Origin of the sequence: Streptomyces sp. NBC_00464 (genome assembly GCF_036013915.1) — a bacterium.
In the GTDB taxonomy this organism is placed as follows: domain Bacteria; phylum Actinomycetota; class Actinomycetes; order Streptomycetales; family Streptomycetaceae; genus Streptomyces.
Genome location: NZ_CP107899.1, coordinates 2124028 through 2181698 on the forward strand (window position 1 = coordinate 2124028; position 57671 = coordinate 2181698).

Annotated in this window: 51 protein-coding genes, 2 tRNA genes and 1 riboswitch (2 of these 54 only partly in view); of the genes, 25 read left to right on the top strand and 28 right to left on the bottom strand. The window is 69.8% G+C overall.

Features of this window, described 5'->3' with window-relative positions:
• Positions 1-1112, bottom strand: the 5' portion of a protein-coding gene (locus OG912_RS09125; protein ID WP_326738659.1) for a sugar ABC transporter substrate-binding protein. The gene continues 187 nt to the left of window position 1, outside the view; 1112 of the gene's 1299 nt are visible here — the first part of the coding sequence; the start codon lies at positions 1110-1112; its stop codon lies beyond the left edge, outside the window.
• Positions 1113-1393: 281 nt separating this feature from the next.
• On the opposite strand from OG912_RS09125, the gene OG912_RS09130 reads away from it, so the two are divergent.
• The 7 genes from OG912_RS09130 to OG912_RS09160 all read left to right on the top strand — a co-directional run bounded on the left by OG912_RS09130 (position 1394) and on the right by OG912_RS09160 (position 10328).
• A complete protein-coding gene (locus tag OG912_RS09130) occupies positions 1394-2170 on the top strand; it encodes a GntR family transcriptional regulator (RefSeq protein ID WP_327713379.1) in 777 nt (258 codons plus the stop codon).
• Positions 2171-2457: 287 nt separating this feature from the next.
• On the top strand, positions 2458-2670 hold the full coding sequence (locus OG912_RS09135) for a DUF3311 domain-containing protein (RefSeq protein WP_406092719.1): 213 nt from the start codon (positions 2458-2460) through the stop codon (positions 2668-2670).
• Entirely contained in the window at positions 2667-4295 is a 1629-nt protein-coding gene (mctP, locus tag OG912_RS09140; protein ID WP_327708923.1) for a monocarboxylate uptake permease MctP, read from the top strand. Before OG912_RS09135 ends, mctP begins: the two co-directional genes overlap by 4 nt.
• Positions 4296-4412: 117 nt before the next feature.
• A complete protein-coding gene (locus tag OG912_RS09145; protein WP_327708924.1) occupies positions 4413-4925 on the top strand; it encodes a GNAT family N-acetyltransferase in 513 nt (170 codons plus the stop codon).
• A gap of 78 nt (positions 4926-5003) precedes the next feature.
• Positions 5004-5100: riboswitch (adenosylcobalamin-variant (AdoCbl-variant) riboswitch) on the top strand.
• A gap of 147 nt (positions 5101-5247) precedes the next feature.
• Entirely contained in the window at positions 5248-7629 is a 2382-nt protein-coding gene (locus OG912_RS09150) for a ribonucleoside-diphosphate reductase subunit alpha (RefSeq protein ID WP_327708925.1), read from the top strand.
• A 336-nt stretch (positions 7630-7965) separates the two neighbouring features.
• Positions 7966-9309, top strand: a complete 1344-nt coding sequence (iscB, locus tag OG912_RS09155) for an RNA-guided endonuclease IscB (RefSeq protein WP_327713380.1) — start codon at positions 7966-7968, stop codon at positions 9307-9309.
• Complete coding sequence (locus tag OG912_RS09160; RefSeq protein ID WP_327708926.1) at positions 9306-10328, top strand: ribonucleotide-diphosphate reductase subunit beta; 1023 nt, start codon at positions 9306-9308, stop codon at positions 10326-10328. Before iscB ends, OG912_RS09160 begins: the two co-directional genes overlap by 4 nt.
• Before the next feature lie 5 nt (positions 10329-10333).
• On the opposite strand, the gene OG912_RS09165 is transcribed toward OG912_RS09160, so the two are convergent.
• A complete protein-coding gene (locus tag OG912_RS09165; RefSeq protein ID WP_327708927.1) occupies positions 10334-10546 on the bottom strand; it encodes a hypothetical protein in 213 nt (70 codons plus the stop codon).
• Between the two features lie 81 nt (positions 10547-10627).
• Here OG912_RS09165 and OG912_RS09170 point away from each other — a divergent pair, with 81 nt between their 5' ends.
• Both OG912_RS09170 and OG912_RS09175 read left to right on the top strand, forming a co-directional pair.
• Complete coding sequence (locus OG912_RS09170) at positions 10628-11602, top strand: helix-turn-helix domain-containing protein (RefSeq protein ID WP_327708928.1); 975 nt, start codon at positions 10628-10630, stop codon at positions 11600-11602.
• Between the two features lie 104 nt (positions 11603-11706).
• Complete coding sequence (locus OG912_RS09175; RefSeq protein ID WP_327708929.1) at positions 11707-13611, top strand: family 20 glycosylhydrolase; 1905 nt, start codon at positions 11707-11709, stop codon at positions 13609-13611.
• 51 nt (positions 13612-13662) lie between these two features.
• Here the strand turns inward: OG912_RS09175 and OG912_RS09180 are convergent, their stop codons facing one another.
• The 9 genes from OG912_RS09180 to OG912_RS09220 form a co-directional block, all read right to left on the bottom strand.
• Positions 13663-14394 (bottom strand): D-Ala-D-Ala carboxypeptidase family metallohydrolase, encoded by a 732-nt coding sequence (locus tag OG912_RS09180; protein ID WP_327708930.1) that lies wholly within the window; start codon positions 14392-14394, stop codon positions 13663-13665.
• 167 nt (positions 14395-14561) lie between these two features.
• Positions 14562-15200: a peptide deformylase gene (def, locus tag OG912_RS09185; protein WP_326738648.1), complete on the bottom strand. Its 639-nt coding sequence runs from the start codon at positions 15198-15200 to the stop codon at positions 14562-14564.
• Positions 15201-15317: 117 nt separating this feature from the next.
• The gene (locus OG912_RS09190) at positions 15318-16310 is read right to left on the bottom strand and encodes a tetratricopeptide repeat protein (protein WP_326738647.1); all 993 of its coding nucleotides are present in this window, start codon (positions 16308-16310) and stop codon (positions 15318-15320) included.
• Positions 16311-16400: 90 nt separating this feature from the next.
• The gene (locus tag OG912_RS09195) at positions 16401-17693 is read right to left on the bottom strand and encodes an HD-GYP domain-containing protein (RefSeq protein WP_327708931.1); all 1293 of its coding nucleotides are present in this window, start codon (positions 17691-17693) and stop codon (positions 16401-16403) included.
• Positions 17690-19123 carry an HD-GYP domain-containing protein gene (locus tag OG912_RS09200; protein ID WP_327708932.1) on the bottom strand — a complete coding sequence of 478 codons (1434 nt, stop codon included), beginning with the start codon at positions 19121-19123 and terminating at the stop codon, positions 17690-17692. Before OG912_RS09200 ends, OG912_RS09195 begins: the two co-directional genes overlap by 4 nt.
• Before the next feature lie 104 nt (positions 19124-19227).
• Positions 19228-19548 (bottom strand): mycothiol system anti-sigma-R factor, encoded by a 321-nt coding sequence (rsrA, locus tag OG912_RS09205; protein WP_326738644.1) that lies wholly within the window; start codon positions 19546-19548, stop codon positions 19228-19230.
• Positions 19545-20201, bottom strand: coding sequence for a sigma-70 family RNA polymerase sigma factor (locus tag OG912_RS09210; protein ID WP_018105559.1), 657 nt, complete (start codon positions 20199-20201; stop codon positions 19545-19547). The genes rsrA and OG912_RS09210 overlap by 4 nt, the downstream gene beginning before the upstream one ends.
• Before the next feature lie 284 nt (positions 20202-20485).
• Positions 20486-21136, bottom strand: a complete 651-nt coding sequence (locus OG912_RS09215; protein WP_327708933.1) for an alpha/beta hydrolase family protein — start codon at positions 21134-21136, stop codon at positions 20486-20488.
• A 50-nt stretch (positions 21137-21186) separates the two neighbouring features.
• Positions 21187-22002, bottom strand: coding sequence for an SOS response-associated peptidase (locus OG912_RS09220; RefSeq protein ID WP_327708934.1), 816 nt, complete (start codon positions 22000-22002; stop codon positions 21187-21189).
• Positions 22003-22067: 65 nt separating this feature from the next.
• On the opposite strand from OG912_RS09220, the gene OG912_RS09225 reads away from it, so the two are divergent.
• The 4 genes from OG912_RS09225 (at position 22068) to OG912_RS09240 (ending at position 25714) form a co-directional block, all read left to right on the top strand.
• Positions 22068-22781 carry a M50 family metallopeptidase gene (locus OG912_RS09225; protein ID WP_326738641.1) on the top strand — a complete coding sequence of 238 codons (714 nt, stop codon included), beginning with the start codon at positions 22068-22070 and terminating at the stop codon, positions 22779-22781.
• A gap of 89 nt (positions 22782-22870) precedes the next feature.
• Positions 22871-24211 carry a 3-phosphoshikimate 1-carboxyvinyltransferase gene (gene aroA / locus OG912_RS09230; protein ID WP_327708935.1) on the top strand — a complete coding sequence of 447 codons (1341 nt, stop codon included), beginning with the start codon at positions 22871-22873 and terminating at the stop codon, positions 24209-24211.
• A 3-nt stretch (positions 24212-24214) separates the two neighbouring features.
• Positions 24215-25231, top strand: coding sequence for a ribosome small subunit-dependent GTPase A (rsgA, locus tag OG912_RS09235; RefSeq protein ID WP_327708936.1), 1017 nt, complete (start codon positions 24215-24217; stop codon positions 25229-25231).
• 159 nt (positions 25232-25390) lie between these two features.
• Positions 25391-25714 (top strand): DMT family transporter, encoded by a 324-nt coding sequence (locus tag OG912_RS09240; protein ID WP_030915586.1) that lies wholly within the window; start codon positions 25391-25393, stop codon positions 25712-25714.
• A 25-nt stretch (positions 25715-25739) separates the two neighbouring features.
• On the opposite strand, the gene OG912_RS09245 is transcribed toward OG912_RS09240, so the two are convergent.
• The 3 genes from OG912_RS09245 to OG912_RS09255 are packed head-to-tail and all read right to left on the bottom strand — an operon-like array spanning position 25740 to position 29781.
• The gene (locus OG912_RS09245) at positions 25740-27794 is read right to left on the bottom strand and encodes an ABC transporter ATP-binding protein (protein WP_327708937.1); all 2055 of its coding nucleotides are present in this window, start codon (positions 27792-27794) and stop codon (positions 25740-25742) included.
• A complete protein-coding gene (locus OG912_RS09250; RefSeq protein ID WP_327708938.1) occupies positions 27791-28762 on the bottom strand; it encodes an ABC transporter permease in 972 nt (323 codons plus the stop codon). Before OG912_RS09250 ends, OG912_RS09245 begins: the two co-directional genes overlap by 4 nt.
• A gap of 35 nt (positions 28763-28797) precedes the next feature.
• A complete protein-coding gene (locus tag OG912_RS09255; protein WP_327708939.1) occupies positions 28798-29781 on the bottom strand; it encodes an ABC transporter permease in 984 nt (327 codons plus the stop codon).
• Positions 29782-30018: 237 nt separating this feature from the next.
• Between OG912_RS09255 and OG912_RS09260 the strand changes: the two genes are divergently transcribed.
• A complete protein-coding gene (locus tag OG912_RS09260; RefSeq protein ID WP_327708940.1) occupies positions 30019-31707 on the top strand; it encodes an ABC transporter family substrate-binding protein in 1689 nt (562 codons plus the stop codon).
• Here the strand turns inward: OG912_RS09260 and OG912_RS09265 are convergent.
• Positions 31700-32320, bottom strand: coding sequence for a TetR family transcriptional regulator (locus tag OG912_RS09265; RefSeq protein ID WP_327708941.1), 621 nt, complete (start codon positions 32318-32320; stop codon positions 31700-31702). The two genes, OG912_RS09260 and OG912_RS09265, sit on opposite strands and share 8 nt — an antisense overlap.
• A gap of 122 nt (positions 32321-32442) precedes the next feature.
• On the opposite strand from OG912_RS09265, the gene hisN reads away from it, so the two are divergent.
• Together hisN and OG912_RS09275 are read left to right on the top strand one after the other, a co-directional pair.
• Positions 32443-33243, top strand: a complete 801-nt coding sequence (hisN, locus tag OG912_RS09270) for a histidinol-phosphatase (RefSeq protein WP_327708942.1) — start codon at positions 32443-32445, stop codon at positions 33241-33243.
• A gap of 198 nt (positions 33244-33441) precedes the next feature.
• On the top strand, positions 33442-33843 hold the full coding sequence (locus tag OG912_RS09275; RefSeq protein WP_326738633.1) for a CBS domain-containing protein: 402 nt from the start codon (positions 33442-33444) through the stop codon (positions 33841-33843).
• A 67-nt stretch (positions 33844-33910) separates the two neighbouring features.
• Here the strand turns inward: OG912_RS09275 and OG912_RS09280 are convergent, their stop codons facing one another.
• On the bottom strand, positions 33911-35413 hold the full coding sequence (locus tag OG912_RS09280; RefSeq protein ID WP_327708943.1) for a catalase: 1503 nt from the start codon (positions 35411-35413) through the stop codon (positions 33911-33913).
• A gap of 124 nt (positions 35414-35537) precedes the next feature.
• On the opposite strand from OG912_RS09280, the gene OG912_RS09285 reads away from it, so the two are divergent.
• The 4 genes from OG912_RS09285 to OG912_RS09300 all read left to right on the top strand — a co-directional run bounded on the left by OG912_RS09285 (position 35538) and on the right by OG912_RS09300 (position 39020).
• Complete coding sequence (locus tag OG912_RS09285) at positions 35538-35957, top strand: Fur family transcriptional regulator (protein WP_326738631.1); 420 nt, start codon at positions 35538-35540, stop codon at positions 35955-35957.
• 197 nt (positions 35958-36154) lie between these two features.
• Positions 36155-36973 (top strand): ABC transporter ATP-binding protein, encoded by an 819-nt coding sequence (locus OG912_RS09290; RefSeq protein WP_327708944.1) that lies wholly within the window; start codon positions 36155-36157, stop codon positions 36971-36973.
• Positions 36970-37839: an ABC transporter permease gene (locus OG912_RS09295; RefSeq protein ID WP_326738629.1), complete on the top strand. Its 870-nt coding sequence runs from the start codon at positions 36970-36972 to the stop codon at positions 37837-37839. Before OG912_RS09290 ends, OG912_RS09295 begins: the two co-directional genes overlap by 4 nt.
• A gap of 32 nt (positions 37840-37871) precedes the next feature.
• The gene (locus tag OG912_RS09300) at positions 37872-39020 is read left to right on the top strand and encodes an ABC transporter substrate-binding protein (RefSeq protein WP_327708945.1); all 1149 of its coding nucleotides are present in this window, start codon (positions 37872-37874) and stop codon (positions 39018-39020) included.
• Positions 39021-39092: 72 nt separating this feature from the next.
• Here OG912_RS09300 and OG912_RS09305 read toward each other — a convergent pair.
• The 4 genes from OG912_RS09305 to OG912_RS09320 form a co-directional block, all read right to left on the bottom strand.
• Positions 39093-39166, bottom strand: a tRNA-Met gene (locus OG912_RS09305).
• A gap of 133 nt (positions 39167-39299) precedes the next feature.
• A complete protein-coding gene (locus OG912_RS09310; protein WP_327708946.1) occupies positions 39300-41357 on the bottom strand; it encodes a tetratricopeptide repeat protein in 2058 nt (685 codons plus the stop codon).
• Between the two features lie 213 nt (positions 41358-41570).
• Positions 41571-41644: transfer RNA gene (locus tag OG912_RS09315), tRNA-Met, on the bottom strand.
• 52 nt (positions 41645-41696) lie between these two features.
• The gene (locus OG912_RS09320) at positions 41697-44630 is read right to left on the bottom strand and encodes a UPF0182 family membrane protein (protein WP_327713381.1); all 2934 of its coding nucleotides are present in this window, start codon (positions 44628-44630) and stop codon (positions 41697-41699) included.
• A 127-nt stretch (positions 44631-44757) separates the two neighbouring features.
• Here OG912_RS09320 and OG912_RS09325 point away from each other — a divergent pair, with 127 nt between their 5' ends.
• Entirely contained in the window at positions 44758-45327 is a 570-nt protein-coding gene (locus tag OG912_RS09325; protein ID WP_326738626.1) for a PPA1309 family protein, read from the top strand.
• A gap of 27 nt (positions 45328-45354) precedes the next feature.
• On the opposite strand, the gene OG912_RS09330 is transcribed toward OG912_RS09325, so the two are convergent.
• From OG912_RS09330 to OG912_RS09345, 4 genes are all read right to left on the bottom strand, one after another.
• Entirely contained in the window at positions 45355-46443 is a 1089-nt protein-coding gene (locus OG912_RS09330; RefSeq protein ID WP_327708947.1) for a YlbL family protein, read from the bottom strand.
• A 144-nt stretch (positions 46444-46587) separates the two neighbouring features.
• On the bottom strand, positions 46588-46776 hold the full coding sequence (locus OG912_RS09335; protein WP_327708948.1) for a hypothetical protein: 189 nt from the start codon (positions 46774-46776) through the stop codon (positions 46588-46590).
• A 128-nt stretch (positions 46777-46904) separates the two neighbouring features.
• Entirely contained in the window at positions 46905-47366 is a 462-nt protein-coding gene (locus OG912_RS09340; protein WP_326738623.1) for a molybdenum cofactor biosynthesis protein MoaE, read from the bottom strand.
• A 229-nt stretch (positions 47367-47595) separates the two neighbouring features.
• Complete coding sequence (locus OG912_RS09345) at positions 47596-48762, bottom strand: SDR family oxidoreductase (protein WP_327708949.1); 1167 nt, start codon at positions 48760-48762, stop codon at positions 47596-47598.
• Between the two features lie 190 nt (positions 48763-48952).
• On the opposite strand from OG912_RS09345, the gene OG912_RS09350 reads away from it, so the two are divergent.
• Positions 48953-50398 carry a zinc-dependent metalloprotease gene (locus OG912_RS09350; protein WP_327708950.1) on the top strand — a complete coding sequence of 482 codons (1446 nt, stop codon included), beginning with the start codon at positions 48953-48955 and terminating at the stop codon, positions 50396-50398.
• A complete protein-coding gene (locus OG912_RS09355) occupies positions 50395-50955 on the top strand; it encodes an NUDIX hydrolase (protein ID WP_327708951.1) in 561 nt (186 codons plus the stop codon). The genes OG912_RS09350 and OG912_RS09355 overlap by 4 nt, the downstream gene beginning before the upstream one ends.
• A gap of 175 nt (positions 50956-51130) precedes the next feature.
• Here the strand turns inward: OG912_RS09355 and OG912_RS09360 are convergent, their stop codons facing one another.
• The 4 genes from OG912_RS09360 to OG912_RS09375 form a co-directional block, all read right to left on the bottom strand.
• Positions 51131-51886 carry an AIM24 family protein gene (locus OG912_RS09360; protein ID WP_327708952.1) on the bottom strand — a complete coding sequence of 252 codons (756 nt, stop codon included), beginning with the start codon at positions 51884-51886 and terminating at the stop codon, positions 51131-51133.
• 19 nt (positions 51887-51905) lie between these two features.
• The gene (locus OG912_RS09365; RefSeq protein WP_326738618.1) at positions 51906-52586 is read right to left on the bottom strand and encodes an AIM24 family protein; all 681 of its coding nucleotides are present in this window, start codon (positions 52584-52586) and stop codon (positions 51906-51908) included.
• Positions 52587-52597: 11 nt separating this feature from the next.
• The gene (locus OG912_RS09370) at positions 52598-54247 is read right to left on the bottom strand and encodes a TerD family protein (RefSeq protein WP_327708953.1); all 1650 of its coding nucleotides are present in this window, start codon (positions 54245-54247) and stop codon (positions 52598-52600) included.
• 106 nt (positions 54248-54353) lie between these two features.
• A complete protein-coding gene (locus tag OG912_RS09375; protein WP_327708954.1) occupies positions 54354-54977 on the bottom strand; it encodes a M48 metallopeptidase family protein in 624 nt (207 codons plus the stop codon).
• Between the two features lie 202 nt (positions 54978-55179).
• Between OG912_RS09375 and OG912_RS09380 the strand changes: the two genes are divergently transcribed.
• Together OG912_RS09380 and OG912_RS09385 are read left to right on the top strand one after the other, a co-directional pair.
• Positions 55180-56325 (top strand): ThiF family adenylyltransferase, encoded by a 1146-nt coding sequence (locus OG912_RS09380; RefSeq protein ID WP_327708955.1) that lies wholly within the window; start codon positions 55180-55182, stop codon positions 56323-56325.
• Positions 56326-56366: 41 nt separating this feature from the next.
• On the top strand, positions 56367-57671 hold the 5' portion of the coding sequence (locus OG912_RS09385) for an ABC1 kinase family protein (RefSeq protein ID WP_327708956.1). 189 nt of this gene lie beyond the right edge of the window; only the first 1305 of its 1494 coding nucleotides appear in the window; the start codon lies at positions 56367-56369; the stop codon falls past the right edge of the window.

Here is a 57671-nt window from a genome sequence, read left to right on the forward strand (position 1 = left end):
TCGGGCTTGGCCTTCAGCGGCTCAAGCTGCTTCTCGTTGTTGGGGAGGATGTTCTTCGACGCGAGGACCTCCATGGACTTCGCGTTGGTGAAGAGCGAGATCCACTCCTGGCCGAGGTCCTGGACCTTCGACTTGGAGACGACGGCCAGGTCGGAACCACCGATGAAGGACGGGAGCGCCTTGCCGTTCGGGCCGGGCATACCGGCCGTCGCGATCTTGCCCTCGAGCTTCGGGTTGCCGTTCTCGCCCGTGGTGACGCTGCCGGCCTCCCAGGCCTGGCCGTAGATGACCGCGGCCTTCTCGTTGGCCATGACGTTGGCGTGGTCCTGCTCGTCCTTCGTCTGGTCGGCCTTGTTGTACTTCTTGACCAGGTCGACGAAGTGCTGGATGCCCTTCTGCGCCTCGGGGCTGGAAAGGCTGGCCTTCCACTCCTTGGAGCCCTCGTCGTACTTGGCGATCTGGCCGCCGTACGCCGCGACGTAGGACATGGCCGCGTACCAGTAACGGCCCGGGTAGTAGAGGGACGAGGCGCGCTTGTCCTTCTTCGCGAGCTCGGCCTGGACCTTGTCCATGGCCTTGAGGAACTCGTCCTCGTTCTGCGGAAGGACGTCGCTGCCGGTGCCGGCCTTCAGCATGTCCTTGTTGTAGACCGCGAGACGGGCGCTGGCGTAGTAGGGGACACAGAAGGTCTTGCCCTCGTAGGAGCAGGTGTCCTTCAGACCCTTGATCCAGGTGTCCGAGTTCTCGTACTTCTTCGTGTCCACCTCGGCGAGCGCGCCGTTGAGGATGTACTGCATGGTCTCGGTGTTGCCGAGCTCGACAACGTCCGGGAACTTGTCGCCACCGAGGGAGGTGTCGAGCTTCTTTACCTTGTCAGCCCACTGCTGGTACTGGACCTTGACCGTGACGTTCGGGTACTTCTTCTTGAACTCGGCATTGGCGTCCTTGACCAGTTCCGGCCAGGTCGACTGGGCCTCGCCCATGAGCCAGACGGTCAGGTTCTCCTTGCGGTCCTTCGGGTCCTTCGACGACGCCGTGTCGTCGGAACCACATGCCGCCACGGAAACCAACATGCCCGCGACGCCGATCGCCGCGATGAGCTTGCGCTTCACGCCACCCTCCTCAGGGATGCTGCAACCCCCCGCCCACCGCGCAAAATCGTCGACGAGTACTACTGGGGCTGGGACCTGGTCTTTAATGGTTTAGACCAGTACCGGGAGCTTGGCCTAGACCTTTAGGGGTGTCAAGGGTGTATAAGAAGTGCACTCGCGTCCGTTATAGGACCGACACCTGAGGGAGGGCGACGAGCCGTGACCGGACCGTGCCACCATGTGAGCCGCGACAGACGGAGGAGCCGGTGACGGCAGCAACGCAGCAGTCGGGAAGGCGGGCCATGGGTGCCGACGGGGGCAGTACGGAGAGCGAGACGGGCGCGGGCACGGGCGCGGGCACGCGCACCGCGCGCGTCCCGAAGTACTACCGGCTGAAGCGACATCTCCTCGACATGACGGACACGATGCCGCCGGGCACCCCCGTGCCCCCGGAGCGAACCCTGGCCGCCGAGTTCGACACCTCGCGCACCACCGTGCGCCAGGCACTCCAGGAACTGGTCGTCGAGGGCCGACTGGAGCGCATCCAGGGAAAGGGCACCTTCGTCGCCAAGCCGAAGGTCTCACAGGCCCTGCAGCTCACCTCGTACACCGAGGACATGCGCGCCCAGGGGCTGGAACCGACGTCCCAGCTACTGGACATCGGCTATGTCACGGCCGACGACATGCTCGCCGGACTCCTCGACATCAGCACGGGCGGCCGCGTGCTGCGGATCGAGCGGCTGCGCCTGGCGAGCGGTGAGCCGATGGCGATCGAGACCACCCACCTCTCGGCCAAACGCTTTCCCGCGCTGCGGCGTTCGCTGGTCAAGTACACGTCCCTCTACACGGCCCTGTCCGAGGTGTACGACGTACGGCTGGCCGAGGCCGAGGAGACCATCGAGACCTCCCTCGCCACCCCGCGCGAGGCCGGCCTGCTCGGCACGGACGTGGGTCTGCCGATGCTCATGCTGTCCCGGCACTCGCTGGACGGACAGGGCGAGCCGGTCGAGTGGGTGCGCTCGGTCTACCGGGGCGACCGCTACAAGTTCGTGGCCCGCCTGAAGCGACCGCTGGACTGATCCGTCCGCGCCACCGTGCAAGCCCGCAGCCCTCGTGGAACCCTTCCCACGGGGGCTGTTCGGCGCCCCGGCCCTTTTTGGTCCGGACCAACACCCCGACCTTTGGCGATATTTCGACCAACTGTCCGACGTCTCAGGACCGTTGCCGGACCGCAATGCGGACAGGGGGTGACGGTGGACGGAACCCTCGCCTAGATTTCCTGCGCATTGCAACAGGTGATCAGCGAGGGGACGGAGTCGCCGCCATGCCGGAAGAACCAGAAGGAAAACCACCCACCGTCACACCCATGCGGGTGGTCATCGCCCTCTGTCTCATCGCGCCGTTCGTGGCGATGCTCTGGGTGAGTTCGTACGCCAAGGTCGACCCGGCCTTCATCGGCATCCCGTTCTTCTACTGGTACCAGATGCTCTGGGTGCTGATCTCCACGGCGCTCACGATGATCGCGTACAAGCTGTGGCAGCGTGACCAGCGCGCCCGCAAGGGGGGTGCGTCAGCATGAAGGACGGCGTGAACGGCGTCGCACTCGGCGTCTTCATCTTCTTCTTCCTGGCCGTCACGGTCGTCGGCTTCATGGCCGCCCGGTGGCGCAAGGCCGAGAACGAGGCCAGCCTCGACGAATGGGGTCTTGGCGGCCGTTCGTTCGGCACCTGGGTCACCTGGTTCCTGCTCGGCGGCGACCTCTACACCGCGTACACCTTCGTCGCCGTTCCCGCGGCGATCTACGCGGCGGGCGCCGCCGGCTTCTTCGCGGTGCCCTACACCATCCTGGTGTACCCGCTGATCTTCACCTTCCTGCCGCGTCTGTGGTCGGTGTCGCACAAGCACGGCTACGTCACCACCTCGGACTTCGTCCGCGGCCGCTTCGGCTCCAAGGGGCTCTCGCTGGCGGTCGCCGTCACCGGCATCCTCGCCACGATGCCGTACATCGCGCTGCAACTCGTCGGCATCCAGGCGGTGCTGGACGTGATGGGCGTCGGCGGCGGCGAGAACACCCACTGGTTCATCAAGGACCTGCCGCTGCTGATCGCCTTCGCGGTGCTCGCTGCGTACACGTACTCCTCCGGGCTGCGCGCGCCCGCGCTGATCGCCTTCGTCAAGGACGGCCTGATCTACCTGGTCATCGCCGTGGCGATCATCTACATCCCGATCAAGCTCGGCGGCTTCGACGACATCTTCGCCGCCGCCCAGGAGAAGTTCGCCGGTCCGCCGGGAGGCAAGCCGACCGGTGCGCTCGCACCCGCGGCGGCGGGCCAGTGGGGTTACGCCACCCTGGCCCTCGGTTCGGCGCTGGCGCTCTTCATGTATCCGCACTCGATCACGGCGACGCTCTCCAGCCGCAGCCGTGAGGTGATCCGCCGCAACACGACGATCCTTCCGCTGTACTCGCTGATGCTGGGCCTGCTCGCGCTGCTCGGCTTCATGGCGATCGCCGCCGGCGTCAAGGTGGACAACGGCCAGCTGGCGATCCCGCAGCTGTTCGAGAACATGTTCCCCGACTGGTTCGCGGGCGTGGCGTTCGCCGCCATCGGTATCGGCGCACTGGTGCCCGCCGCGATCATGTCGATCGCCGCGGCGAACCTGTTCACCCGCAACATCTACAAGGACTTCCTCAAGCCCGACGCGACCCCCGCGCAGGAGACCAAGGTCTCCAAGCTGGTGTCGCTGCTGGTGAAGGTCGGCGCGCTCGCCTTCGTCCTCACCATGGACAAGACGGTCGCGATCAACTTCCAGCTGCTCGGCGGAATCTGGATCCTCCAGACGATGCCGGCCCTGGTCGGCGGGCTGTTCACCCGATGGTTCCACCGCTGGGCGCTGCTCGCGGGCTGGGCGGTCGGCATGATCTACGGAACGGCCGCCGCCTACGGGGTCGCCAGCCCGACCCAGAAGCACTTCGGCGGGTCCTCCAAGGAGATCCCGGGCCTCGGCGAGATCGGCTACATCGGTCTGACGGCCTTCGTGCTGAACCTCGTGGTGACCGTCGTCCTCACCTTCGTCCTGAACGCCGTGAAGGCGCCGGCCGGGGTCGACGAGACCTCTCCGAGCGACTACACCGCGGACGCGGGCGACCCGGGTGTGAAGACGGAGCTCCCGCCGGCCACCGCCGGTGCGCCGGGCGGCCACTGACCGTCGCCTGCGCGAACGGGCCGCCGCACCCTCCCCGGAGAGGTGCGGCGGCCCGTTCGCGCGTCCCGCGGAAATCCCCTTGCGGCCACGGCCCGTTCCTGCGGCAGACTTCCGCCCATGGACATTGCAATCCGGCCGGTCGAGCCCGCCGAGCACGCTCTCCTCGGCGAGATCACCGCCGAGGCCTATCTCGGCGACGGGCTCCTGGACTACGGCACCGACGACCCGTACCTGGCGAAGCTGCGCGACGTGCCCCGCCGGGCCGCCGAGGCCGAGGTTCTGGTGGCCGTCGACGCGCAGGGCCGCGTCCTGGGCGGGGTCGCCTACGCCCCGCCGGGAAATCCGTGGGCCGACATCGCAGCGGCGGACGAGGCCGAGTTCCGGATGCTGGCGGTCTCCCGCGAGGCCCGTGGAGCCGGGGCGGGTGAGGCCCTCGTACGGGCCTGTATCGACCGCGCACGGGGCACCGCGGGCGTCACCGGCCTTGTCCTGTCGACGCTCCCGGCGATGCGCGGCGCCCATAGGATCTACGGGCGCCTCGGCTTCGTACGGACCCCCGAGAGGGACTGGAATCCCATCGACGACCTCAAGCTGCTGGCCTACCGTCTGGACCTCCACCCCGCGCCGTGAGCGCGCACTGAGATCACGTACGACACAACATGTGGGGGCTGCCTCATCCGGCAGCCCCCACATGTATGCTCGTGCTCGCTGTCGCCGCAGGGAAATCCGGTGCGAATCCGGAACTGTCCCGCAACGGTGTGTTCGGTGTGCTTTTGCGCACCCGAGTCCGAGGTCCTGCCGACAGCGCATCCGGCTCGACCGATCCGGATGCCCAGAAGTCCGGGCCTCGTGGATGGGCCGGTGGACGCCGCACGGAGCGCTGCCCTGCCGCGCTCCGCCCGGCCGCCCTCCGCTCCCCGAAGGCCCAGAGCCGAGCGAGGGAGTGCACCACGTGACCATCGCGCCAGCCGATCCGGTTACAGCGGCCGAATCAACGGGAACCACGAGCGACGGACCGGGAACCGTGCTGCTGCGGACCCTGACCGACCTCACCGCCGATCTGCCCGACACCGACCCCGGACGCGTCGCCGCCGCCGCGCTGCGCGGCCGCAACGCCCGGTCGGACGAGGCGGAGCTGCGCTCGCTGGCCACCGAGGCCGCCGCGGGACTGATCTCCGAGGACCCCGCCTACTCCCGGCTCGCCGCCCGCCTCCTCACCCGCACCATCGCGGACGAGGCGGCCGGGCAGGGCGCGACATCGTTTTCCGCGTCGGTCGCCGTCGGGCACCGCGAGGGCCTGATCGCGGACCGCACCGCCGAGTTCGTGACGCTCCACGCGGCCGCGCTCGACGCACTGGTGGCGCGGTCGCTCGCCGACGGCGCCGACGACCGCTTCGGCTACTTCGGCCTGCGCACCCTGCACAGCCGCTACCTGCTGCGCCACCCGATCACCCGCCAGGTCATCGAGACGCCGCAGCACTTCATGCTGCGCGTCGCCTCCGGGCTGGCCGAGGACACCTCCGACCGCGCCCTGGACGAGGTCGCCGCGCTGTACGGGCTGATGAGCCGGCTGGACTACCTGCCCTCCTCCCCCACGCTCTTCAACTCCGGCACCCGTCACCCGCAGATGTCCTCCTGCTACCTGCTGGACTCGCCGCTGGACGAGCTGGACTCGATCTACGACCGCTACCACCAGGTGGCGCGCCTCTCCAAGCACGCGGGCGGCATCGGCCTCTCGTACTCCCGCATCCGCGCCCGCGGTTCACTGATCCGCGGCACCAACGGGCACTCCAACGGCATCGTGCCGTTCCTGAAGACGCTCGACGCCTCCGTCGCCGCGGTCAACCAGGGCGGCCGGCGCAAGGGCGCCGCCGCCGTCTACCTGGAGACGTGGCACGCGGACATCGAGGAGTTCCTGGAGCTGCGCGACAACACGGGCGAGGACCAGCGGCGTACGCACAACCTCAACCTGGCGCACTGGATCCCCGACGAGTTCATGCGCCGGGTCGACACGGACGGCACCTGGTCGCTGTTCTCCCCAGCCGATGTGCCCGAGCTGGTCGACCTGTGGGGCGACGAGTTCGACGCCGTCTACCGCGCGGCCGAGGCCAAGGGCCTGGCGCGCAAGACCATGCCGGCCCGTGAGCTCTACGGCCGGATGATGCGGACGCTGGCCCAGACCGGCCAGGGCTGGATGACGTTCAAGGACGCCTCCAACCGGACCGCGAACCAGACCGCCGAACCGGGCCGCGTCGTGCACTCCTCGAACCTGTGCACCGAGATCCTCGAAGTCACCGACGACGGCGAGACGGCCGTCTGCAACCTCGGTTCGGTCAACCTCGGCGCGTTCGTCGCCGACGGCACCATCGACTGGGAGCGTCTGGACGCCACCGTGCGTACCGCCGTGACGTTCCTCGACCGGGTCGTGGACATCAACTTCTACCCGACCGAGCAGGCCGGCCGCTCCAACGCCCGCTGGCGGCCGGTGGGTCTGGGCGCCATGGGTCTCCAGGACGTCTTCTTCCAGCTGAGGCTGCCGTTCGACTCCCCCCAGGCCCGTGCGCTGTCGACGAAGATCTCCGAGCGCATCATGCTCGCGGCGTACGAGGCGTCCTGCGACCTCGCCGAGCGGTCGGGTCCCCTCCCCGCCTGGTCCGAGACGCGTGCCGCCCGCGGCGTGCTGCACCCCGACCACTACGACACCGAGCTGAACTGGCCGGAGCGCTGGGACGCCCTGCGGGCCCGGGTCGCGAAGACCGGCATGCGCAACTCGCTGCTCCTTGCCATCGCGCCGACGGCGACGATCGCCTCGATCGCGGGCGTGTACGAGTGCATCGAGCCCCAGGTCTCCAACCTCTTCAAGCGCGAGACGCTCAGCGGTGAGTTCCTCCAGGTCAACGCCTACCTGGTGGACGAGCTGAAGAAGCTCGGCGTGTGGGACGCGCGGACCCGTGAGGCGCTGCGCGAGGCGAGCGGCTCCGTGCAGGGCTTCGCCTGGATCCCCGAGGAGGTGCGGGCGCTGTACCGCACCGCGTGGGAGATCCCGCAGCGCGGACTGATCGACATGGCGGCGGCCCGTACGCCGTTCCTCGACCAGAGCCAGTCGCTGAACCTGTTCCTGGAGACGCCGACGATCGGCAAGCTCTCCTCGATGTACGCGTACGCCTGGAAGCAGGGGCTGAAGACGACGTACTACCTGCGCTCCCGCCCGGCGACCCGGATCGCGCGTGCCGCGTCGTCCGTAACTTCGATCCCCACACAGCAGTTGGAGAGTACGACCGATGCGGTCGCCTGTTCTCTGGAGAACCCGGAGAGCTGCGAGGCCTGCCAGTAGTCACAGGCTTCTTCCGCTCGAAGAGTGGAAGGCGCCGGCCCTTCCGGCCGACGCCTCCTGTGACCAGCACCAGCCATCACCAAGAAGGAGGTGACCTTGGTGGCTACGTTCCGTACAGGACAGCAGACCCACCCGACTGTGCTTCCTCAGCAGTCGGCTCTGGAACCCGGCTCAGCAGACAACCTCAGGAGCATGGACGAAACGGGAGCCGGGCGCCGCAACGCGGCACCCGGTACGGAACATGTGCGAGGGGAGACGCCGGGCAGCTCACCTGCCGCCGGGCGCGTCACCTCGGACCGTCTGGTCCGGGAGGCGGGCCGTGAGGCCCATTCATATGTGTTTGTCATCGACAAACACGGCATACCGTTGCAGCCCTGCAGTCCGGCCCGCGCCCGGAAACTGTTGGGAGCGGGGCGCGCAGCTGTACACCGGTACACACCGTTCGTGATCCGTCTGAGGGATCGCACCATCACGGAATCCGTGGTGGAAGGAGTGGAGATAGGTATCGACCCTGGCAGCAGGCACACGGGGGTCGCAGTGTTCACCTCGGTCGCTGGTGAACGACAAGGCCGCTTCGCACTGCAGCTCGATCACCGGGGCGCAACCATTCGCAAGAAGATGCTCCAACGTGCCGCGTTTCGGCGCCGACGCCGGTCGGTGAACCTGCGCCACCGCCCTGCACGCTTCAACAATCGTGCTGTGCAGGCCGGTTGGCTCCCTCCCACATTGCGCCATCGGGTGGACACCACGCTCGCCTGGCTGGAGAGGCTCACTCGCTGGACTCCGGTGAAAAGGGTGCACGTAGAACGTGCGGCGTTCGACACCCACGCCCTCACTCTCGGGAGGGCCTCCACGGGTGGCATTGAGTACCAGCAGGGCACTCTCGCGGGCTATGAGGCTCGTGAGTACCCCCTCGCCAAATGGCGCCACGCCTGTGCCTACTGCGGAGCTACCGGTGTACCTCTGAACATCGATCACATCCGCCCGCGCTCGCGAGGCGGCACCGATCGAATCTCGAACCTCGCCTTGGCTTGCATCCCCTGTAATCAGGCGAAGGGCAACATCTCAGTCGAGAAGTTCCTGGTCCGCAACCCTCAGCGACTCGCGCAGATCCTCGCCCAGGCAAAGGCACCTCTGGTAGATGCCGCTGCCGTCAACAGCACCAGATGGGCACTATGGCGTGCCATCAACGCCCGTTGGCAGACACACGTCTCCTCCGGCGGACGCACCAAATGGAATCACATCCGCAATCGTCTGCCTAAGACGCACACTCAGGACGCCCTGGCCGTAGGCAAAGTCGATGCCATCACTCGGCATCCAGCGCACGTACTGATCGTCAGCTGCACAGGGCGAGGCACGTACGCCCGCACTCGTGCTGACAAACACGGCTTCCCTCGCTTGCGTCTGCCCAGGAGAAAGACGGTCCGCGGGTTCCAAACCGGAGACCTCGTCAGGGCGGTAGTTCCCACCGGCAAGAAGGCGGGAACGCACACGGGCCGGGTCGCGGTCCGCACCAGCGGCAGCTTCAACATCACCACCCGGCACGGCACTGTGCAGGGAATCCACCACCGGCACGTCCTCCTCCTCCAGCGAGCCGACGGATACGCCTACACCACAGAGAAGGAGACAGGGGCCTCCCCAGGCATAGCCTCTGGGACACACACCCCTCTCAGCTCATGAGCACCACACCCGAACGACACAAGAACCTGCTGGACCCGGGCTTCGAACTGACCCTGCGGCCGATGCGCTACCCGGACTTCTACGAGCGCTACCGGGACGCGATCAAGAACACCTGGACGGTGGAGGAGGTCGACCTCCACTCCGACGTCGCCGACCTCGCCAAGCTCTCGCCGGGCGAGCAGCACATGATCGGCCGGCTCGTCGCGTTCTTCGCGACGGGTGACTCGATCGTCTCCAACAACCTCGTGCTGACGCTGTACAAGCACATCAACTCACCCGAGGCGCGGCTGTACCTGTCGCGGCAGCTGTTCGAGGAGGCCGTGCACGTCCAGTTCTATCTGACGCTGCTCGACACCTATCTGCCCGACCCGGACGACCGGGCGGCCGCCTTCGACGCGGTCGAGGAGATCCCGTCGATCCGCGAGAAGGCGCAGTTCTGCTTCAAGTGGATGGATTCGGTCGAGAAGATCGACCGGCTGGAGACGAAGGCCGACCGCCGCCGCTTCCTGCTGAACCTGATCTGCTTCGCGGCGTGCATCGAGGGCCTGTTCTTCTACGGCGCCTTCGCGTACGTGTACTGGTTCCGCTCGCGCGGTCTGCTGCACGGCCTCGCCACGGGCACCAACTGGGTGTTCCGTGACGAGACGATGCACATGAACTTCGCGTTCGAGGTCGTGGACACCGTCCGCAAGGAGGAGCCGGAGCTCTTCGACGACGCTCTCCAGCAGCAGGTCACCGACATGCTGAAGGAGGCCGTCGAGGCGGAGTTGCAGTTCGGCCGTGACCTGTGCGGCGAGGGCCTGCCCGGCATGAACACCGAGTCGATGCGCCAGTACCTGGAGTGCGTCGCCGACCAGCGGCTCACCCGGCTGGGCTTCCCGGCGGTGTACGGCTCGGAGAACCCGTTCTCGTTCATGGAGCTCCAGGGCGTCCAGGAGCTGACGAACTTCTTCGAGCGCCGCCCGTCCGCCTACCAGGTGGCGGTCGAGGGCACGGTCGGCTTCGACGACGACTTCTAGTCCCTTCAGATCCTCGCCCAGCTCCTGACGTACGGACGCCGTGCGGCCCTCACCGGCCGTGCGGCGTCCGCCGTTTGCGGGGGTTCGGTACGGCGGGCCCGTTCCGCCTCCCGGAGCTCGCGGTCGATGCGGCGTTCGCGGGCGATGCCGGCCAGCGCCGGCAGCAGGACGAGAGCGATAACGGCGGATATGCCCAGGAAGTTCAGGAATGTGTTCATGCCTCTACTGTCGTCGTTTCCGGCCGATCGCGTCAGTGGCAGGACTGTCATGGACCATCGAATTACTGCCACACTGGGGCCATGCTGAAAAATGTCGCCGCCCTGCTGCTCGACGAGGTACACCCCTTCGAGCTCGGCGTTCTGTCCGAGGTGTTCGGACTCGACCGCAGCGACGAGGGACTGCCGGTGCAGGACTTCGCCGTGGTCTCCGCCGAGGGCCCGGTCCTTCGGACCCACGCCGGGTTCACCATCAACACCCCCTTCGGCCTCGACCGCCTGGAGGAGGCCGACCTCATCGCCATCCCGGCCGGCAGCCGCTTCGGCGACCGGGAGTTCCCCGAGGAGGCCCTGGAGGCACTGCGCCGGGCCGTGGACCGCGGGGCCAGGGTGCTGAGCGTCTGCTCGGGGGCGTACATGCTCGGCGCGGCCGGCCTGCTGGACGGCCGGCGCTGCACCACGCACTGGCGGCATGCCGCCGAGCTGGCCCGCCGCTTCCCTCGGGCGATCGTCGAGCCGGACGTGCTGTACGTGGACGAGGGCTCCGTCATCACCTCGGCGGGCACGGCCGCGGGGATCGACGCCTGTCTGCACCTGATCCGCCAGGAGTACGGGACCGCCGCCGCCAACACCATCGCCCGCCGCATGGTGGTGCCGCCGCATCGCGACGGCGGGCAGGCGCAGTACATCCAGCGTCCGCTGCCCCGCACCCGCTGCGACACGGTCGGCGACACGCTCGCCTGGATGGAGCGCCACCTCGACCAGGAGATGACCGTCGAGCAGCTGGCCGCACAGGCGCACATGTCCCCGCGCACCTTCGCCCGCCGCTTCCAGCAGGAGACGGGCACCACCCCGTACCGCTGGCTGCTGCGCCAGCGGGTGCTGCTGGCGCAGCATCTTCTGGAGACATCCGATGAAACGATGGATACGATCGCCGGACAGACGGGCTTCGGAAACGCCGCGGCACTCCGCCATCAGTTCGTACGCTCCCTGGGCACCACGCCGAACGCGTACCGCAGGACCTTCCGGGGCCCGACCGAACTGACCGAAGTCGCCTGACTCTCCATCGGGCTGACATCGGATCATTCGTCCAACCGATTCCTTCAACTGTCCATGGACCGGGCCGCCGTCGGCGCGCCAGGGTCGGGCGCATGGACATCCGGATGGCTAAACGAAGGACCATCGGGGCCGTGGTGGCCGCGCTCGCCGCCACCCTGCTCCCCCTGCAGAGCGCCGTGGCGCAGGACGGATCCACCGCCGCCCCGCCTCCCGAGGTGCTGCCGTCGCTGCGCCAGTGGCAGCCCGGCGAGGGGGAGTTCACGCTCACCGACCGGGCCAGGATCGTGCTGGACGGGGTGCGGGAGCAGCGCACATCGGCCGATGCGGCGCGGTTCGCGGGCGAACTGGCGGGGAAGGCCCCGGTGTCACGGGGAGAGGCCCGCTCCGGCGACATCGTGCTGCGCCAGGACCCGTCCCTGAAGGGCACGCTGGGAGCGGAGGGCTACCGCCTCGATGTCGGCGACCGGGTCACCGTCACCGCCGCGACGTCGACGGGCGTGTTCTACGGTTCGCGCACAGTGCTCCAGCTGCTGAACGACGACGGCCGGGCCGCGCGCGGTTCGGCGACGGACGTGCCCGCGTACCGCGAGCGCGGGGTCGGGGTGTGCGCCTGCTACATCAACGTCTCGCTCCCCTGGTTCGAGCGGCTGATGAAGGACATGGCCTCCCAGAAGCTCAACCAGCTCTGGATCGAGGCGAAGGTCAGGAGTGACACCGACCCGGAGTCGGCGTTCTGGGGCTATTACACGAAGCCGCAGGTGCGCGCCCTGGTCGCGATGGCGAAGAAGTACCACATCGACCTGGTGCCGGAGATCAACTCCCCCGGCCACATGGACACGTACCTGGAGAACCACCCGGAGCTCCAGCTCAAGGACAAGGACGGCGTCGCCTCCCCGCCCCGGCTGGACATCTCGCGGCCCGAGGCGCTGGCGTACTACACCTCGATGGTGGACGAGGCCCTGGAGGTGTGGGACACCCGCACCTGGCACATGGGCGCCGACGAGTACATGATCGGCTCGTCGTACCCGAACTATCCGCAGCTGCAGACGGCCGCGACCGCGAAGTTCGGCGCCTCGGCCACCCCCGACGACCTCTTCGTCGACTTCATCAACCAGGTCAACGCCCATGTGAAGGCCGGCGGCCGGTCACTGCGGATCTGGAACGACGGACTCGTCGGCCGCAACGGCACCGTCCCGCTCGACCGTGACATCACCGTCGAGCACTGGCTGGGCGGCGGCGCCATCCAGCAGCCGTCCGCGCTGCTGGCCGAGGGCCGGCCGGTGATGAACTCGGCGTACGCGCTCTACCTGGTGCGCGGCGGATACACCATGCAGACCCAGAAGCTGTACGAGAGCGACTGGACGCCCCTGCGCTTCGAGGGCCAGACACTGCCCGCCACGGCGGCGAACCTGACCGGCGCGAAGATCAGCCTGTGGCCGGACAGCGCGGCGGCCGAGACCGAGAACGAGGTCGAGGCGAAGGTCTTCATGCCGCTGCGCTTCATCGCGCAGGCCACCTGGGGCGGTCCGAAGCCCAGTGGGACGTACGCCGGTTTCGAGGCGCTCGCCCGGCGGATCGGGCACGCCCCCGGCTGGGAGAACACCGACCGCACCCCGCTGGCGGACGGTACGTACCGGCTGACGGCGGGCGCGAAGGCGCTGGCACCCGGCGCGGACGCCGGGGTCGCGCTGGCCCGGGGCTCGAAGGCGGCGTGGACGCTGACGGCGACCTCCGACGGGTACTACACCGTGAGGTCCACGGAGAACGGTCTGTGCCTGGACGCGGCACGCGGGAAGAAGTACCTGGGCGCCCCGCTGGAGGTGGGGGCCGAGCTGTCGCTCGGGACCTGCGCGGCGGGTGCGCGCACGCAGCGCTGGCAGCTGGACACCGGAGCGGGCGCCACGGTCCTGCGTAACGCCGTCTCCCAGCTGCGGCTGACGGAGCGGTCATCGGACGGCGCCGCGGTGCAGACGACGGGCGGAACGCGTCTGGCGGCGAAGTCCGCCTGACCTCGGGAGCAGCTGTGGGGCCCGCCGACGACGGCGGGCCCCACAGACGTGTCAGATGCCGCAGTTGGGCGCCGACCAGTAGTGGCTCGGGCCCTGGTTCACGTGGACGTGGTCGTTGTGGTCCGGGTAGCCCGGGCCGAGGATCCCGTTGAACCCGTGGTTACGGGCCTGCTGGGCCAGGGTGCAGAAGGCGATCCCGCCCAGGTCGGCCGCGTCACCGTACAGATGGCGGCTGTTGGACGCACCACCGGCAGCACTGTTGCAGGAGTAGGAACGGAAGCCGCTGTTGACGGTGATGGGGCGGTCACCGAGCGCGTGGCGCAGCGCCTCCAGCTTCCACATGGTGCTCAGGGCGTTGGCCTTCGCGGTGCCCGCCGCGACGGCACCACCCGCCCAGGTGCTGTTGCAGTGGTTGAGCTCGGCGTACGTGAAGTGGGCGGGCGTGCAGTCGCTGTCCTGGAGGGCGTAGAGCTTGGACTGGGTGGCCGGGCCGGCGATGCCGTCGGCAGCCAGTCCGTAGGCGGCCTGGAAGCGCTTGACGGCGGCGGTGGTGGCGGGCCCGTAGGAGCCGTCGATGGCGAGTACGGAGTTGTATCCGGGGTATCCGGCCACCCGGATCTGGAGCTGGACGACATCGTTGCCGGTGGCGCCCGAGGAGAGGGTACGGGTCCAGGTGTAGCAGTCGTCGGCCTGCGCGGTGCCGGCGGTCACGACGGCCCCGCCCAAGGCGAAAGCCATGGTCATGACAAGGCCGAGCAGGAGTCGTGCGGAACGTCTGAGCATGGGGGGGGCTCCCTACCACGGTGAAGGTGTGGAGCGACAGCCTGTCGGACGAGTCGACGCGCGTCAACTATGCATGGAAGAAAGGCAGTTGACTTCTCCGAGACATGCCGGAGGCCCTGTCCCGGCGTACCGGAACAGGGCCCCGCACAGCTGCGCGCCCAGCCGGATCAGTCGTTCGGGACGACCTCGTAGCGCGGGGTGTTCTCCGCCATCTGCCGCAGCGCGTCCTTACGGTCGCGCTTGGAGAGCCGGTCGATGTACAGGTAGCCGTACAGGTGGTCCGTCTCGTGCTGGAGGCAGCGGGCGAAGTAGCCGTTGCCCCGCACCTTGACCGGGTTGCCCTTGGCGTCCTGGCCGCGCACCACCGCGTAGTCCGGGCGGGCCAGCGAGGCGTACGCCGTCGGGACGGAGAGGCAGCCCTCGTTGGAGTCGTCCAGGACGCGCTCCTCGGGCGCGAGCTCGTCGAGCACCGGGTTGCAGATGGCGCCCGTGTGCCGGACCCCGTCGTCGTCCGGGCAGTCGTAGACGAAGACCTTGAGGTCGACCCCGATCTGGTTGGCGGCCAGGCCCACACCCTCGGCCGTGCGCTGGCTGGCGAACATGTCGTCGATCAGCTGGGCCAGCTCGTCGTCGAACGCGGTGACGTCCTTGCACTCCTTGTGCAGGACCGGGTTGCCCACGACCGTGATCGGGCGGGAGGTGCCGCGCTCGCGGTATGCCGCCTCGCGCGCCTCACAGTCCTCGGTGTCGACCAGAAACCCTTCCTCGTCGACGCTGATCTGCTCGTCCGTCTCCTGCTGGGCCATGTCCGCCGTACGCCTTCCTCACAACCTGAAACCCGGGATCCGCGGCTCGCGAGAACCCGGGCACCCGAGCACCGGAATCGGTGCGCGTACAGCCTACGGGCACCGGCCGGGCACCGGTCAGCAGACTTCTTCGAGATCGCGCCACTCACGACTGTCCGGGCTGTCCGCCACCCAGCCGTCGAGCAGCCCGCGCACCAGCCCGGCAGGGGCCGCCAGACCGCATTCACGCTCGGGCACCCACAGCTCGCCCGCGGTGCGGTGGCCCAGCGGGCCGGGGTGGCCCGGCTCGCTGTGGTCGTGCGGGTCCAGGTGCTCGCCGTCGCCCTCGTCGCTCTCCATCCGGCTCTCCGAACAGGCCCGGCACAGCAGCCGGACGGACGACGACCAGTCCTCGGCGGCGAAACCGGCGTCGGACGCCAGCTGCTCCAGCGCGTCCCGGTCCGCCTCGGTGGCCGCTTCGAGCAGCACCACCCAGGTCGGGACGGGAGACGGGGCCCACAGCTCGATCTCGTCGAACACGGGGTACGAGGGCCCGGCCGCGGTGATCCGCTCGCCGTGCGGGACTCCGTCGTGCAGCACGACCTCGCCCCAGCGCCGCCCGGACGACGGCAGCGGGATCGACAGCACCTCGATCCGTGCCGGATCCAGCCTGCGGCCCCAGACGACCTCGGCCTCGCCCTCCGGCGACAGCCGCACGGCCGCGCTGCCCAGCTCCATGCCGACCGGCTCGCTGTTGGACGCCGGTGTCTGCTGCCCGCCGCCGGGCACCTTCAGCCCGTACGCCTGCCAGGCCCGGCGGGCCAGCGGCCAGTCCTGGAGCGCGGTGGCGGCGATCCCGACGTTCCACCAGTCGGGGGCGCCGGACTCCTTGTCGAGCAGCGCGACGGCCCGCAGGCCCGCGGCCCTCGCCTGTTCCCAGTCGTGCCGGAACTTGTGCAGCAGCGCCAGGTTGAACCACGACTCGGAGAGCCAGGGCTCCAGATCCGCCGCACGCGTCAGCAGTGCGCCCGCGTCCTCGTACCGGCCGTCGCCGATCAGCGTGAACGCGCGGTCCGTGGCCTGCCGCCAAGAGGCGGAGGGCCGATGCCGTACCTTCCCGAAGATCCTCACGATTCCCGCCTGTCCCGACTGGACACCCTCGTTTTCCACTCTCTTCGCATCCAACCATGCCCGGCCGGACGCCCGCTCATTACCCATGGGTTACCCAGGTGGGACGGGGGTCAGACCGCCCCTGGCCAGAACCCTGGCGAGCGATTCCACGACCTGGGGCTGGTAATCGCGGCCGGTCCCGAGCCTGAGCTGTTCCAGAGCGCCGAGCGGCCCGCTGAGACCTTCCCCGCACAGGTCGTCGTATGCGTTGACCGCTCTGACGATCCTGGCGGACAACGGCTGCTCGCGATAGGGGTCCGCCTGCTGCTCCACGACGACGGCGACCTCGGTGTCCACCCCGGTCTGCCGGACCACCGCACCGCCCAGCAGGGCGATCCGGCGCTGTTCCGCGGCCGGCAGGGTGGCGGTCGCCCCGGCCGGGACCGGATCGACGAGCGAGAGCTGGCCGATGTCGTGCATGAGCGCCGCGTACTCCAGGACCGTGAGCTCGGGCCCGGAGAGGCCCATCTCGCGCCCGACGGCCGTGCAGAGCACCGCCACCCTGCGGGCATGGCCGTGCGGGGTGTATCCGGCGATCTCGGTGGACCGGGCGAGCGAGGCGATGGTCTGCCGGTAGGTGGTGCGCACGGCGGCGAACCGGCGGAAGGACACCTGGGTGAGGAGCAGCGGTACGCACAGGACGGGCAGCGCCCACAGACCGGCGACGGCGACACCGAGCGCCATCACGGTGCCGGTCGCGCAGACGGCCGATCCGATGCCTCTCAGCGCCCTCAGCTCGTCGCGGAGCAGTGGACCGTACGGGACAGGGGTGAGGCCCGCCGCACGGAGGCTGCGGGGCAGCGTACGGGCCCGCAGCAGCAGGGCGCCCAGCACGGCGTCGCACAGGGCGGTGAGGCCGAGCAGCACGAGCAGGAAGGCCGCGTAGTACGGGCCGTCGCCGAACCAGCTCGCGGACCGGCCGGAGTTGTACAGCGGCTGGAAGCAGACGGCCGCGAACGCGACGGACAGGATCCGGCGGGCCACCTGGTCGGGGCCGGGACCGCTGCCGCGCGCGATATGGGGCACGGAGGCGACGAGCTGCGCCGTGAGGAGCACGGCGATCACCTGGAGCACCCCGTGACTGGTGGGCTCCCCGCCGCTGCGCCCGAGCAGGGCGTAGGCGAGCGCCCCGGCCGCACCGAGCGGCGCGGGCTCCCGCTCCCCCGGCTGGGCGCCCCAGCGTGCCAGCTCACCGATGGTGATGAGCAGCCCGAAGGCGAGGGCGTGGCCGGGTTCGCGGACGCCGTGCCAGAGGGTGTGCCCGAGCCCGGCGACGGCGAGCGCGAGGGCCGCGCCGCGCACGGCCAGGACGACGGGCGAGTGCCGTACCCACCACGGGCTCACCGGGGCAGGCCCGAATCGAGCCCGTCCGGCGATTGAGGACGAACCGGCCCCCGGACGGCCCCGGCGCCGACGTCCCCGCCCTCTCCCCCGTCCCCGGCCGCGCCCCGCGGCAGCGGGACCCGCGCCTCGTCCGCCGTCACGGCCGTCGCCGCCCCCGACCACCCGTTCCGTTCCAGCCCCCGCGCCAGCGCCCGCACCATCTGCGGGTCGAACTGGGTGCCGGCGCACCGCTTGAGCTCCTCCATGGCGACCGGCACCGGGCGTCCCGGCCGGTAGGAGCGGGTCGAGGTCATCGCGTCGAACGCGTCGGCGACGGCGACGACACGGGCGAACTCGGGGATTCCGCGGCCGGTCAGCCCGTACGGGTACCCGCTGCCGTCGAGCCGTTCGTGGTGGTGCAGGATCGCGGCCCGCGCCTCACCGAGGAAGCCGATGCCGCGGACGATCTCGTGGCCGTACTCCGGGTGCAGCTCGATCACCCGGCGTTCCTCCGGCGTCAGCGGCCCGTCCTTGCGCAGCACCCGCGTCGGCACCCCGAGCTTTCCGACGTCGTGCAGGATTCCGGCGAACCGGAGCACCTCGATGCGCTCCTGCGCCATGCCCAGCTCCTGGGCGATGAGCACGGACGCGTGCCCCACCCGCTCGCTGTGCCCCCGGGTGTAGGTGTCCTTGATGTCGACGGCCTGCACCAGGGCCCTGATCGTGGCGCGGTGCGCGGCGTGCTCGCGGTGGTACTGGGCGAAGACCCAGCAGGAGATGTACATCGGCAGCAGGACGAAGAGCGCGGCCAGCGGCCCGTACGAGCTGTTCCACAGGATCGCCATCATCAGCCCGGCGAGGCCGTGCACCAGGTGGGGCCCCAGCGAGCGCGGCAGGAGCCCGCTCCAGGCGCGCCGCAGGGGCAGCTGTTCGGCCGCGGCGAGGATGGACCCGTCCAGGACGGCCAGCACGAGGCTGAAGGCCAGCGCGGCGGCGCAGGCGGGCAGCAGGGCGTACGGGAGGTCGGGAAGCCTGCCCGGTCCGGGTCCGCCGAGTGCGGCGGGACCGCCGAGCAGGGAGTGCACGGACGAGGCCGCCCAGACGGTGACGGGCAGCTGGCCGGCCCGCCAGATCCGGCGAGCGGTGGCGGGCGGCTTCTCCACCCGGCCGACGAGCGAACCCGGGATCGCGACCAGCGCGGCGGCCGGGGGCGGCAGCAGGAAGGCCGCGGCAAGGAGCAGGGGGAAGAACGATCCGGCACTGATCGGCACGGAGCTGCCGAAGAAGGGACAGCGGCCGGGCAGTTCACAGACGAGGTAGAGCCCGGCGAGCATCCCGAGGGTGGTCCACGGGGTGCCCGCGCCGGGACGCAGCGCGGGCAGCACACACAGGGCGGCGCCGAGTGCGACGGCCAGAATGTGCACCCGCGCCGCCCCACCTGTGGCTCTCACCCGTTCCGCCCGCCCCCCAGCATCGCCAATGGAGGCGCCAGGCTAGCGAGTTGGGCGTCCCGGCTGAGTGCCGACGACCGCGATTAGCACGTTCGGGTGATGCGTCATTCGCCGGCGGCGGCCGGCAGCCCGGTGTCGGAGACCGTTACGTCCTGTTCCGGCACCGCCTGCCCGGACCGGATCAGGTCGATCCGGCCCATCACCTTCGAGCGCAGGTCGGACGGCACGTCGTCCTGACCGCAGCAGCGCTTGACCAGCTTCTTCACGGCCTGCTCCAGGCCGTACTTCTCCAGGCAGGGGGAACACTCGCCGAAGTGCACCTCGAACTTGGTGCAGTCGCTGTCGGGCATCTCCCGGTCGAGGAACTCGTAGAGGTGATCGAGGACCTCAGCGCACTCCGTCTCGTGCGGCTCTCCGCAGCTCATGAGCCCGAGCCTTTCCGATCGTCCGACTCACCGGCGCCCGCCGGGACGAGCCCGCGGTCACGGGCGTAGTCCTCCAGCATGCCGCGCAGTTGACGGCGGCCCCGGTGCAGCCGGGACATCACCGTACCGATGGGAGTCCCCATGATGTCCGCGATCTCCTTGTAGGCAAAGCCCTCTACATCGGCAAGATAGACCGCGATACGGAACTCTTCGGGGATCGCCTGCAGCGCGGACTTCACATCGGAGTCGGGCAGGTGATCGAGGGCCTGGGACTCGGCGGAGCGCAGACCTGTCGACATGTGCGACTCGGCACGGGCCAGCTGCCAGTCCTCGATCTCCTCGGCGGCACTGCGCTGAGGTTCCCGCTGCTTCTTGCGGTACGAGTTGATGAAGGTATTGGTGAGGATGCGGTACATCCACGCCTTGAGGTTGGTGCCCTCACGGAACTGGTGGAAGGAGCCGTACGCCTTGGCATACGTCTCCTGGACCAGGTCCTCGGCGTCCGCGGGGTTGCGCGTCATGCGCAGCGCGGCCGAGTACATCTGGTCGAGGAAACCGAGGGCGTCGCGCTCGAAGCGCGCGTTGCGCTCGGCGGTCGTCTCCTGCGGGCGGCCGTCGTCGGTCCCTGTGTCGGTCCCAGTGACCGGACCCACCTCCTCCAACGCTGTGGCGGAGCCGAAACCGGACCCGCTCGAATCGGAGAATAGTCGACCTTGGTCCGAGGCGGGCTGTCGATTCGATCCGCTCAGCGCCCGCTCGGGAGTGGTATTGGCCGCATGCAGCACCGTCCACTCCAGGTCAGCGGCGTTCGAGCGACGCGGGCAGATGGTCGAACCCATGCGACGGACTCCCTCTCCACATACGACGTTGGTGTACCGACGTCCCGAACAACAGTGGCCCCCCGCCCAACATTCCCGGGTCCGGAACGTGTGCCGGTTCAGCCGATTCCGGCCAGCCATCCGGTCACGGACGTGGTGAGGATCTCCATCGCCCGGGGCTCGGTCAGCCCGGACCGTTTGGGGACGGCGAAGCCGTGGTCCCCGTGCGGCACCTCGGCCATCCGGTATTCCCCCGCAGGGAATTCGGCGGGTCTGCCGAACGGGTCGTTGCCGCCCTGGACGACGAGCGTGGGGAGGCCGGAGGCCAGGAGTTCGTCCGCCCGGGACTTCTCCGGGCGGCCCGGAGGGTGCAGCGGGAAGCTGAGCGCGAGGACCGCGCGGGCGCCGAGACCGGCCGCGGTGCGGCAGGCCACCCTGGCCCCGGCGCTGCGCCCGCCGGCGACGACCGGGAGGCCCGGGGCCGCCAGCGCCGGCCACAGGCCGCGCCAGCCGGTGTCCAGGGTCTTCGGGGCGGGCGCGAGCTTCTTCCCGGCGACCCGCCAGGGCTGCTCCACCAGAGCGACGCTCACCCCGTGCGCGGGCAGCGCGGCGGCCAGGGCCTTCAGGTCCCGGGCCTCGATGCCGCCGCCCGCGCCGTGTCCGAGCGCGAGCAGGAGGCGGGGCTGCGCCGCGGGCACCCAGGTGATCCGGGCCGTGCCTGCGTCGGTGTCGACCGTTTCGGTGCGGGGGTCCTTCTCGGTGGCATTCACGCCCCCATCCAACCAACCCGCGGCGAGCCGTCCCGGGTACGGCGCGTCCCTCAGAAGAGCGTGCTCACCTCGGGTGCGGCCAGTTCGTCGAGCAGCTCGGGGCCGTTGTTGCGGACGTTGCTGACGGCGGTCGCCACCGGATAGGCCCGCATCAGCCCGCCGGGCGGCGGTACGAGCAGTCCGCGCAGCTCCTCGACATCGGTGCGGGAGGGGTCCAGCCAGTCGTCCCAGCGGTCCGGGGTCAGCATCAGCGGCATCCGGGGGTGGATGTCGGCGAGCGCGGCCGGCCCCTCGGCGGGCGCGACGGCGAGCGGGCTCGTCTCCGCCTCCGTCGTGATCACCGAGCAGGTCACCCACCAGGCTCGGGGATGGTCGTCCGGCAGGGTCCGGTCGCGCCAGAACTCGTACAGACCGGCCATGGCGAAGACCGATCCGTCGGCGGGCGTCACGAAGTAGGGCTGCTTGCGGGGGCGCTTCTTTCGCCCCTTCTCCTCCAGCTGCCGCTCCTCGGTGCCGGTCACCCACTCGTAATAGCCGTCGGCGGGCAGGATGCAGCGCCGGGAGACGAAGGGGCGCCGGAAGGACGGCTTCTCGTGGACCGTCTCGGCGCGCGCGTTGATCATCCGGGCGCCGCCCTCCGGGGATTTGGCCCAGGAGGGGACGAGCCCCCATTTCAGGGCACGCAGCTGGCGAACCGGACGCTGGTCGTCGGCGTCCTTCACAGGACGTTCCAGTACGGCGTAGACCTCCTTGGTCGGCGCCACGTTGTAGTCGGGCTCCAGCGTCTCGGCCGGTTCCCACTTCTCCACCTGGAAGAGTCCGGTCAGATCCTCGGGCCGCCGACTCGCTGCATACCGTCCGCACATAGGTGCCAGACTGCCACGACCGTCATCCCGACCTGATGCCAATACGGCAAGGAGCCGCCCACGCCATGGACAGCACCGATCTCGGCAATCTGTGGGAGCGCATCATCGGCACCCAGCCCGCCCCGGAGCAGTGGCTGGTCGTGGTGACCGCCACGGCGGCGCTCATCGCCGTCGTACCGAACTTCATATGGCGGCTGTCGCGCAACGCGATCACCATCGCCCACGAGGGTGGTCACGGGCTGGTCGCCCTGCTCACCGGGCGGCAGCTCTCGGGCATCCGGCTGCACTCGGACACCAGCGGACTGACGGTGAGCCGCGGCAAGCCGACCGGGATCGGCATGGTCCTGACCGCGGCGGCGGGCTACACCGCGCCCTCGCTGCTGGGACTGGGCGGTGCCTGGCTGCTGGTGAACGGCCGGATCACCCTGCTGCTGTGGGTGGCCACGGCGCTGCTCGCGGTGATGCTGGTGATGATCCGCAATGTGTACGGGGCGCTGACGGTGATCCTCACCGGTTCGCTCTTCCTGCTGATGTCCTGGCTGGCCTCGCCCGCCTGGCAGTCGCTGTTCGCCTACAGCGCGGTCTGGTTCCTGCTGCTGGGCGGCGTGCGTCCCGCGTTCGAGCTCCAGTCCAAGCGCCGGCACGGCGGGGCACCGGACTCGGACGCGGACCAGCTGGCCCGGCTGACGGACGTGCCGGCCGCTCTGTGGCTGTTCCTGTTCCACGCGGTATCGCTCTGCTCGCTGATCGGCGGCGGGCGCTGGCTGCTGGGTCTGTGAGCCACATCCCTTACCACTCCCGCGTTACGCCCTGATTTCATCGTTTTTGATCAAAATCCAGGTTTGCGCTGAGCCACTAAAGTGAGCTCATGACCGAAAGTGCCGTGCACCCCGCCCTCTGGCCCGCCCCTCACGCGAGCGGAGCCGTCGACGCGACCGTCACCGTGCCCGGATCGAAGTCGGTCACCAACCGTGCCCTGGTACTTGCCGCGCTCTCCTCGGAGCCCGGCTGGCTGCGCCGCCCGCTGCGCTCCCGCGACACCCTGCTGATGGCCGAGGCGCTGCGCGCGATGGGCGTCGGCATCGAGGAGACGGTGTCCTCCAGCTCGTCCGTCGCCGGCGGCCCGGACGGTTCGGGCGAGGCCTGGCGGGTCATCCCTGCCGGGCTGCACGGCCCGGTCACCATCGACGTGGGCAATGCCGGTACGGTCATGCGCTTCCTGCCCCCGGTGGCCACCCTGGCCACCGGACCGGTCCGTTTCGACGGCGACCCCCGTTCCTACGAGCGTCCGCTGACCGGGGTGATCGACGCCCTGCGGGTCCTCGGCGCCCGGATCGACGACGACGGCCGCGGCTCCCTGCCGATGACGGTGCACGGCGGCGGCGCGCTGGACGGCGGCCCGGTGTCGATCGACGCCTCCTCGTCCTCCCAGTTCGTCTCGGCGCTGCTGCTGTCGGCGCCGCGCTTCAACCAGGGCGTGGAGGTTCGTCACACCGGCGCGCGGCTCCCCTCGATGCCGCACATCCGGATGACCGTCGACATGCTGCGGGCCGTCGGCGCCCAGGTGGACGAGCCGGAGACGGGCGGCGAGCCGAACGTCTGGCGGGTCTCCCCCTCGGCCCTGCTCGGCCGCGATCTGACCGTGGAGCCGGACCTCTCCAACGCCCAGCCGTTCCTGGCCGCGGCGCTGGTCACCGGCGGCCGGGTCACCATTCCGGACTGGCCGCTGCGCACCACGCAGCCCGGTGACGCGCTGCGCGAGATCTTCACCGCGATGGGCGGCAGCTGCGAGCTGACCGAGCACGGGCTCACGTTCACCGGATCGGGCCGGATCCACGGCATCGACGTCGACCTCGGCGAGGTCGGCGAGCTGACCCCGGGCATCGCGGCCGTCGCGGCCCTGGCCGACTCCCCCTCCACGCTGAGCGGCGTCGCCCATCTGCGGCTGCACGAGACGGACCGGCTGGCCGCGCTCACCAAGGAGATCAACGAGCTCGGCGGAGACGTCACCGAGACCGCGGACGGACTCCACATCCGGCCGCGGCCGCTGCACGGCGGTACCTTCCATACGTACGACGACCACCGGATGGCCACCGCGGGGTCGATCATCGGCCTTGCCGTCCCCGGAGTGGAGATCGAGAACGTGGCGACGACCGCCAAGACCCTGCCCGACTTCCCGCAGATGTGGACCGGAATGCTCGGGGCCTGAGACATGCGCCGCTACGGCAAGAACCCCGACGAGGACGACATCCGGGTCCGCCCCAACCGCAAGGGCAACCGGCCTCGTACGCATATCCGTCCCAAGCACGAGGACGCCGAGGAGGGCATGGTCCTCACCGTGGACCGCGGCCGCCTCACCTGCCTCGTCGAGGGCCGCACGGTCGTCGCGATGAAGGCCCGTGAGCTGGGCCGCAAGGCCGCGGTGGTGGGCGACACCGTCTCCATCGTCGGCGATCTGTCCGGCGAGAAGGACACCCTCGCCCGGATCGTCCGGATCGGTGAGCGCCGGACGGTGCTGCGCCGGACGGCGGACGACGACGACCCGTTCGAGCGGGTGGTGGTGGCCAACGCCGACCAGCTGGCGATCGTCACCGCGCTGGCCGATCCGGAACCCCGCCCTCGCATGATCGACCGCTGCCTGGTCGCGGCGTACGACGGTGGGCTCTCTCCCCTCCTGGTGCTGACCAAGTCCGATCTGGCCTCCCCGGACAAGCTCCTGGAGGCGTACACCCCGCTGGGTGTGCCGTTCATCGTCACCAGCCGCGAGGAGCTGGAGAACGGCGACGCGGCGGAGCGGGTCCGCGAGCAGCTGCACGACCGGGTGACGGCCTTCGTGGGGCACTCCGGTGTCGGAAAGACCACGCTGGTCAACGCGCTCGTGCCGAAGGACAGGCGGCGTACGACCGGGATCGTCAACGCGGTCACCGGACGAGGCCGCCACACCACCACGTCGGCGCTGGCGCTCCCGCTGCCGGACTACCGGGGCTGGGTGGTCGACACCCCCGGCGTCCGCTCCTTCGGGCTGCACCACATCGACCCGTCCCGGGTCATCAACGCCTTCCCCGACCTCCAGCCCGGTACCGAGGAGTGCCCGCGCGGCTGCACCCACGACAGCCAGCAACCGGAATGTGCGCTGGATGCCTGGGTGGCGGCGGGGCACGCCGATCCGGCACGGCTGGATTCGCTGCGCCGGCTGCTGTCCACACGGGAGCGGCGCGAAGGCGACTGACCCCGGAGCGATGCGCGGGCGACTGCCCCGGGACCGATGCGGAAACGGGAGCGACGCGAAGGCGACAGGCCCCGCCACGTTTGCGATCACCCGCCACTGGTAAGTGCATAATCACACCCAGCGGTACAAGGCGGTCACTACGCGGGAGGGGCACTGACGATGGCGTGGCTGCTGGTCGTGGTCGCGGGACTTCTGGAGACCGGCTTCGCGGTCTGCCTCAAGCTCTCGCACGGCTTCACCCGCCTCTGGCCGACCATCGCCTTCTGCATCTTCGCCCTCGGCAGCTTCGGTCTGCTGACCCTGTCGCTGAAGAAGCTCGACGTCGGACCCGCCTACGCGGTGTGGACCGGCATCGGCGCGGCGGGCACCGCGATCTACGGCATGGTCTTCCTGGACGACGTGGTCTCCACGCTCAAGCTGGTCTCGATCTCGCTGGTGATCCTCGGCGTGATCGGGCTCCAGCTCTCCGGCTCCTCGCACTGACTCCCGGCCCGCCGGCTCCCCGGGCTCATACCGTCACGGCCCGCCGGGGGAAGTGGCACGCGGCCGTGTGGGCCGTGCGGTCCATGGCCGGCACCTCGCTCTCGCACCGCCCGCGCTCCGGCCCGGCCAGCTCCGCGTAGACGGGGCAGCGCGAGCGGAAGCGGCAGCCTTCGTGGCGCAGGGTCGGGCTGGGCGGGTCGCCCGCCAGCAGGATCCTGGTGCGCCGGCGCTCGCGCTCCGGGTCGGGCAGCGGCACGGCCGACAGCAGGGCCCTGGTGTACGGGTGCCCGGGCTGCTCGAAGACCTCGTCGGCGGTGCCCGACTCGACCGTGCGGCCCAGGTAGACGACGCTCACCCGGTCCGCGATGTGCCGCACCACCGACAGATCGTGCGAGACGAAGAGGTACGCGAGCCCCAGCTCGGCCTTGAGCCGCTGGAGCAGGTTGAGCACCCCGGCCTGCACGGACACGTCGAGCGCGGACACCGGCTCGTCCAGCACCAGCAGCTCGGGTTCGACGGAGAGCGCGCGGGCGATCCCGATCCGCTGGCGCTGGCCACCGGAGAACGCGTGCGGGAACCGTTCCGCATGCTCCGGTTCGAGGCCCACCTGCGTGAGCAGTTCGGGGATCCGCCGGGCCACGGTGGCCCGGTCGGCGCCCTGGGCGCGCAGCGGTTCGGCGACGATGTCCCCGACCGGCATCCGCGGGTCGAGACTGGCCATGGGGTCCTGGAAGACGATCTGGACGCGGCCGCGCAGTGCCTTGCGGTCGCGCTTGGAGAGTCCGTCGAGCGAGCGGCCGAACAGCTCGATCTCGCCGCCCTCGGGCCGGGCGAGGTTCAGCAGCTCGAACAGGGTGGTGGACTTCCCCGACCCGGATTCGCCGACGAGGGCGAGCGTCTCACCGGCCCGGATGTCGAGGTCGACGCCGTCGACGGCGTGGATGCTGCCGACCCGCCGTTTGAACGCGGTGCCCTTGAGGACGGGGAAGGTCTTGGTGAGCCCGGTGACGCGCAGGACCGGGTCGCCGGGCGCCTGGCCGCGGGCCGGGATCGCGGGGACGGGGAAGACCTCGGCCGGGGAGAGAGCGCGGCCGGCGATCTCGTCGGCGCGTACGCAGGCGGCAAGGTGCCCGTCGCCTTCTCCGCCCCCGGTCAGCGGCGGTTCCGCCGTCGTGCAGCGGTCCTCGGCCAGCGGGCAGCGCGGCGCGAAGGCGCAGCCCTGCGGCAGCCGGCCCGCCGCGGGCGGGGAGCCCGGGATCGGAACGAGCACGTCGGACGGGCCGTCGATCCGCGGCACGGCACCGATCAGCCCGAGGGTGTACGGCATGCGGGGGCGCCGGAAGAGTCCGGACGCCGGTGCGGTCTCCACGATGCGGCCGGCGTACATCACCGCGACCCGGTCTGCCACCCCGGCGATCACCCCGAGGTCGTGGCTGACCAGCAGGAGCGCGGCACCGGTCTCGCGCTGGGCGGTACGCAGGACGTCCAGGACCTGGGCCTGGACGGTGACGTCGAGGGCGGTCGTCGGCTCGTCGGCGACGATCACGTCCGGGTCGTTGGCGATGGCCATGGCGATCATGGCGCGCTGCCGCATGCCGCCGGAGAACTCGTGGGGGAATGCCTGCGCCCTGGTCCGGGGCTCGGGTATGCCGACGAGGTCCAGCAGGTCCACGGCATCGGCCCGGGCGCGCTCGCGGGAGACGTCGCGGTGGGTGCGGACGGCCTCGGCGATCTGGTCGCCGATCCGGTAGACCGGGGTGAAGGCGGAGAGCGGGTCCTGGAAGACCATGCCGATGCGGCTGCCGCGTACGGACGACAGCACGCGGTCGTCGGCGCCGACGAGCTCGGTCGTCCCGCCGCCCTCACCGCTGCCCGCGAGCCGGACGGATCCCCGTACCCGGGCACCGGCCGGCAGCAGCCCCATCACCGCGAGCGCGGTGGCCGACTTCCCCGACCCCGACTCCCCCACCAGGCCGAGCACTTCGCCGCGGCGCAGGGTGAAGCCGACGCCGCGCACGGCCGCCACACCGTCGAAGTCGACGTGGAGGTCCGCCACCTCCAGTACCCCGGTCGTGCTCATCGGCCCTTCTCCTCTGTCTTCTTCGTGTTCTTCGTGTTCTTCGCGGCACGGGTGGTGGTGCGGCCGTGTCCGCTCGTCGGGTCGAGCGCGTCGCGCAGTCCGTCACCGGCCAGGTTCACGGCGAGGACGAAGACGATGAGCAGCCCGGCCGGGAAGAAGAACATCCAGGGGTAGGTCACCGCGCCGCCGGTCGTGGAGGCGATCAGCGTGCCGAGCGACACATCGGGCGCCTGCACCCCGAAGCCGAAGTAGGAGAGCGCGGTCTCACTCATCACGGCTCCGCCCACCGCGATGGTCGCGTCGATGATGAGGAAGGAGGCGACGTTCGGCAGGATGTGGCGCCGGATGATGTGGAACGGGCCGACCCCCATGTACCGGGCGGCCTGCACGAATTCGCGCTCCTTGAGCGAGAGCGTCATGGAGCGCACCACCCGTGCGGTGATCATCCAGCCGAAGACTGCGAGCAGTCCGACGAAGGCGATCCAGCCGCCACCACGCAGCCGGGGCGAGATGATCGCGATGATCAGGAAGGCCGGGAAGACCAGCAGCAGATCGACGCCGAACATCAGCAGCCGGTCCGTCCAGCCGCCGAAGTAACCCGCGCAGGCACCGACCAGGGAGGCCAGCACGGTCGAGAACAGTGCCACCAGCAGGCCGATCAGCAGTGACTTCTGCAGTCCGCGGACGGTCTGGGCGAAGACGTCCTGACCGATCCGGTTGGTCCCCCACCAGTGTCTGCTGTCCGGTCCTTCGCGCAGAGCGGTGTAGTCGATGTGGCTGTAGTCCCAGTGACTGATCAGCGGTCCGGCGAAGGCGAGCAGGAAGAGCAGCAGCAGGACCGCCCCTCCGGCGAGCGCCCCGCGGTTGCGCACGAAGCGGCGCAGCACCACGCCGGCCCGGCCGGCCGGGCGGGGCGGCCGGGCTCCCCCGGCGGCGGCGTCGGCGGCGGTCTCGATGACAGCGGTCATGTCGGTCGTACTCCTCGGGACGGTGCGCGGGTGGTTCAGGCGTTCCGGATGCGCGGGTCGAGCGCGGCATGCAGGACATCCGCGAGGAAGCCGGACAGCAGGACCATCACGGCGGCGAACACGTTGACGGCGACGACGGAGTTGACGTCGTTCTTGCCGACGGAGGAGACGAACCACTCGCCCATCCCGTGCCAGCCGAAGATCGTTTCGGTGAAGGTCGCGCCGGTGAACAGGGCGAGGAATCCGTAGCTGAAGTACGTGGACATGGGGATGAGCGCGGTGCGCAGCCCGTGTTTGAACAGGGCGGCGTTGCGGGTGAGTCCCTTGGCCTGGGCGGTCCGCAGATAGTCGGAGCCGAGAACGTCGAGCATGGTGGAGCGCTGGTAGCGGCTGTAGCTCGCGATGGTGCCGAGCGCGATGGAGACGGTCGGCAGCAGCAGGTGCACCGACCGGTCCTTGAGCACGGTCCAGAATCCGGAGTCCACTCCGGGGCTCTTCTCGCCGGTGAACTTGATGATGTCGCTGCCGGTGCGCTGGTTGAACCAGATGGCGCCGATCTTCAGCAGAACGGCCAGCAGGAACACGGGCGTCGACAGGAGGACGAACGAGGCGACGGTGGTCAGCCGGTCGGAGAGCCGGTACTGGCGGATGGCCGTCCAGGCACCGGCCAGCACGCCGAGCACGGTCCCGAGGACGGTGCCGAGCAGCAGCAGCCGCAGGCTGACCCCGATCCGACGGCCGAACTCCTCCCCCACCGGGGTGCCGTCGATGGTCTGCCCGAGGTCCCCGTGTGCCACCTGCCCCGCCCAGCTCGTGAAGCGGGAGAGCAGCGGCTCGTGGTCGTTGACCCCGAGCGCGGTGAGGTGGTGGTCGACCGACACGGGCGACAGGGGCGGCTGACGCCCTTCGTAGTACGCGCGCGGATCGAGCGCCAGGGAGGCCAGCAGGTACGAGAGACAGACTGCGGCCAGCAACAGGACTACGTAGTAGGCGAGTCGCTTGGCCAGGAAGGCGGCCACGGGTGTTGGTCCTCCGCTGGGTCGTTCAGGAGTCGAGCGATGGGATCGCCACCGCGGCAGGCTCCATCGGTGCAGGTCGTCGGCGTGCGGGATCAGCTTGACGGTTGATTGTTGCGGACATGCAAAGAATCCATAAAAGCATCCCGGCTGCCCTCCCACCAGGCCCGTAGATCGACTTACGGTCTGCGGAGCCCGCGGCCCCGATCGGGCCGCGACCGACCGGAGGAATGAAAACCGATGCGCAGAACCACCGTGATCGCCATCGCCGCAGCCCTGTCGGCCACCCTGGCGGTGAGCGGCTGCGACTCCTCCGACGGGGACGGAAAGGCGCCCAGGAAGCAGGCGGCGCCCAAGGCCGACGGGCAGAGCATCAACGTCCACCCGGCGAGCGACCTGAAGCAGGGCGGGTCACTGCGGTTCGGTATCGATCAGTGGATCACGCAGTACAACATCAACCAGGTCGACGGCCAGCAGGGCGATGCCCAGGACATCATCAGGGCCGTACTTCCGGACCTCTTCGACTCCGACGCCAAGGGCGCGATCCACGCCAACCCCGACTTCCTCGTCTCGGCGAAGGTCACCTCGACCAGCCCCCAGGTAGTGGAGTACGACCTCAACCCGAAGGCCACGTGGTCCGACGGGAAGCCGCTGAGCTGGCAGGACTTCCAGGCCCAGTGGAAGGCGCTGAACGGCTCGGACGAGGCTTTCGAGGCCGTCGACACCTCGGGCTACGACCAGATCTCCAAGGTCGAGCAGGGGACCGGCGCCCACGGCGTGAAGATCACCTTCTCCTCGCCGTACGCCGACTGGCAGCGCCTCTTCGACCCGCTGTACCCGGCCTCGTACATCGACACCCCGGAGAAGTTCAACAAGGGCTGGTCGCAGAAGGCCGTCGTCACGGGCAGCTCCTTCAAGGTCGGCACGTACGACAAGACCGCGCAGACCGTCACCCTCGTTCCCGACCCCAAGTGGTGGGGGAACAAGCCGAAGCTGGACACCATCGTCTACCGCGTCCTGGACTCCGCGGCGTCGACCGAGGCGTACCTCAACAAGGAGACCGACCAGACGACCGCCCTGCTCCCCGAGGACTACAAGCGCCTCGTCAAGGACCCGGACACCGACATCAGGCGGGGTGCGCGCTGGGACGAGGTACACATCACGCTCAACGGCGGCCGCGGCCCGCTGAAGGACGTGGCGGTGCGCAACGCCGTCCAGGCGGCGATCAACCGGGCGGGCGTCAACGAGAGCTTCAGCAAGGACCTCTCCTTCGAACTGAAGCCGCTGAACAACCACTTCTTCATGCCGAACCAGCAGGGGTACCAGGACAACTCCAGCGAGTTCGACACGTACGACCCCGAGAAGGCGAAGAAGCTCCTGGACTCGGCGGGCTGGAAGGACCAGGGCGAGGGCAAGCCGCGCACCAAGGACGGCAAGCAGCTCGCGCTCGACTACACGCTGAGCGCGGGGTCCACGTCCTCCGCGACGGACCAGGCCGAGCTGGTGCAGCAGATGCTCGGCGCGGTCGGCATCAAGGTGGACATCAAGAAGGTCCCGGCGAACGACTACTTCAACAAGTTCGTCAACACCGGCAACTTCGACATCGTCAGCTTCCGTAACGTCGACGCCGTCTACCAGACGATGCTCACCCCGGTCTTCATCAGCCCCAAGGGCAAGAACCTCTTCCAGAACTTCGGCTCGGTCGGCTCCCCGAAGATCGACGGACTGCTGAAGAAGGCCGCCGGCACCACCGACCACGCCGAGGCCGTCAAGCTGTACAACGAGGCCGATGCCGAGATCTGGAAGCTCGGTCACTCCATCGAGCTCTACCAGCGCCCGCAGATCACCGCGGTCCGCAAGGGGCTGGCCAACTACGGCGCGTTCGGTCTGGCCGACACGGACTACACCAAGGTCGGCTGGCTCAAGTAACCGCACCCTGCGCCCACTCCACCACGTCCCGCACCAGCGGCATCCCGTCCTCCGCAGCTCCGGGGGGCGGGGGCACCAGTGCGTACGACAGGGCGAGCCGCAGGGCGAGCTCGCAGGTCACGGCCAGGGCCGCCGGATCGTGCGGCGGGCGCCCCTCCTCCAGGGCGGCCACCGCACGGTCCCGGACCTGGCCGAGCAGCTCGGCGGGGGTCGGCAGCCCGGCGTCGGCCCGGCGCTGCGCGGGCACGACGGACGCGGGGCGTCGCAGCGAGGGAACGGGGCGGGGTAACCGCTCACCCCAGCAGCCCGTGAGCAACCCCCTGACCAGGGCGCTCGCCCGTACGGCACGGACGGTCCAGGCAGCGGTGGCGGCCAACCGGTCACCCGTGCCGCCGGCGGATCCCAGGGCCCGCTCGACACCGGCCAGATAGAGGTCGGCGGCCCGGCGGGCCAGGGCCCTGGCCAGTCCGTCCTTGCTGCCGAACTCGTTGTAGAGGGTCTGCCGGGACACCCCCGCGGCCGCGGCCACATCGACCATGCGTACGGCCGGCCAGGGCCGGACGGTCAGCGCCGCGTGGGCGGCGTCCAGCAGTGCGTCCCGCGCTGTCGGCATCGTCGCCTCCCACGCCTAGGGCCTCTCGTTTCAGAGTTGAGGCGCTCCCCCGGACTGTCAAGAGTTCAAGCGGGCACCGGGGCCCTGTGGCTCCGTACACCTGCGGTGGATACTGTGACGGCATGCCCGACTACCACGATGATCTGCGCCTCGCCCACGTGCTGGCGGACGCCGCCGACGCGACGACGATGGACCGGTTCAAGGCTCTCGACCTCAAGGTCGAGACCAAACCGGACATGACGCCGGTGAGTGAGGCCGACAAGGCCGCCGAGGAGCTGATCCGCGGCCACCTCCATCGGGCACGGCCGCGCGACGCGATCCTGGGCGAGGAGTACGGGATCGAGGGGACGGGTCCGCGCCGCTGGGTGATCGACCCGATCGACGGCACCAAGAACTACGTGCGCGGCGTGCCGGTCTGGGCGACGCTGATCTCGCTGATGGAGGCCGGCGAGGACGGGTTCCAGCCGGTGGTCGGCGTGGTGTCCGCGCCCGCGCTGCAGCGGCGCTGGTGGGCGGCGAAGGGGGCGGGTGCGTTCACCGGCCGCAGCCTGACCTCCGCGAGCCGGCTGCACGTCTCGAACGTGGAGCGCATCGCGGACGCCTCGTTCGCGTACTCCTCGCTGACCGGCTGGGAGGAGCAGGGCCGGCTGGACGGCTTCATGGACCTGACCCGGGCCTGCTGGCGCACCCGTGGGTACGGGGACTTCTGGCCGTACATGATGGTCGCCGAGGGTTCGGTCGACATCTGTGCCGAGCCGGAGCTCTCGCTCTGGGACATGGCGGCGAACGCGATCATCGTCCAGGAGGCGGGGGGCCGGTTCACCAGCCTGGACGGGGTCAGCGGACCGGGTGGCGGCAATGCCGCGGCCTCGAACGGAACGCTCCACCACGAACTGCTCGGGTATCTGAACCAGCGCTACTGACCGTGCCGGGACCGGCCTGCCCGGTCCCGAGCAGGCATACGGAACCGACGAGGGGCGTGCCGCACCACCGCACGCCCCTCGAATGATCTCCGCTCCCCCTTGTTGCCGTCCCCCATCGGTGCAACTCTGAGAGTCCCCCCACTTGTGAACTTGTGAATCGGCTCACAGAGTCGCTTCACGAAGGAGGTGGCTCCTTTCATGCTCGTCCGCGACGCCATGAGCACGATGGTCCTCACCATCGGCCCGACCCACACCCTCCGTCAGGCCGCCCGGCTGATGTCGGCGCGCCGGATCGGAGCAGCCGTCGTCCACGACCCGGACACCTGCGGGCTCGGCATCATCACCGAGCGCGACATCCTCAACGCGGTCGGATCGGGGCAGGACCCCGATGTCGAGACCGCTTCCACCCACACGACGACCGATGTGGTCTTCGCCGCACCCACCTGGACCCTGGAGGAGGCCGCCGAGGCCATGACGCACGGCGGCTTCCGGCATCTGATCGTGCTGGACGCCGACGGGCCGGTCGGCATCGTCTCGGTGCGCGACATCATCCGCTGCTGGGCACCGGCCCGGCGTCATCCGGTGGAGCTGGCCGTCTGAGGGGCCGCACGGACGAACGGCCGGCCCCCGAGCACGGGGAACCGGCCGACCGTCGGAACGGAGGAACCTAGCTGCGCAGAGCCTGGACGGCCGCCTCCAGCCGCTTGCCGAAGTCACCGTCGGCCTGGCGGAAGTTGTTGATCGCGCGCTCGGCGATGTCCTCGCGCGAGACCTTCGCTATGAACCCCGCGAGGTTGTCGATCAGCCGGCTCTTCTCGTCCTCGGAGTAGAGCCGGTAGAGGTTCCCGGCCTGCACGAAGTCGTTGTCCTCGGCGTGGCTCGGCGCCTCGTGGGCACCCGTGCCGCCCGTGACCTGAGTGGCCTCCCACAGGGGGCGGTCGGTCTGGACCGGTCCGCCGAAGCTGTTCGGCTCGTAGTTCTTCGCGCCCTTGTGGCGGCCGTCGTACAGGTACCCGTCACGGCTGTTGGTGCGTGCCTCGGTGGCGTGCGGGCGGTTGACCGGCAGGTGGTCGGCGTTGATCCCGACGCGGTAGCGGTGCGCGTCGCCGTACGCGAAGAGACGGCCCTGGAGCATCTTGTCCGGGGACGGACCGATGCCGGGCACGAAGTGGGCGGGACTGAAGATCGACTGCTCGGTCTCGGCGAAGATGTTCTCCGGGTTCCGGTTGAGCTCCAGCTTGCCTATCTCGACCGGCGGGTAGTCCTCGTGAGGCCACACCTTGGTGAGGTCGAACGGATTGAACCGGTACGTCGCCGCCTCGGCCGCAGGCATGATCTGGACCTGCACGGTCCAGGACGGGAACTCACCCCGTTCGATGGACTCACGCAGATCGCGCTGGTGGCTGTCCGGGTCCTCGCCGGCGAGCTTGTTGGCCTCGTCCTGGGTGAGGTTCTTGATGCCCTGGTCGGTCTTGAAGTGGTATTTGACCCAGAAGACCTCGCCGGCCTCGTTGCTCCACTGGTAGGTGTGCGAGCCGTAGCCGTTCATGTGGCGGAGCGTGGCCGGGATCCCCCGGTCACCGAAGAGCCAGGTCACCTGGTGGGTGGACTCGGGCGACAGACCCCAGAAGTCCCAGACGTTGTCCGCCTCCTGCGAGCCCGTGTACGGGTCACGCTTCTGGGTGTGGATGAAGTCGGGGAACTTGATGGCGTCCTTGATGAAGAACACCGGGGTGTTGTTGCCGACGAGGTCGTAGTTGCCGTCCTCGGTGTAGAACTTCAGCGCGAAACCGCGCGGGTCGCGCACCGCGTCGGCCGAGCCGAGGTTGCCGGCGACCGTGGAGAAGCGCAGGAAGGTCTCGGTCTGCTTGCCGACCTCGGAGAGGAACTTCGCCCGCGTCCACTGCGAGACGTCACGGGTCAGCGTGAAGGTGCCGTACGCACCGGCACCGCGGGCGTGCACGATGCGCTCCGGAATGCGCTCACGGTTGAAGTGCGCGAGCTTCTCCAGCAGCGACTGGTCCTGCACCAGGACCGGACCGCCGATGCCCGCCGTCTGGCTGTTCTGGTTGTCGGCGACCGGTGCGCCGGCCTCCGTGGTGAGCGGTCCCTGTGTCACGTGCGCCTCCTGCGTGGTTCCTGCACATTCGCCATGCCGTCGAGCCGTCATGGCGAGCACAGCCTGTCCTGCCCCTATGTCGTATCCGATCCTACAATGGACTAAGTCCAAGTCAAGGCAGCATCCAAAGCCACACCCGTTCGGGATCCGCATCCCCCGCTGTTAGGCTTGCGCCATGAGTGACCTGCTGGAACGACTTCGTGGACGCGGCTGGCGCATGACTGCGCAGCGGCGCGTCGTGGCCGAGGTTCTCGACGGGGATCACGTGCACCTGACAGCCGACGAGGTCCACGCACGGGCCGTCGCCAAGCTGCCCGAGATCTCCCGCGCCACCGTCTACAACACCCTGGGCGAGATGGTGACCCTCGGCGAGGTCATCGAGGTCTCCACCGACCGCCGGGCCAAGCGTTACGACCCGAACGCACACCGCCCCCACCACCACCTGGTCTGCGCGAAGTGCGGCGCCATCCGCGACGTGCACCCGGCGGGCGACCCGCTCGCGGACCTGCCGGCCGGAGAGCGTTTCGGCTTCATGATCTCCGGCGTCGAGATGACGTACCGCGGGATCTGCCCGAACTGCGCCGCGGCCGCCTGACCCCCACCACTCCCCCGCCCTCACCGGACGTTCCGGTGGGGGCGTTCCGCATGGGCCCGGACGCCCCTGCGGCACACCCTCTTGCGCACACTCCCCGCGCACCCCCTTCCCGAATCTGACGGGTCGTCATATCGTCATCGGCGATCACAGCCGCCCACGCGACGGCTGCGCACCTCGATGTGTACGAGGAGAGACCCGTGGGAGACCCGCACCCGAACCCACCCCAGGCAACCGCGCCACCGACCACCGCCCCCAAGCTCCACGCCCGCGCGCTCTCCCGCTCCTTCGGGCGGGGCACCAAGGCTCTGGCAGCCCTCGGCCCCGTCGATCTCGACATCGCGCCGGGTGAGTTCACCTGCATCGTCGGACCGTCCGGCTGCGGCAAGTCCACCCTGCTGAGGATCGCGGCCGGGCTCCTGCGCCCCAGCGCCGGGGAACTGTCCATCCGTACGACATCGCCCCGCCCGGCCGCGATGATCTTCCAGGACTACGGGATCCATGACTGGAAGACCGTCCTCGCCAACGTCCGCTTCGGCCTCGACATCCAGCGCACGCCCCGCCGGGTGGCCGACGCCAGGGCGCGCGACTGGCTGGACCGGCTGGGCCTCGCCGACTTCGCCGGCGCCTATCCCGCCGAGCTCTCCGGCGGGATGCGCCAGCGGGTGGCGATCGCCCGCGCGCTCGCCGTCGAGCCCGAGATCCTGCTCATGGACGAGCCGTTCGCGGCGCTCGACGCACAGCTGCGCACGATCATGCAGGACGAACTGCTCGACCTCACCCAGACCACCCGCACCACCACCCTGTTCATCACCCACAGCCTGGAGGAGGCGATCGTGCTCGGGGACCGGGTCCTCGTGATGTCCGCCAGACCGGGCCGGATCATCGCCGAGCACCGCCCGCCGTTCGCCCGGCCGCGCACCGGTGGCATCCGCTCGACACCCGAGTTCACCGCGCTGAAGAGCGAGTTGTGGGAACTGCTGCGCGGCGAGGTCGGCGGAGAGGCGGCGACGGTATGAGCACAGCCGTGAAGTCCACGAGCGTCGAGGAACAGGTCCTGGTCCGCAGGCCGGGTCCGCAGGAACTCCATCCCGTACGCACCCACCGCAGGCGCCGCACCCTGGAGATCGCGCTCGCCGTCGCCGTACCGCTGCTCCTGGTGCTGCTGTGGCAACTGGCCGCCGCCAGGTCCTGGATCGACGACCGCGTCTACCCCGCGCCCTCCACCATTCTGGCCGACGGCTGGGACCGTGCGGCCGACGGCGATCTGTGGCCGGACGTGTGGGCCACGCTCAAGCGGGTTCTCGGCGGCTATGCGATCGGCACGGTCGCGGGCTACGCCCTCGGCCTGCTGATGGGTTCGCTCGCACTCGTCCGGGCCGCGCTGGAACCGCTGCTCGACGCCCTGTACGTCGTACCGAAACTGGCGCTCCTGCCCGTCTTCCTCAATATGTTCGGCCTCGGCGAAGGGCCGCAGATCGCCTTGGTCGCCGCCACCGTCTTCTTCTTCGTCTGGATCTCGACGATGGCGGCCGTGCTCGCCGTTCCGTCCGGTCACCGGGACGCCGGGCAGGTGTTCGGCGCCTCGCCCTGGCAGATGTTCCGGCACATCCTGCTGCCCGCCTCGCTCCCCGCCGTCCTGGTCGGTGCGCGGATCGCGGCGGGAGTGGCGGTGCTGGTCATCGTCGCCTCGGAGCAGATCGCGGCGGCCGACGGGCTGGGACACCTGATCTTCGACTCCCGCGCCCTGTTCCAGAACGACGTGATGTTCGTCGGCATCGTCTGTGTGGCGGTGCTCGGCGTCGTCTTCTCCGAAGTGGTGCGGATCGCGGGCCGGCTGCTCACCCCGTGGGCCCCGCGCGACCGCGGCCGCAGTCAGTCGTGAACGGCTCCACCCGCTCCCCTTACGGAGGAACTGTGCGTACACGTACCCCCTTCACCTGCACCGTTGTGCTCGTGGCGGCGTCACTGCTCGGCGCGGCAGGCTGCGCCGGGAACGACACCTCGGACGACGCCGACGCCGCTGCCGCCGCACCGCGCACCGTCAAACCGGTCGCCGGCTGCGGCACCGGCGGCTGGACCGATCCCTCGGATCTCGCGCCCGGCCGCAAGCCCGCCCGCTGCGACAAGGGCGCTCCGGCCCCCCAACCCCTCGCGAAGAAGCGGAAGATCACCGTCGCCACCGGCACCCTGAGCGCGGAGTACGTCGCTCCGCTCCAGGTCGCGGTCGCCAAGGGCGAGTTCGAGAAGGAGGGTCTCGACGTCTCCCTGAAGGTGCTCCCCACCCCGGACGCCCTGCCCCTGCTCGCCAAGGGGGACGTCGACGCGCAGTGGGCGGCTCCCGAGGCCGCGGTGATGAACGGCATCAACGGCGGCTTCGCCATCAAGTGGGTCGCGGGAAACTTCTCCCCCGACCCGGCCTCGAAGAGCGGCCTGTGGGTACGCCTCAAGGACGGAGAGAGCGCCGATCACGTGGACATGGCGGGGCGGAAGCTCGGCACGATGATCGGCAAGGGCTCGGTGATCGCGTATCCGATGGACACCTCACTGAAGAAGCACGGCGGCGGCCTCGACAAGATCAGCTTCCAGCAGCTCGGCTCCGCGGACGTGCTCACGGCCCTGCAGAACGGCGGCGTGGACTCCGCCTGGCTGCTCGACCCGATCTGGCGGAAGGTGGACGGCGACAAGAAGTACGCCTTCCTCGGCGGCCAGCCGGTGGGAGAACCGCTCGGCGGGCTGCTCTTCGGGCCCAACCTGCTGAACAAGGACCCGGACGCGGGCGTCGCCTTCCTCAGGGCCTACATCCGCACGGTGAACACCTACTTCGCGGGCGACTACAAGTCCGATCCCGCCTTCGTCACCGAACTGGCCGGGCTGATGAAGACCGATGAGGCCACCCTGCGGTCGACACCGTCGATGCGGATGGACTGGGAGATCCGCAAGGGCACGACGGACCGGCTGCAGAAGGCGTACGCCGACTCGGGCGTCTCGGAGGGCGCTCCGGTGCCCGAGGACAAGGCCGTGGACCGGGCGATGTACGGGGAAGCGGTGGGCCACAAGCCCTGAGCCGGGGGCACGGAGGCACGCGGTATGCACAGAGGGCCGGATCCTCGAAAGGATCCGGCCCTCTGTCTTCAGTAGCGGGGACAGGATTTGAACCTGCGACCTCTGGGTTATGAGCCCAGCGAGCTACCGAGCTGCTCCACCCCGCGTCGTTGTGATTGCAACTCTACGTCACGCCCTGGACCAGCGCAAATCCCTTTCATCGGGGCCCGGCGGGCCTCCCGGAGCCCCCTCAGCAGGCGACTCGGCAGGCCCACTCAGGAGAGGCCCCGGAGGCTGCCGCTACGCGGTCAGCTCCTGGTGCAGTGCCTCGCGCAGCCGCGCCGCCCGCTCCGAGACCTCCGCGGGCCCCAGCTCGACGGCCCGCGCACACCACCGCTGCCCCTCGGTGAGCTCACCGCGGCGCGCGGCCAGCAGGGCCAGGCGCAGGGCGGCCCGCCCGTGTCCGTCGTCGGCGGCACGGCTCCACCACAGGGCGGCCTCACGCTCACTGCCCTCGCGGGCCAGCAGCAGTCCGAGGTTGAAGGCCCCGTTGCGGCTGCCCGCCTCGGCCGCCGCCCGGTACCAGCGGGCGGCGCTCTCCACGTCTCCCCGGGCCGCGGCGAGCATGCCGACGCGCACCTGGGCGCGGCGGTGCCCCTGCTCGGCGGCGCGCTCGTACCACTCCTCGCACTCGGTCTTGTCCGGCATGGCCTCACCGAGCGCGGGCGGACCGGGCGGCGGCCGGCGCGCGTCCAGCAGCCCGGCCAGCCGGAAGGCGGCCTCCGCGCTGCCGCCGCCCGCCGCGCAGCGCAGGTGGCGCTCGGCCTCGCGCTCCTGGCCGTGGTGCAGCAGCGCCATGCCCACCTGGAGCGCCGCCTCGGTGTGGCCGGCCGCCGCGGCACGCTCGTACCAGAGCAGGGCCGTACGGTCCTCGTCCCGCCCGGCGTGCAGGATGCCGAGGTTGAAGGCGGCGTCGACGCTGCCCGCCTCGGCCGCCTTGGAGAACCAGGGCTCCGCACCGGTCGCGTCGCCCGCCTGGAGCAGGAGCACGGCCAGCGCGTTGGCGGCCTCGCGGTGGCCGGCGTAGGCGGCGCGCCGGTACCACTGCTCCGCCTGCGGTGTGCGATCCTGGGCGGCACAGAGCAGCCCGAGGTTGTACGCGCCGTTGACGTCGCCCGCGTCCATCGCCGCGCGGTACCAGCGCTCGGCGGTCTGCTGCTCGCCCCGGGCCGCGTGCAGCGCACCGAGTGCGTTGGCGGCGTTGCCGTCGCCGTCCTGGGCGGCGCGCAGCCACCACACGGCGGCGCTCTCCTGGTCCCCCGCGTCGCGCAGCAGGAAGCCGAGCGCGCAGGCGGCCCGCGCCTCACCGGCCTTGGCGGAGATGAGGTACCAGCGGCCGGCCTCCTTGAGCTCGCCGCGCTGTTCGAGGATGGCGCCGAGGTGCAGAGCGGCACGCCGGTGTCCGCGGGCGGCCGACTGCCGGTACCACTGCTCGGCCTCGCCCACGCGTCGCGCGTCGGGGCCGGCGACCGGGCTGTCGTCCTTGCGCGCCACGGGCCCGCGCACTCCGGCGCCGGCCTCGGTCTCGGGTCCGGTACGGGGACCCAGGCCGGGGCGGCCGAACGCGTCGTGAGCGCCGTCCTTCGCGTTGCGCTCCAGCATGCGGGCCAGCCGGTACGCCGCCTCGCGGTGTCCCTGCTCGGCGGCGGCGCGCAGCCAGCGCTCGGCGCCGACGTCGCTGCGGTGTTCCAGCAGGTCTGCGAGGGCGTACGCCCCCAGCGCGTGGCCCTGCTCGGCGGACTGCCGCAGCCAGTACTCGGCGCCGGGCTCGTCACCGCGCTCGCGGTAGTGGCGGCCCAGCGCGTGCGCGGCGGCGGCGGAACCGGCGACGGCCGCGATCCGCCACCAGCCGGCCGCCTCGTCCGCGTATCCGCGCTGGTGCAGGAGGACGCCCAGGTTGTTGGCCGCGGCACGGTCGCCGTCGGCGGTGGCCGCGCGCAGATAGGACTCGGCGCCGCTCAGGTCGCCCCGGCGCAGCAGCAGTGCGCCGAGCACGCTCATCGAGGTGGTGTCCCCGGCGTCGGCGGCACGGCGGTGGCGCGCCTCGCTCTCGGCGTTGTCCGCGCTCGCCGCGGTCTCCGCACTCTCGGCGTTCTCCACGCCGTCGGCGGTCTCTGCGGTCTCTGCACTGTCGACGGTCGCGGCACACTCCGCAGTCTCGGCGGTCTCGATGTGGTCGTTGTACTGCGTGACGGCATCAGCAAATGCCACATCCGCTACATTTTCCGCCGGATGGACGCGCTGATGCACAAACCGCCCTGTCTCCAACAGAGTTGCCCTGTCCCCCATAAATACCATCGTCGCACCACCCGCAACCCGCGTACACCTGGTATATCGCGGCCAGTGAGGTCACTTCAGCGTTTTGTCGACATGCCCACAGAGAGACAAGTCAAACACGCTCGTGCCCAACTCGCGCTCCACGAACCGCACTTCACGCAGACTGCACAAAAAAGTCACCACGGCATGACGAAGGCCCGGATCCCCTGGAGGATCCGGGCCTTCGTCTTTCAGTAGCGGGGACAGGATTTGAACCTGCGACCTCTGGGTTATGAGCCCAGCGAGCTACCGAGCTGCTCCACCCCGCGTCGTTGTGTTCAAACCGTACCACGACGCGGGGATGAAGCTTTACCGAGTTACTCAGCCGCCGCTGTCGGCACTGGCCGACGCCGCCGGCTTCTTCGATTCGTCCGCCGTGCTCGGGCTGCCGGACTTGGGCTGGGCGGCGGCTGCCCGCTCCAGCGCGTCCTGCAGCTCGTCCTGGGCCTTGCCGTAGGCGGTCCAGTCCTGTTCCTTCAGGGCCGTCTCACCTGCCGTGTAGGCCTTCTGCGCATCGGCGATCGCCTTCTTCAGCGCGGCATCACCGGTGGCCGGCGGCTCCGTGGTGTCACCAGGCGGTTCCGTGGTGTCGCCCGGTGGCTCGGCCGTATCGGAGCCGTCCACCCCGAAGACCGCGTTGAGCGCCTCCCCGAGACTGTTCTCGAAGACGATCTTCGATCCGTACGAGGCGGCAACCTTGCGCAGCAGCGGATAGTTCTGCGTGCCACCGCGCGTGTACACCGGCTCGATATAGAGGAAGCCCCCTTCGAGCGGCACGGTGAGCAGGTTGCCGTACTCGATGTCGGAGTCGGTTCCCTTGAGGTTTCTCACGAACTCGGCGACGTCGTCGTTGCCGTTGAGCTCACTCTGTACCTGGCCGGGGCCCTTCACCGTGGTGGTGACTCTGAGCAGTCTTATCGTGCCGTAGTCCTTGCTGGCGGCATCGGCGTCGACCGCCATGAACGCCCCGAGGTCGGGTCGCCCCTTGGGGGTGAACGTCGTCGTCAGCGAGAACTTCTGAGCCGTCTGATCCGGCATCTTTATGCTCAGGTAGTACGGCGGAACGGCGCCGGACTCCTTGTTGGTCGGGTCGTCCGGGACCTGCCACGCGTCACTGCCGCTGTAGAACTGCGCGGGGCTCGTGACGTGGTAGCGGGTGAGCAGCTCGCGCTGCACCTTGAACAGGTCCTGCGGGTAACGCAGGTGGTCCATGAGGTCCTGCGGAATGTCCGCCTTGGCCTTCACGGTCCCCGGGAACGCCTTGCGCCAGGTCTTGAGAACCGGGTCCTCGGTGTCCCACTCGTACAGCGTGACCTTGCCGTCGTACGCGTCGACGGTGGCCTTCACCGAGTTGCGGATGTAGTTGACCTGGTTCTGCTGGGCGACGACCGCGCGCTGGTTGGTGGTCAGCGAGTCGGCCGTGGTGTCACCGAGCGTCGTGCGCGAGGCGTACGGGTAGCCGTTGGTCGTGGTGTAGGCGTCGACGACCCACTGGATCTTCCCGTTGACCACGGCCGGGTAGGCGTCGCCGTCGATGGTCAGCCATGGGGCGACCGCCTCGACGCGCTCCTTCGGGGTGCGGTTGTAGAGGATCCTCGAACCCTCGCCGATGGCTCCCGAGTACAGGATCTGCGGTTCGCTGAACGCCACCGCGTAGGCGGCGCGGTTGAACGCGCTGGAGAGGCTGACGCCGCTCTTGCCCTTGTAACTGGTGGTCTTCTCGCCGTCCTCCTCGTAGTCGAGCTCCTTCTGGGGCCCGCCGACGATGGAGTACTGCTCGGTCTTCTCGCCGTAGTAGATCTCCTGCTGGTACTTGCCCAGCTCGCCGGTGGTCGGCAGGCCGGACTCGGTGAAGTCGGGAGATCCCTTCGGGTTCTTGCCTGTGGTGGTGCCCCGGGCTGCGATCGCGCCGTAGCCGTGGGTGTAGGTGAAGTGGTCGTTGATCCAGTTGCGCTTGGGGATGCCCTGGAGGTTGAGCTCGCGCAGACCGATGACCGTGTCCTGCTCCTTGCCGGCCGCGTCCTTGTAGCGGTCGACGTCCAGCGTCTTGGGGAACTGGTAGTAGTTCCTCTTCTGCTGGAGCTGCTGGAAGGCCGGAGAGACGACGTTGGGGTCCATCACCCGGTAACTGGCCGCGGCATCCGCGCTGGCACGGAGCTTCGCGTCGTCGTCCGTGGTGGACTTGCCCGCGTAGTCGGTGACCTTGGCGTCATCGATGTCGTAGGCGTCACGCGTGGCCTTGATGTTCTTCTGGATGAACGGGGCTTCCTTGGCCTGCTCGTTCGGCTGGACCTGGAACTTCTGCACGATCGCCGGGTAGAGCCCGCCGATCAGGATCGCGGAGAGGACCATCAGCCCGAACCCGATCACCGGGAGCTGCCAGGTGCGGCGCCAGAGCGTCGCGAAGAACAGCACGGCGCAGATCGCGGCGATGCAGAACAGGATGGTCTTCGCCGGCAGATAGGCGTTGGCGTCGACGTACCGCAGGCCCGTCCAGTTGTCCGTGGCCTTGAAGTCGCTGGACTTCACGGCCAGCCCGTAGCGGTCGAGCCAGTAGGCCACGGCCTTCAGCGCGACGAAGATGCCGAGCAGCACCGAGAGATGGCCGGTGGCCGCCCCCGTCGCCCGCGCGCCGGGGCTGGTGATGCGCAACCCGCCGTACAGGTAGTGGGTCAGCGCGGCGGCGATCAGCGAGAGCACCGTCGCCGCGAAGCCGAAGCCCAGCAGGAAGCGGTACCACGGCAGGTCGAAGGCGTAGAAGGACACATCCAGGTGGAACTGGGGGTCCTTCTGACCGAACGACACCCCGTTCACATACATCAGCCAGGTACGCCACTGGCCGGAGGCGGACGCTCCGGCGATCAGACCGACGAGCGCGGTGATCGCGAGCAGCACCCACTTCTTGTACGGGGCGAGGCTCATCCGGTAGCGGTCCAGGCTCTGCTGCTCCAGCGACATCGCGCTCAGCGGCGGCCGGAGCCGGTGCGCGAGCCAGATGTTCACACCGATGGCGACGGCCATCAGCAGTCCGAAGACGAGGAACAGCCCGATCTTGGTCCACAGAGTGGTGGTGAAGACGGATGAGAACCCGACCGACCTGTACCAGAGCCAGTCCGTCCAGAACCCGGAGAACATGACGAACGCCATGGCGAGGACCGCCAGGACGCCCAGTGTCATGAGCAGGGTTCGGGCGCGCCGGGACGGGCGGCCGACTCTGATCCGTGGCCCGGTCGGGCCTCCGCCGCGGTCCGGCATCTGGAAAGCCAACGTGCGCACCTCAAAGTTCGCGGTCGTGTGGAGCGGGCCCAGCGATCGTAGAGCCCACCTATGCAACTTACTGAGGCTTTACCTAGTTCCCGTTCCGGGGGCGGAAGGAGGCAGGATGTTGTCCATGCCCAACGTTTCCCCCTCAGGCCCTCCGATGGCCGCGAGCCCGCTCACCGTCGCCGTGCTCGAAATCGACGAGTACATCTCCGGCCTCGGCTGGGACCAGCCCGCCCGGCTCTTCGCCCTTGTCGACACCGCACGGCTGCGGGTCCAGGAGCCGGGCCTCGCCGCTCAGCTCGGCCTCGACGACGACGGCTCGAAGACCGCCGCACTCACCCCTATCGAGCAGGAGGAGCTTCCCGCAGGTACCGCACTGGACGAGTTCCTCGCCACGATCGCCTGGCCCGACGCGGTCGTCGGGTGCGCGATGACGGTCGAGCGGCTGATGCTGCCGCCGTCCGCCGAGGCCTCCGTACCGGAGGGTCTCAACGACGCCCAGCTGACCAAGTGGGTGGCCAAGCACCCCGACCGGCAGGAGGTGCGGATGACCGTGGCCGTCCTGCGGGACGGCGCCCGCGAGTCCGCCGTACGCCTGCGGGAGAAGGACTCGCCCAACGACGTGCTGACCGGCGCCGGCCTGGTGCCGGGGCTGGCCGAGGCGCTGGCCGCGACCTTCGAGTCCTGACCCCGCCGTCCCGCCCCGGGAGCGCGTTCAGCCTGTCGAGCAGCTCGGCAGTGCGGCCGCGTCCCCGGTGCGGATCTTCTCCAGCGACTTCTTGGCGTCGTCGATGGTCTTGACCCGCACCAGGGTGAGACCGTCCGGGGTGTCGGAGGCGGCCGCCTTGCAGTTCTCGTCGGGTGTCAGGAAGTAGCGCGCGCCGGCGTTGCGCGCGCCGACCAGCTTCATGTTGATCCCGCCGATCGGGCCGACCTTGCCCTTGTCGTCGATCGTCCCGGTGCCGGCGATGAACTTGCCGCCCGTCAGCTGACCCGGGGTCAGCTTGTCGACGATGCCGAGGGAGAACATCAGACCGGCGCTCGGGCCGCCGACGTCGGCAAGCTTGATGTCGATCTCGAACGGGAAGGTGTGGTCCGTCCCCGCCTGGATGCCGACGATCGCGCGGTTCTCCTTGGGGGCCTTCTCCGTGGTGATGGTGATCTTCTCGGTGCCCTCGGGCTCCTTGCCGGCCTTCTCGGCCGCCGCCGCGGTCTTGGCGGGGATGACCGTGAAGGTGACGTCCTGGCCGGGCTTGTGCTTGGTGACGAGCTTCGCCACGTCCTCGGGCTGCTTGACCGCTGCACCGTCGACGGCCTTGATCACGTCGCCCGCGTGCAGCTTGCCCTGTGAGGGACTGTCCTTGATGACCGTGGAGACCACGACCCGTGACGACACCGGGATCCCCAGCTCGGTGAGGGCCGCGACCTTGGCGCTCTCCTGGGACTGGCTGAACTCCTCGGCGTTCTCCTGCGTCGACTGCTCCTCGGTCTTGCCGTCCGGGTACAGCGTGTCGTGCGGCACGACCACACTGTCGTGGCCCAGCCATCCGTAGACGGCCTCGACAAGGTTCATGTGGTAGTCGGCGCCGGTGACCCTGACCGTCGTCATGTTGAGGTTGCCGGAGGTCTCGTACGTCTTGTGCCCGGTGATCTGCAGGACGGGCGCGCCGTCGACCTTGCCGAGTGTGTTCACGGTCGGCCCGGGGGACATCTCCGAGTACGGCACTTTAATCAGCACGCCTGCGCAGAGCAGCGCGATCAGGATCAGGGTGGAGGCGAGCATCGTCGCGGTGCGGCGTGGCATGGAACGACAGTACGGGAAACGCCTGTCAGTGCACCGCCGGGGCCGGTCCGTACGTGGGCCGCGACCGGGCGCGGCAAGGGCTCCGGGCGGCAGAGGCGAAGGCCACGGACGGCGGATTGGCGACTGCGTACGACCGGCGCGGCGTCAGACGTTCGATGTCTGCTCGACCGGCTCGGAAGTGGAGTGTGAACGCTCCATCGCTTCACGGAACCTGGCGTAACCGGCGAGCTCGGTGACGTCACCGGTCGTGCGATTACGGGCAGCCCAGCTCCCCCATATCGCAGCGCCGAACGCAGCGAAAAGCGGAATCAACAACCAGGCGAGTGCTGCCATGACGACCTCCCTGCCTCATGAGCAACCGCAACCGAATGATCAGCAGATTAACCATCTGCACGACCAACGCTCATGGCAGGGGTGTGGTTACGCAAATCGGGGTGGATTTCCGCCTGCGCGGTTTGCGCTCAGCAGGCGCCGACCCACTCCTCCGTGCCGTCGGAGAAACGCTGATGCTTCCAGATCGGAACCTCGTGCTTGAGGTCGTCGATGAGCTTGCGGCAGGCCTCGAAGGCCTCGGCGCGATGCGGGCAGGAAACCGCCACCACCACCGCGAGATCGCCCACCTCCAGTTCACCCACCCGGTGGATGGCGGCCAGTGCCCGGACCGGGAACCCGGCGACGACCTTCTCCGCCACCCGGCGCATCTCGTCCTGCGCCGAGGGGTGGCACGAGTAGCCCAGCGCCCCGACGTCCTGGCCGCTGTCATGGTTGCGCACGGTGCCGACGAAGAGGGCGGTGCCGCCCGCCGCTGCGTCGCCGACGGCACGGAAGACCTCGTCCACGGACAGCGGTGTGTCGCGGATCTCCAGCAGCCGGATGGGGTCCTGTGCTGCCTGCTCGCCGGGGTGGTCATACGTGGGTGCCATGGCACCCATCGTGCCGTACCGCTCCGGCATCACGGAATACGGCTTTCACCCGGCGGGGCGCCGGGCGCCTTGGAGCCTCCTACAGCCGCCGGCCCCGGAGCCACCGCGTGGCGGGTGCCCGCCGGACGGACTCCGGGCCTCTCCGGGCGGTCAGTGCCTGTCAGCCCTGCCTGTACTTGTCAGCCCTGCCTGTGTCCCCCCAGCCTGCGCCTGCCCGCCCCGTCCGGGTCTAGAAGCGGCGGCGGGCCTTGCGTGCGCGGCGTACCAGGGCCGCGGTACCGAGCAGTGCCACGGTCGCACCGGCGGCCCCGGCCGCGGTCGCGTCCTTGCGGCCGAGCCGGCGGCCGGCGACGGTGTGACGCCCCTCGACCTCTTCGAGGAGTGCCGCGAGCACCTCCTCGTTGGTCCAGCTCGGACGCCACCCCACATCGTGCAACCGGCTCACGCTCACCACCCAGGGATGCATCGTGTACGCCAGGTCGCCCGCCGGCGACGGGGTCAGGCCGATCCGGTGCAGCCGGGCCGCCGCGCCGAGCGCGACGGCCGAGGGCAGCTCCATCCGGCGGACGCCGCTGAGCTCCTCGACCTCCGCCTGCTCGAGCCAGCCGTCGCAGCCGACCGCGAACTCCCCGTCGATCTTCTCCAGCGCGGCGTACTCCAGCGCCGTGACCAGGTCGTCGACGTGGCAGAACTGCCACGTGGGGCGCGATCCGGCGACGACCAGGAGCCGCGGCGACTCGAAGTAGCGGGTCAGCGCCGTGTCCGTACCGCCGACGAGCACGGTCGGACGGACCACGGTGACGTGCAGTCCGGGGTGGGCGCGGGGCGCGCGGCGGCCGAGCCGTTCGATCTCCAGCAAATCGCCGACACCGGTCGCCTCGGCCGTGGCGCGCAGCTCGGCGTCCTCGGCGAGCGGGACGTCGTTGTCGGGCAGTGCGCCGTAGACCATCGCCGAGGTGCACAGCACGACGCGATGGACACCGGCGGCCGCGGCCGCGGTCAGCACCGTCTGAGTGCCGCGTACGTTGTACGCGGTACGGGCGGCGGGATCGGTCTCCAGGTCGAGATCGAGCGCCAGGTGCACCACCACGTCGGCGCCGCGCAGCTTCTCCGCGATGGCGGGGTCGCGCACGTCGAGGATGTGCCACGTCGCCTCGGAGACCTCGCCACGACGCTCGTCGATGGCGATGACCTGCTTGATCTCCTCGGAGGCCGCCAGGCCTGCGGTGAGCAGGTCACCGACACCCGTCGCGGCTCCGGTGACGGCCACGACGGGGCCGCGGCTTCTGGAGCGGCTGCGGACGGACTTGTTCTCGGGCTTGTGCTCGGTCGTGTTCTCGGGCGAACGGTCGGCCAGGTTTCGCGCTGCGCGAACCTGTGGATCTGGGGAACTCACCGGGCGTCTCCAGCGGTTGTCTTCAGTACGTACCCGAATGACGCGTACGTACCAGGTGGCGTCCATCCTGCCGCAGGCCGGGAGCAGGCGTAGCACTGAGGCCCCGAGCGGACTTGGTGTCTACGCTGGATGGTGATGTCGGGCAGTCGCCGTCGGTTCGAACCGGCGGCCCTACGAGCCGAGGAAACCCGTGAGTGACACCCCATTCGGATTCGGCCTTCCGCCGGAGGAGCCGGACGACGGCGACAAGGGCAAGAAGAACGACCCCACCGGAGGTGGGCAGGGTTCGGGCGGTCCGGCGAACCCGTTCGGCTTCGGCCCCGGCGCGGGCGGTGACAACCCCTTCGCGGCCATGTTCGGTTCTATGAACCCGAACGACCTGGGCGCCGCCTTCCAGCAGCTCGGTCAGATGCTGAGCTACGAGGGCGGTCCCGTGAACTGGGACATGGCCAAGCAGATCGCCCGCCAGACGGTCTCGCAGGGCACCCCGGATGGCACCAAGGACGCGAGCGTGGGCCCGTCCGAGCGTGCCTCGGTCGACGAGGCGCTGCGCCTGGCGGATCTGTGGCTGGACGGCGTGACGTCACTGCCCTCGGGTTCCGTCTCGACCGTGGCGTGGAGCCGTGCCGAGTGGGTCGAGGCTTCCCTCCCCGCCTGGCAGAAGCTGGTCGACCCGGTGGCCGAGCGTGTCGGCCTCGCCATGGGAGATGTGCTGCCCGAGGAGATGCAGGCGATGGCGGGCCCGCTGATCGGCATGATGCGGTCGATGGGCGGCGCGATGTTCGGCCAGCAGATCGGGCAGGCAGTCGGCGTCCTGGCCGGTGAGGTGGTCGGTTCCACCGATATCGGGCTGCCGCTCGGACCGGCCGGCAAGGCCGCTCTGCTTCCGCTGAACGTCGAGCGGTTCGGCAAGGACCTGAGCGTGCCGCAGGACGAGGTGCGGCTGTACCTGGCCCTGCGCGAGTCCGCTCACCAGCGGCTCTTCGCCCATGTGCCGTGGCTGCGCTCGCATCTGTTCGGCGCGGTCGAGGGCTATGCGCGCGGCATCAAGGTCGACACCAGCAAGCTTGAGGACGTGGTCGGCCAGTTCGACCCGTCAAACCCGGAACAGCTGCAGGACGCCCTTCAGCAGGGCATGTTCCAGCCGGAGGACACACCGGAGCAGAAGGCCGCCCTGGCCCGTCTGGAGACGGCGCTCGCGCTCGTCGAGGGCTGGGTGGACGCCGTCGTGCACGAGGCCGCGAAGTCCCGGCTGACCTCCGCCGACGCACTGCGCGAGACGATGCGCAGGCGCCGCGCCTCCGGCGGTCCCGCCGAGCAGACCTTCGCCACGCTGATCGGACTCCAGCTGCGTCCGCGGCGGCTGCGCGACGCCTCGCGGCTGTGGGCGTCGCTCACGGACGCGCGGGGTCTCGACGGGCGCGACGCACTGTGGGAGCACCCCGACATGCTGCCCACCGCCCATGACCTGGACGATCCGGACGGTTTCGTCCACCACGAGCAGCTGGACTTCTCCGAGCTGGACAAGATGCTCGGCGAGGCGGCCAACGGGCCGCAGAAGCCCGCCCCCGGCACGGACGACGACACCGAGGGCGGACCCGCGGACAGCGACGGCAAGGACGACACCGACAAGTGAGCCTGCACGACGACGCCGTTCTCGTCCTGAAGAACTACCCGGCCGGCGAGGACGGGGCGGACGCCGCCCAGGAAGAACTGCGGCGTGCCTATCTGGACCACCTGGCGCTGCACGCCGACGGCATGTGGAAGGCCTGCGGGGCCGGGCATCTGACGGCCAGCGCCCTGGTCATCGACCCGGAGCGCGGAAAGGTGCTGCTCACGCTGCACCGGAAGCTGCGGATGTGGTTGCAGATGGGTGGCCACTGCGAGCCCGGGGACGCCACCCTGGCCGCCGCCGCGCTGCGTGAGGCGACGGAGGAGTCAGGCATCGCGGGCCTGGTCCTGCTGCCGGGCGGACCGGTGGTCCTGGACCGCCATCCGATCCCCGCACCGTGCCACTGGCACCTGGACGTCCAGTACGCGGCGCTGGCGCCGTCGGGCGCGGCGGAGCGGATCAGCGACGAGTCGCTCGACTTGCGCTGGTTCGCGTACGACGAGGTCGCCGGGGTCGCCGACTCCTCGGTGGTCCGTCTGCTGGAACGTACGCGCGCGGCCCTGGACGGCGGCCGGCCGTAGGAAGCGCGAAAGCACGGGTGAGGGGCGGCCTCCTGGGAGACCGCCCCTCACCCGTCACTTCGTCGCGGCGCTCTCACCCCTCGTACACAGAGGTGGTGGCACACTGCCCGGTTGCGGGCGCAGCCCGGTTGCGGGCGTTGCCCAGTTCCCGGCGTTGTTCAGTTCCCGGCGTTGTTCAGTTCCAGGCGTTGTTCTGGTTCTGGGCGTGGGACCCCTGCTGGCCCATGCCGAACTGGGCTCCCAGCCCCTGGCCGATCTGGGCGTTCTGCGGCGGCAGCACCTCGCTCGGCTGCACCAGGGCGAAGCCCTGGCCGAGGAAGCTGAGCTCCCAGCCCTCGCCCGTGTTGCCACGTCGGCGGAAGACGCCCGAGGAGTGCGTCTGGGCCTGCATCTGCACCCGCAGGGAGCTGGACCAGGCGACGATCGCGTCGGCGTCGGCGTTGACGTACTTGTCGGGCGTGACCTGCATCATCAGCGGCTGGCCGGAGGTCATCAGCGCGACCTTGCCGGTGCCGGAGATGTTGAGCTGGTACTTGCCGGTGCCCGAGATGCCGTACTGGCTGTCCACCGCGATGACCTCGGTGTGGAGGGACGAGTCGAGCGCCAGGACATAGGCGCTGTCCACCGTCAGACCGTCGCGGTCGACATCCACCACGTGGACGTACTGGGCGAGGTTGGCGAGGTAGACCGTGCCCTGACCGGAGCAGCGCATCAGGTCGAGGCCCTCACCGGTGCTGGCGCGGGCGCGGCGCTGTCCCTGCGACTGGTACTCGCCGTCGAACTCCATCAGTCCCTGGTACGCGACCATGGCCCCCTTGCGGGCGAGGACATCGTCGTGGCCGGTCAGCGAGACCCGCAGGAGCTGCGGGTTCTGGACCGTGTAGCGCTCCTGGGACTGCTGTTCCGTGTAACTGAAAAGCGGACTCTGCATGGTGTGTTCTCCCTCCCCGTCAGGCCCGGACGCGCAGGCGGTCGGTACTGTCCTCGCTCGGCTGGACGACGACGATCCCCTGGCCGGAGAAGGCCATCTGGAACGCCTCGCCACTGCCCCGCCCGATGAGCGAGGAGGCCTTGAAGCTGCGCTTGCCCTTCACCTTGAGGTTCGGGGACCACGCCACGAGGGCGTCCGGGTCGACGTACGTCTCGTCCTCGCCGCGTCCGCAGTCGACGACGATCGGCGTGCCGCGCGAGGTGATCGCGACCCAGCCGGTGCCGGAGATGCAGACGTTCCACAGGCCCTGGCCGGCGAACTTGGCCAGTCCCTTGACCCTTTCGACGCCCCAGGTGAGGTGGCCGTCGAAGGCGAGGACGTTGGTGCCGTTGACCGAGAGGGAGTCGTTGTTGAGATTGATGACGACCACATCGGCGCCGTAGTCGGCGAGGTAGAGCAGCCCGTCACCGGCGCACTTCATGAGCGGCGCGCCCTCGCCGGTGATCCACTGCGAGGCGATCTGGCGGACCGCCGGCGGGTTGGGCTCGTACTGGATGAAACCCTCGTACGCCACCATCGAGCCGGTGCGCGCGTACAGGTCCTGGCCGGTCGCCATGGCGACCTTCAGCATCGAATGGCCGTGGTTCTCCATCCGGGCCGTGACGGGGGTCGGGGCGTAGCCCGCGAGTTGCTGATTCATGACGGGCTCCCTCAGACCTCGTAGGGCTGGACGACGATGAAGTTGCCGGGGGCGCCCCGGAACTGCAGGTTCACGGTCTCTCCGCTGTGTCCGGGGTAGGCGTTGCGGCGCAGCCGGACCTGGCTGGAGATGATCACCTGGGACGCGGCCGACCACGCCACGACGGCGTTGCAGTCGGCGAAGGTGGTCGGGGTGACCGGCAGGACCACGGGGACACCATGGGTCTTGACGACGACGGTGCCGGTGCCCTGGAACTGCATGGTGAACAGGGCGCCGCCGGGAATGCCGTGGCCCTCGATCCTGCGGACCTCGTACTGGAGCGACTCGTCGAAGGCGAGGACGCTCTCGGCCGAGACGCAGATGCCGTCGCCCTGGAGCTCGATGGCGTGCAGATGGGAGCCCTCCTCGGCGAGGAAGACCTGCCCCCGGCCGGTACAGCGCATCAGCTGCATTTCCTGACCGGTGGCGTTGCCGACCATCCGGCCCGCGAAGCCTGCGCCCTTGTAGCCGAAGTCGACCTTGCCCTGATACATCACCATGCTGCCCTGCCGGGCCAGCACTCCGGATCCGCCCATGGTGAGGTCGACGCGCATGAGCTGCTGGTTCTGCGGGGTCCAGCGCTGCCCGGTGGCCGTCTCCTTGTACGGCTGGAGCGCGGCCAGCAGACCGGCCCCTGCCTGCGGCACGCCCTGCGGCACGCCTTGAGGCATTCCGGGCGGCTGCTGCCCGAACGGACTCGGGGCCTGCTGCCCGTACGGCGCGGGGGCCTGCTGTCCGAAGGGAGCGGGCGCCTGTGCCGGGACCTGTCCGAACTGCGGCTGCTGGGGCGGCTGCCCCGGCTGCCCGTACGGAGCGGGCGCGGGTGCGGGTGCGGGTGCGGGTGCGGGTGCGGGTGCGGGTGCGGGTGGCGGCACGATGCCCTGCGGGGCCAGCGGCGCCGCTATCGTCGGCGCGGCGTGCATCTGCTGCTGCGGCGTGGGCGCCGGGGCCTGCGCGGCCGGTGCGCCGAAGGACGGCGCGGGCTGCGGGGCCTGCGGTGCGGCGGGCGCGCCGAACGAGGGCGGCGCCGAAGCCTGCGCGGGCGGTGCGAACGACGGGGCCGCGGCCTGGGGCTGGGGTGCGGCGGGGGCCTCCTCGGCGACCTCGCCGCCGAAGTTCTTCAGCAGCGCGTCGAGCCCGCCGTCGAAGCCCTGGCCGACGGCGGCGAACCGCCATACGTCCTTGAGGTAGAAGTCACCCAGCATCACCGCGCGCTCGGTGGTGAACTCCGAACCCGTGAAGGCGTACCTGACGACTTCTTCGCCGCCCGCGACGATCCGGATGTACCCGGGACCGACCTGCGACATCTGCCCGGCGCCGTCCAGCGTCGCGGTGAAGGACAGTTTGTGGATGTTCGCCGGAATGCGGTCCAGAGTGACGCGGAACGACTCCGTGTCACCTGCCTGCGCGCCGAGGAGCTGAATGGACTCCTCGGGCGATTTCGGCTGATTGAAGAAGATGAAATAACGGTCGTCGGAGAGCTGCTCATTGACATCGAGGCCGAAGCAGCTGATGTCAAAGGTCAGCCCCGGGCCGGCGATCTGCACACCTACGTACAGGTCCGTCCCCGGCGTGAGATCGCTGATCTTGGCCTTGTGGCCTCGTTGGAATTCCCTGGCCATGCGTAACGACCGTCCCCCATCCGGAAGGTGAATGCGTCGCGTCAGGCTAACCGCAAACTCCGGCATTGGGCCAAGCCGGTACAGACCCGGTACAAAATCGCGAACGTCACTCGCCGCGCGCGGCGGGCAGGTGGGGCAGCCGGTCGGCGGCCACCACCCCTTCGAGATAGCCGCGAGCCCGCTCGGTACGGGGGTAGGCATCGAGGAGCCGCCAGAACCGCGGCCCGTGGCCGGGCACCAGGAGGTGGGCCAGTTCGTGGACGAGCACGTAGTCGACAACGTATTCCGGCATGCCCTGCAGCCGGTGCGAGAGCCGGATGCTGCCCTCGGCCGGGGTGCACGACCCCCAACGGGTGTTCTGGTTGGTCACCCACCGCACCGAGACGGGCCGGGCCCGGCCGTCGAAATACTGGGCGGACAGACGCTCCGCCCGCTCGGCGAGCTCACTGTCGCCGAGGGTCCGCTTGTTCTCCTGAGCGGCGAGCTTGTCGAGCATCACGCTCACCCAGCGCTGCTCCTCGGCCTCGGACATCCGGGCCGGAATCAGGACGATCGTGCGGTCGCCCTCCCGGTATGCGGAGACCGTTCTGCTGCGGCGGGCGCTCCTGCGGACCTCGACCGCGCTCGTCGCCGAGGCACGGGTCGGATGATCGGCCGCACTGCGCCGGTGGGTTCCGGCGCCGCGCGCGGAGGTCTCCCCGGCGAAGCCGGGTGACGGGTCGGCGGGCACGCCACGACGTTACCCGCTGGCAGTGGGGGAAGTCCCGTCTCCGGCACGGTTCACACATGATCCACCCCATGGCTTGCACCATTTGAACGACTAATACCCCCGCCTGTGGATAACTTTTCGCACGGTTCGGCGCCTCGCCTCATTCTGGCAATGGATCTCACACAGCCACTCAGCCACAGAGCCACACAGACCGGGGGAAGCCGTGCATCCGATGTTGAAGCCCGCACTGCGCCGCGCATGGCGCGGCAGCGGCACCGTGCAATTCGGCGTGACACCCGCGCATGCCGTCAAGGTCGGCCCGATGGATATCGCGACGGGCTGTTTCCTGGAACTCCTCGACGGAACGCGCGGGATGTCCCTGCTGCGTGAAGAAGCCAGGACCCTGGATCTGAATGATCATCAAGTGGACACGCTCGTGGTGCGGTTGATGGATGCCGGACTCATCGACGACGTGCGGGCGGGCGGCCCGGAAGCCGATGCGTTACGGAACCGGGTGGACGCGCTGGAGCGCCACCGGCCCGACCTGGCGTCACTCTCCGTCGTGCATCCCGAACCTGGAGGAGGGATGCGCCGACTGGCAGCCCGTCGCTCCATGCGTGTCCAGGTGCGGGGAGCGGGGCGGGTCGGTGCGGCGATCGCGGCGGTGCTCTCCGGGGCCGGGGTGGGCCGGGTCGAGGTCCTGGACGGCGGATTCGCCGAACCGTTCGACGTATCGCCCGGGGGCCTGCCGGCCTCGGCGGTCGGCGAGCGTCGGGACTCGGCGGCTCGCCAGCTGGTCCGCCGCTCCTCCCCCGGTCCTGCGCCTCGAACCGTGCAATCCCCGCCGGGATGTGCGAGCGGCGAGCCCGGCCTGTCCCTGATCGTCGTCGCCCCTCGCGACGGCCTGACCGGCTACGTGCCCGATCCGCGCACCGCCGAGCCATGGATCGCTTCGGGCACACCCCACCTCTATGCCGGGGTCATCGAGGCCACCGGCTTCGTCGGACCGCTGGTGCTGCCGGGAGGCACGGCCTGTGCGGGCTGCCTCGATCTGAACCGGCGGGACCGGGACCCGCAGTGGCCGCGGATGCTCGCTCAGTGGCAGTCCGGGCGGCGCACCGCCGTGCAGGCGTGCGACCTGGGACTCGCGACAGCGGTGGCAGGACTCGGGGCATCCCATGCGCTGGCCTTCCTCGACGGCGAACTGCCGGCCAGCACCGGGGCCCGCTGGGAAGCCGCACTGCCGCTGTTGGACTGGCGGTCCCAGCAGATCGGGGCGCACATCGACTGTTCCTGTGGAGCGGGTGGGCACACTGAGGGGGTGCGCACCTCCGGGGCCGGCACGGCGCACGACACAATGGCCGGGTAACCGCCGCACGCAGCGCGGCAGTCTGGGATTTGGAGGGGCATATGTCTGATCTTCCCCGGAAGGCGGTCACCCGAACCGCCAAGCTGGCCGCGCTGCCTTTGGGGTTCGCCGGCCGTGCCACGTGGGGGCTGGGAAAGCGCATCGGCGGGAAGTCCGCGGAACTGGTCGCCCGCGAAGTCCAGCAGCGCACCGCCGATCAGCTCTTCAAGGTGCTGGGCGAGCTGAAGGGCGGGGCCATGAAACTGGGGCAGGCCCTGTCGGTCTTCGAGTCCGCTCTGCCGGAAGAGGTCGCAGGTCCCTATCGCGCCGCCCTGACGAAACTCCAGGAGGCCGCCCCTCCCCTGCCGAGCGCCACGGTCCACGCGGTGCTGGCGGAGCGGCTCGGCGAGGACTGGCGGGAGCTGTTCCTGGAATTCGAGGACAATCCGTCGGCCGCCGCGTCGATCGGGCAGGTGCACCGGGCGGTGTGGCACGACGGCCGGGACGTCGCCGTGAAGGTGCAGTACCCGGGCGCCGGTGAGGCGCTGCTCTCGGATCTCACCCAGCTCAGCCGGTTCGCCCGGCTGCTCGGCCCGCTGATCCCCGGCATGGACATCAAGCCGCTCATCACGGAGCTGCGCGACCGGGTGTCGGAGGAGCTGGACTACGAGCAGGAGGCGCAGTCGCAGCGGGCGCACGCCGAGGAGTTCGCGGACGATCCCGATGTCGTGGTCCCCGGGGTGGTCCACCAGTCCGACCAGGTGCTGGTCACCGAATGGATCGACGGCGTGCCACTGGCCGATGTGATCACCGACGGAACCCCCGAGCAGCGGGACCGGGCCGGGCAGCTGTTGGCCCGATTCCTGTTCTCCGGGCCCGCGCGCACCGGGCTGCTGCACGCGGACCCGCACCCGGGCAATTTCCGGCTGCTGCCCGCGGCCCCGTCCGTCGCGACGGACGGCGAGGCGGATCCGGACGACGCCGTGGACTCCGGTGCGGCTCAGTGGCGCCTGGGGGTACTGGACTTCGGCACGGTGGACCGGCTGCCTGGAGGGCTGCCGCAGACCATCGGGGACTCCCTGCGGCTGACGCTTCAGGGAGATGCGGACTCCGTGTACGAGCTGCTGCGTGAGGAAGGGTTCGTCAAGGATTCGATCGACCTCGAACCGGACGCGGTCCTCGACTATCTCCTCCCGATCATCGAACCGGCCGAGGTGGACGAGTTCACCTTCAGCCGGACCTGGATGCGCCAGCAAGCCACCCGCATAGCGGACCCGCGTTCCCCCGCTCATCAGCTGGGCAAGCAGCTGAATCTGCCGCCCGCCTACCTGCTGATACACCGGGTGACACTGAGCACGATCGGGGTG

Coding starts and splice junctions, on each gene's coding strand:
- OG912_RS09130 (WP_327713379.1), top strand. CDS start 1,394: ATGGGTGCCGACGGGGGCAGTACGGAGAGCGAGACGGGCGCGGGCACG.
- OG912_RS09135 (WP_406092719.1), top strand. CDS start 2,458: ATGCGGGTGGTCATCGCCCTCTGTCTCATCGCGCCGTTCGTGGCGATG.
- mctP (WP_327708923.1), top strand. CDS start 2,667: ATGAAGGACGGCGTGAACGGCGTCGCACTCGGCGTCTTCATCTTCTTC.
- OG912_RS09145 (WP_327708924.1), top strand. CDS start 4,413: ATGGACATTGCAATCCGGCCGGTCGAGCCCGCCGAGCACGCTCTCCTC.
- OG912_RS09160 (WP_327708926.1), top strand. CDS start 9,306: ATGAGCACCACACCCGAACGACACAAGAACCTGCTGGACCCGGGCTTC.
- OG912_RS09165 (WP_327708927.1), bottom strand. CDS start 10,546: ATGAACACATTCCTGAACTTCCTGGGCATATCCGCCGTTATCGCTCTC.
- OG912_RS09170 (WP_327708928.1), top strand. CDS start 10,628: ATGCTGAAAAATGTCGCCGCCCTGCTGCTCGACGAGGTACACCCCTTC.
- OG912_RS09175 (WP_327708929.1), top strand. CDS start 11,707: ATGGCTAAACGAAGGACCATCGGGGCCGTGGTGGCCGCGCTCGCCGCC.
- OG912_RS09180 (WP_327708930.1), bottom strand. CDS start 14,394: ATGCTCAGACGTTCCGCACGACTCCTGCTCGGCCTTGTCATGACCATG.
- def (WP_326738648.1), bottom strand. CDS start 15,200: ATGGCCCAGCAGGAGACGGACGAGCAGATCAGCGTCGACGAGGAAGGG.
- rsrA (WP_326738644.1), bottom strand. CDS start 19,548: ATGAGCTGCGGAGAGCCGCACGAGACGGAGTGCGCTGAGGTCCTCGAT.
- OG912_RS09220 (WP_327708934.1), bottom strand. CDS start 22,002: ATGTGCGGACGGTATGCAGCGAGTCGGCGGCCCGAGGATCTGACCGGA.
- OG912_RS09225 (WP_326738641.1), top strand. CDS start 22,068: ATGGACAGCACCGATCTCGGCAATCTGTGGGAGCGCATCATCGGCACC.
- aroA (WP_327708935.1), top strand. CDS start 22,871: ATGACCGAAAGTGCCGTGCACCCCGCCCTCTGGCCCGCCCCTCACGCG.
- rsgA (WP_327708936.1), top strand. CDS start 24,215: ATGCGCCGCTACGGCAAGAACCCCGACGAGGACGACATCCGGGTCCGC.
- OG912_RS09240 (WP_030915586.1), top strand. CDS start 25,391: ATGGCGTGGCTGCTGGTCGTGGTCGCGGGACTTCTGGAGACCGGCTTC.
- OG912_RS09245 (WP_327708937.1), bottom strand. CDS start 27,794: ATGAGCACGACCGGGGTACTGGAGGTGGCGGACCTCCACGTCGACTTC.
- OG912_RS09250 (WP_327708938.1), bottom strand. CDS start 28,762: ATGACCGCTGTCATCGAGACCGCCGCCGACGCCGCCGCCGGGGGAGCC.
- OG912_RS09260 (WP_327708940.1), top strand. CDS start 30,019: ATGCGCAGAACCACCGTGATCGCCATCGCCGCAGCCCTGTCGGCCACC.
- OG912_RS09265 (WP_327708941.1), bottom strand. CDS start 32,320: ATGCCGACAGCGCGGGACGCACTGCTGGACGCCGCCCACGCGGCGCTG.
- hisN (WP_327708942.1), top strand. CDS start 32,443: ATGCCCGACTACCACGATGATCTGCGCCTCGCCCACGTGCTGGCGGAC.
- OG912_RS09275 (WP_326738633.1), top strand. CDS start 33,442: ATGCTCGTCCGCGACGCCATGAGCACGATGGTCCTCACCATCGGCCCG.
- OG912_RS09280 (WP_327708943.1), bottom strand. CDS start 35,413: ATGACGGCTCGACGGCATGGCGAATGTGCAGGAACCACGCAGGAGGCG.
- OG912_RS09285 (WP_326738631.1), top strand. CDS start 35,538: ATGAGTGACCTGCTGGAACGACTTCGTGGACGCGGCTGGCGCATGACT.
- OG912_RS09295 (WP_326738629.1), top strand. CDS start 36,970: ATGAGCACAGCCGTGAAGTCCACGAGCGTCGAGGAACAGGTCCTGGTC.
- OG912_RS09310 (WP_327708946.1), bottom strand. CDS start 41,357: ATGGTATTTATGGGGGACAGGGCAACTCTGTTGGAGACAGGGCGGTTT.
- OG912_RS09320 (WP_327713381.1), bottom strand. CDS start 44,630: ATGCCGGACCGCGGCGGAGGCCCGACCGGGCCACGGATCAGAGTCGGC.
- OG912_RS09325 (WP_326738626.1), top strand. CDS start 44,758: ATGTTGTCCATGCCCAACGTTTCCCCCTCAGGCCCTCCGATGGCCGCG.
- OG912_RS09330 (WP_327708947.1), bottom strand. CDS start 46,443: ATGCCACGCCGCACCGCGACGATGCTCGCCTCCACCCTGATCCTGATC.
- OG912_RS09335 (WP_327708948.1), bottom strand. CDS start 46,776: ATGGCAGCACTCGCCTGGTTGTTGATTCCGCTTTTCGCTGCGTTCGGC.
- OG912_RS09340 (WP_326738623.1), bottom strand. CDS start 47,366: ATGGCACCCACGTATGACCACCCCGGCGAGCAGGCAGCACAGGACCCC.
- OG912_RS09360 (WP_327708952.1), bottom strand. CDS start 51,886: ATGCAGAGTCCGCTTTTCAGTTACACGGAACAGCAGTCCCAGGAGCGC.
- OG912_RS09365 (WP_326738618.1), bottom strand. CDS start 52,586: ATGAATCAGCAACTCGCGGGCTACGCCCCGACCCCCGTCACGGCCCGG.
- OG912_RS09370 (WP_327708953.1), bottom strand. CDS start 54,247: ATGGCCAGGGAATTCCAACGAGGCCACAAGGCCAAGATCAGCGATCTC.